The organism is Xanthomonas sp. CFBP 8152, from assembly GCF_014199025.1.
Lineage (GTDB): Bacteria > Pseudomonadota > Gammaproteobacteria > Xanthomonadales > Xanthomonadaceae > Xanthomonas > Xanthomonas arboricola_B.
Genome location: NZ_JACHNO010000001.1, coordinates 1 through 57671 on the forward strand (window position 1 = coordinate 1; position 57671 = coordinate 57671).

Genomic DNA, 57671 nt, shown 5'->3' on the forward strand with positions numbered 1-57671 from the left:
GCGTGGCCTGGCACCGCATCTGGTCGGCCAACGCATCCATGGCGTCATCCTGCGGCGTCCCGACCTGCGCTGGCCCATCCCAGAACAGATCGAGCGCTTGTTGCCCGGCGCGATCATTACCGAGATGACTTCCTGGTCATAGATCGGAACAGGGAGTGCCGTTGACCGGATAGTGCAATGGCGGATCGATCTTGGTTGCATTGCATTGCATTGCATTGCATTGCAACGCAGGCGCCAGGCCCTGCGAGTCATCACGAGCAGGTGACTTGGCAGACTAGCCTGTTCTTTGACGCAGAGACGTTCACAGATACCGGTTCGGCAAGCGTACGCCTGAGCAACTGGCCTATCGCTTTGGCAAGAGGCATGAGAAGACACAAGCCCAACAAAAAAACCCCGCTTGCGCGGGGTTTTTGTTTGTCCAATCGAATGCACTGTGCCGTTTATACCGTTTTGAGTATCAGTCGCCCAGCGTCAGGAGAGAAGCATTGCCGCCTGCGGCTGTTGTGTTGACGGTAACGACCTTCTCGGTAGCGAAGCGCAGCAGGTAATGCGGGCCGCCGGCTTTCGGGCCGGTGCCTGACAGGCCCTGGCCACCGAAAGGTTGTACGCCGACGACCGCACCGATCTGATTGCGGTTGACGTAGACGTTACCCACCGCAACGCGGGCGGTGATGCGATCGATGGTCTCGTCGATGCGCGAGTGCACGCCCAGGGTCAGTCCGTAACCGGTGGCGTTGATCTGATCGATGACGGCGTCGAGTTGGTCGGCTTTCCAGCGAATGACATGCAGGACGGGGCCGAAAATCTCACGCTGCAGCTGCGCGAGCGAGGCTAGCTCGTATGCACGTGGGGCGAAAAAGTTGCCGTTGGCAGTGGCTGGATCTGGGGTGGTGGTGCCGATCAGGCGCGCTTCGCGATCCATGCGCGTCGCATGATCGTCGAGGATCTTGAGCGCATCTGCATCGATCACGGGGCCAACGTCGGTGGACAATAGGGCAGGATCGCCGACCTTCAGCTCTCCCATGGCGCCGGCCAGCATGGTCATGACCTTGTCGGCGATATCGTCCTGCACGAACAGCACGCGGGCTGCCGAGCAGCGTTGGCCGGCAGACATGAAAGCGCTGGAGATCGCATCCTTGACGACAGCTTCCGGCAACGAGGACGAGTCGGCGATGAAGGCGTTCTGGCCACCGGTTTCGGCGATCAGCACGCCGATCGCGGCGTCGCGCGCGGCCAGGGTCCGGTTGATGACGCGTGCGGTCTCCGTGGAGCCGGTGAAGGCGACGCCCGCCACACGCGGGTCATTGGTCAGCGCAGCGCCGACGGTGGCGCCGTCGCCCGGCAGGAACTGCACGACCGCCTCGGGGATGCCCGCTTCGTGCAGTAGCTTCACTGCTGCGTAGCCAATCAGGTTGGTCTGCTCTGCAGGCTTGGCGATGACGCTGTTGCCGGCGGCCAATGCGGCGGCGACCTGGCCGAGGAAGATGGCGAGCGGGAAGTTCCAGGGGCTGATGCAGACGAATACGCCGCGGCCATGCAGCTGCAACTCGTTGGATTCGCCGGTTGGCCCTGGCAGACGCTCGGGCGCGCCGAACTGGGCGCGCGCCTGGCCGGCGTAGTAACGCAAGAAGTCGACCGCCTCGCGCACCTCGGCCACGGCGTCGGGCAGGGTCTTGCCGGCCTCCTTGACGCAGATCGCCATGAACTCGGGCATGCGTGTCTCGAGCAGGTCGGCGGCATGCTCCAGGATGGTGGCGCGGCTGGCGGCAGGCGTGCGGTTCCAGGCCGGCTGCGCGGCAGCAGCGGTGGCCAGAGACGTCTGCACGATGGCCGGACCGGCCGGCTGCCACTGCCCGACCGTTTCGCGTCGGTCCGCCGGATTGAGCACCGCCTCGCTGGGCGTGCTGATCACCGCGCCGGGCACCAGCGGGCCGGCCTTCCATGGCTTGATGGCGGCATTGAGTTGCTCGGCCAGCTGCCGCAGATCGTTGTCGTTGGCGAGATTGGCGCCCATGGAGTTTTTCCTGTGTTGGTTCTGGCTGCGCAACAGATCGGTCGGCAGCGGAATCTTGGGGTGCGGAATGGAGCCGAACGAGGACACCGCTTCGACCGGATCGCGGATCAGGTCTTCGATGGCGACGTCCTCGTCGGTGATGCGATTGACGAAGCTGGAGTTGGCGCCGTTCTCGAGCAGGCGACGCACCAGGTACGGCAGCAGATCTTCGTGTGAGCCGACCGGTGCGTACACGCGGCAGGGCAGTCCCAGGCGATCGGCCGGGATCACTTCGGCATACAGGTCATCGCCCATGCCGTGCAGCTTCTGGTGTTCGTAATGCTTGGTCGTCGCGATCGCGCTTACCGCCGCGATGGTCTGCGCGTTGTGCGTGGCGAACATTGGATACAGCGCATCGCTGTGCGCGAACATGCGACGCGCGCAAGCCAGATACGACACGTCGGTATTCTGCTTGCGGGTAAAGACCGGGTAGCCGGGGTGGCCTTCGATCTGTGCGCGCTTGATCTCCGCGTCCCAGTACGCGCCCTTGACCAGGCGCACCGGAATGCGACGACCGACGCGGCGTGCCAGATCGGCGAGAAAATCGATCGTGTACGGCGTGCGCTTCTGGTATGCCTGCACCGCCAAACCATAGCCTTCCCATCCATCCAGCGATGGGTCGGAGAACGTGGCCTCGATGATGTCCAGCGACAGTTCCAGACGGTCGGCTTCTTCGGCGTCGACGGTGTAGCCGATACCGTAGGACTTGGCCAGTTGCGCCAGCTCCAGTACACCCGGCACCAGCTCGGCCATCACGCGTGCGCGCTTGGCATGTTCGTAGCGCGGATACAGTGCGGACAATTTGATCGAGATGCTGGGCGCGGCAAATGCATCGGTGCCGACGAAACTGCCGCTGCGGCCGATCGCATGGATGGCATCGCGGTACGCCTGCAGATAGCGCTGCGCATCTTTCATGGTCAATGCGCCTTCGCCGAGCATGTCGAACGAATAGCGGTAATCGGCGTTGTCGCCCTTGCGCGAGCGCGACAGGGCTTCACCGATGGTACGGCCCATGACGAACTGGTGGCCCATGATCTTCATCGCCTGGCGCACGGCCAGACGAATCACCGGCTCGCCGACGCGGCCTATCAGGCGCTTGAACGCGCCCGGCACGTCGGCGCGGGTGAGGTCATTGAGTTGTACCAGCTTGCCGGTGAGCATCAGACCCCAGGTCGATGCGTTGACCAGCACCGAGTCGCTGCCGCCGACGTGTTTTTTCCAGTCCGCATCGCCGAGCTTGTCGCGGATCAGCTTGTCTGCGGTGTCCTGGTCGGGAATACGCAACAGCGCTTCGGCCACGCACATCAGCAGTACGCCTTCTTCGCTGCCCAGGTCGTACTGGCGCATGAAGGCCTCGATCGCGCCCTGGTCCTGCGCACGTGCGCGGACGCGGGTGACCAGATCGGCGGCCACCGCCTGCACCCTGGCCTGTTCGGCGGCGGGCAGACGCGCCTGGTCGAGCAATTCGCGGACGTGTTCGGTTTCGTCCTTGAGCCAGGCGGCAGTGATCGCCGCACGCAATGCGCCGGGTGCGGCAGGCAGCTCGGGCGCCAGCAGCGGGCGCGCAACTGAGGGAGAGGCAAGCGGGTCGAGCTGAGCGTTCATGCGAAGGGTGCCTGGGAATCCGTGCTCATTCTAGAGAGCCGCAGCCCCTGCGCACTTGTGTGGAAGCGGCAACTTTTCTGCCGTTTTGTGCACGTGGCCGGCGCAGCCCCGAACGGACCCGATCGTTGCCGGCCGCAGCCGCGGGTATCGGCACATGCATCGGGAAGTGGTTGATTTATGCGTGTTTTTAGCTGCACTGCAGCAATTGATCGATTGCCGGAAACGCTTGCCGCATGCGTTCGTGCGGGTCTACCATCGGGCCATTCCCGCAGTGCGCTGCGTGCTGCCAATGATCGAAGTTCTGCCGTTGATGTCCGAAGGGGTCGGGACGCAGTTGCAGTTGCGGCCTCCGCGGGCATTGTCGGCCAGGCAATTCGTGCAGCTGTTCGCAGTATTGGCCGGAACGATGTGGGTATGTGCGGGCCTGGGGTGGTGGACCGGCAATGCATTCGCGCCGGTGTTCGCCCTGTTGCACAGTGGTGTGGTGGCGCTGGCGCTACGGCAGTTGTGGCGAAGCGGCGAGCGCGAAGAAGCGATCCGGATAGGCGAGACCGTTGTCGAGGTGTTTCCGTCCGGACAGGCGCCACCAGCGTTTCAGGCACATCCGCATTGGGTGCGGTTATGCATGGAACGCGACGACAGGGTGGTGCTGGTCAGCAGCGGCAAGCAGATCGAGATCGGAAGTTTTCTCGGGCCGGCCGAACGTGTGGAACTGGCAACGACGTTGAAACGCTTGCTCGCGGCCGCCAATGGCCGTCACCGATGACGTAAGGGTCTAGGCAATGACGCAACGCAGCAGCTGGAAGGCGACGTATTCGAAGTTGGCTTTGGCAATTCTGGCGCTGCCCAGCGCTTCAGGTGCCTGGGCGCAATCGGCCGACCCAAAGGAATGGCAGCTCAACATGGGCCGCGGGGTCACCCAGACCGCGCGCATGGCCTACGAGGCGCACATGGTGGCGCTGTGGGTCTGCGTGGTGATCGGCGCGCTGGTGTTCGGTGCGATGGGCTATGCGATCTTCAAGTTCCGCAAGTCCAAGGGCGCGGTGGCCGCGCAATTCAGCCACAACACCACGGCCGAAGTGCTGTGGACGGTGATCCCGGTGCTGGTGCTGATCGCGATGGCCTGGCCGGCGACGGCCAAGCTGATTGCGATGTACGACACCCGCGAGTCGGAAATGACCGTCAAGGTCACCGGCTACCAGTGGATGTGGAAATACGAGTATCTGGGCCAGGGCGTGGAGTTCACCAGCCGGCTGGCGCGTGAATCGGACCGCATCCGCCAGAGTGGCGAGCGTCCGACCGCTGCATCGCAACCGCATTATCTGCTGGATGTGGACAACCGCCTGGTGCTGCCGGTCAACACCAAGATCCGTTTCGTGATCACCGCCGACGACGTGATTCATGCGTGGTGGGTGCCGGCCCTTGGCTGGAAGCAGGACGCGATCCCCGGCATCGTCAACGAGGCATGGACCAATATCGAGCAGCCGGGCGTGTATCGCGGGCAGTGTGCCGAGTTGTGCGGCAAGGATCATGGCTTCATGCCGATCGTGGTGGAAGCGCTGCCCAAGGCCGAATTCCAGCGCTGGCTGGCGGCCCGTCGCAGTGCCAGCGCAGCGCCTGCCGCACCGCCCGGCACCCCGGCGCCGGCGTCCACACCTGCAGCACCGCCTGCCGGCGAGGCCGCTCCAGCCGCAGCGCCTGCTCCGGCCGCCGCACCGACCGCCGCTCCTTAATCGCCCGCAACCGCACCGCTTCGTAGAGGTCGTTCCGTCATGGCGCATACCGCAGTCGATCACCACGGACACCACCAGCCCGGTTTCGTCGAGCGCTGGTTTTTCTCGACCAATCACAAGGACATCGGCACGCTGTACCTGCTGTTTTCCTTCGTGATGTTCATCATCGGCGCGGCGATGAGCGTGGTGATCCGCGCCGAACTGATGCAGCCCGGGCTGCAGTTCGTCAAACCCGAGTTCTTCAACCAGATGACCACCGTGCATGCCCTGGTGATGATCTTCGGCGGAGTGATGCCGGCCTTCGTCGGGCTGGCCAACTGGATGATTCCGCTGCAGATCGGCGCGCCGGACATGGCGTTGCCGCGTATGAACAACTGGTCGTTCTGGTTGCTGCCGGTGGCATTTACCTTGCTGCTGCTGACGCTGTTCCTGCCCGGCGGTGCGCCGGCCGGCGGCTGGACGCTGTATCCGCCGCTGTCGCTGCAGGGCGGCTACAACGTGGCCTTCAGCGTATTTGCGATCCATGTTGCCGGCGTCAGTTCGATCATGGGTGCGATCAACATCATCGCCACCGTGCTCAACATGCGTGCGCCGGGCATCGATTTGCTGAAGATGCCGATCTTCTGCTGGGCGTGGCTGATTACCGCGTTCCTGCTGATCGCGGTCATGCCGGTGCTGGCCGGCGCGGTGACCATGCTGTTGACCGACAAGTTCTTCGGCACCAGCTTTTTCAATGCGGCCGGCGGCGGCGATCCGGTGATGTACCAGCACATCTTCTGGTTCTTCGGGCATCCGGAGGTCTACATCATGATCCTGCCGGCGTTCGGCGTGGTCAGCGAGATCATCCCGACCTTCAGCCGCAAGCCGCTGTTCGGCTATCAGGCGATGGTCTATGCGATTGCGGCGATCGCGTTCCTGAGCTTCATCGTGTGGGCGCACCACATGTTCACCGTGGGCATGCCGCTCGGTGGCGAAATCTACTTCATGTTTGCCACGATGCTGATCTCCATCCCGACCGGGGTGAAGGTGTTCAACTGGGTCAGCACGATGTGGAAGGGCTCGCTGACGTTCGAGTCGCCGATGCTGTGGGCGGTGGCGTTCGTGATTCTCTTCAGCATCGGTGGATTTTCGGGCCTGATGCTGGCGATCGTGCCGGCGGATTTCCAGTATCACGACACCTATTTTGTGGTCGCGCATTTCCATTATGTGCTGGTCACCGGTGCGGTGTTCGCGCTGATTGCGGCGGTTTACTACTGGTGGCCGAAGTGGACCGGGCGGATGTACAACGAGACCTGGGCCAAGTTCCATTTCTGGTGGACGATGGTGTTCGTCAATCTGCTGTTCTTCCCGCAGCATTTCCTCGGCCTGGCCGGCATGCCGCGGCGGATTCCCGATTACAACGTGGTGTTTGCCGACTGGAACCTGATCAGCTCGATCGGCGCGTTCGGCATGTTCGCCACGCCGTTCCTGATGGCCGGCATCCTGTTCGCCTCGCTGCGCAGCGGGGCCAGGGCCGACGCACGTGCCTGGGAAGGCGCCAAGGGACTGGAGTGGACGGTGCCGTCGCCGGCGCCGGCGCATACCTTCACCGTGCCGCCGGTGATCAAGCCTGGAGATCTTGCGCATGAAGACATCGGTCACTGAGTCCGCGCCGCCGGCTGTGGCACGTCTGCTCTCCGCTGCCGAACGGCAGGCGCAACAGCGTCGCGCGGTGCGCCGCACGGCGATCACGGTCGGCATCATCGCGCTGCTGATCTATGCCGGTTTCATCGCGTCGGGAGTCATCGGGCGGTGAACGCGCGGGCGCCCGCACCTGCACCGACGGCCGGCTTGTTCAAGCTGCTGGGCGTGGTGTTGGGCGTGTTCGTGCTGACCTTTTCGCTGGTGCCGCTGTACCGCATCGCGTGCGAAAAAGTATTCGGCATCCGCATGGAGCGCGCACCGGGCAATACGCGTGGCAATGCCGCTGCGATTGCAGGGGCTGGCAAACGCACGGTGCGGGTGGAGTTCGATGCCGGGGTCAATTCCAAACTGCCGTGGACCTTCCATCCCGAGCAGATGACGATGGATGTGGTGCCGGGCGAACTCAACGAGGCGCTGTACTTCGCACGCAACGACAGCGCGCGGGCAGTGGTCGGCAGCGCGGTGCCTTCGGTGGCGCCAGCGCGGGCATCGGGGTATTTCAACAAGACCGAATGCTTCTGTTTTACCGCGCAGACCTTGCAGGCCGGCGAAATGCGCGACATGCCGCTGCGTTTCATCGTCGACCCTGCACTGCCGCCGGAAGTCACCACGATCACCCTGTCCTATACGTTCTATCGCAACGACACCCTGACCTCGGAGTTGCAGGGCGGTGGCGCATCCAGCGCGCCGCGCGCGGCGCCTTGATCCTTCATCCACACGCAGCACCGACACGGAAGCAACGCCATGGCCGACCATAGTCCCAACGCCGATGCGTATTTCGTCCCGAGCCAGAGCAAGTGGCCCTTCGTCGGGTCGATTGCGATGTTCGTGATGATGATCGGCGTGGCCAGCTGGCTCAACGATGCGGCATGGGGGCGCTGGACGTTCTTTGTCGGCATGGCGATGTTGCTGGCGACCTTGTTCATGTGGTTTGGCGATGTCATCCGCGAATCCAACGCCGGGCACTACAACCGCCAGGTGGACGGCTCCTTCCGCATGGGGATGGTGTGGTTCATCTTTTCCGAGGTGATGTTCTTCTGCGCCTTCTTCGGTGCGTTGTTCTACACGCGTGTGCTGACCCTTCCCTGGCTGGGCGGCGAAGGCGATGGCGTGATGACCAACGAGCTGCTGTGGAACGGCTATTCCGCTGCGTGGCCGACCAACGGTCCCGGCACGATCGGTGGGCAATTCCAGACCATCCCGGCCTGGGGCCTGCCGCTGATCAATACGCTGATCCTGCTCAGCTCCGGCGTCACCTTGACCATCGCGCATCACGCGCTCAAGGGCGGCCGTCGCGGCGCGCTATTGCTGTGGCTGGGCCTGACCGTGCTGCTGGGCTGCGTGTTCCTGTTCCTGCAGGCCGAGGAATACATCCACGCCTATACCGAGCTCAATCTGACGCTGGGATCGGGCATCTACGGCTCGACCTTCTTCATGCTCACCGGTTTCCACGGCATGCACGTGCTGCTGGGCACGATCATGCTGGCGGTGATGTGGCTGCGGGTGGCGCGCGGGCACTTCACCCGCGACAACCACTTCGCCTTCGAAGCGGCGGCCTGGTACTGGCACTTCGTCGACGTGGTGTGGCTGGCGTTGTTCCTGTTCGTGTATGTACTTTGAGGGCTGGGATTCGGGAATCGGGATTGGGGATTCGCTAGAGCGATCCGCGTTTGCTGTTACCAATCCCCAATGCCGACTCCCCAATCCCATCGGCCGCGTCAGCGGCCGAGCCCATGCGGCTTGATCCAGCCGGTGTAGATGCCGAGGATCACGACGGCGATCAGTGCGACCGATAGACCGATGCGCCAGGTCAGTGCGTTGACGGTGCGCTTGGTCTGGCCACGGTCGGTGAGCAGGTAGTAGAGGCCCGCGCCCAGGTTCCACAGGATCACGATCAGGAAGGCGACAATCAGCAACGTCTTGAGCGAATCGTTCACAACAGCCCCGGTGGTCGTCGGCGTGGTAGCGGCATTGCACGCCTTTTTGCGTCGCTTGTCATGATGCGCAAGCACACGGCGGTGTTGGGATGGTGTCTTGCCCTACTGGTCAGCGCAGGCTTTGCGGCGCTGGGGCAGTGGCAATTGCAGCGTATGCACGGCAAACAGGCGTTGCTGGAACGTGCGGCGCATGTGCGGCAGACGCCGTTGACCCTGGTGCAGGCCCTGGCCACGCCGCATGCGCTGGCCTGGGTGAGCGGAGAGGTGCGGTTTCTGCCGCAGCAGGTGCTGCTGGACAACCAGCTGCATGCCGGGCGCGCCGGCGTGCGGATCTATCAACTCGCCGCGCCGCAAGGCAGCCCGGCCACGCTGCTGGTCGATCTGGGCTGGCTGCCGTTGCCGGCCAATCGGCAGTTGCCGACGATTACGCCGCTGCAAGGCACCCGGACATTGCAGGGGGTGCTGACTGCGCCGCCCTCGGCCGGACTTGCGATGGGGCCGGCGTTGTCGGCCGCCAATGCGCCGCAGACCTGGCTGGCCACGCGTCTGGAGACCGCCGCCCTGCGCAGCGCGTTTGGCAGGCGCGACATTTCGTCGCAGGTCTTGCGCCTGGATCCGGCCCTGCCGGTCGGTTATGCACGCGACCTGGAGATGCTGCCGAACACGCTGCCACCCGCGCGGCACTTGGGTTATGCGGTGCAATGGTTCGGCCTGGCCGTGGCCGTGCTGGTCACCGCGACGCTGCTGAGCTGGCGTGCGCGTCGCCGCCAGCGACGCGGGCACTGACGCCTGCGGCATGAGAAAATCGACGGCATGACCCCCTCCACATCGGCCACGCCGCATTCGGTCAAACGCGGCCGCAGGATGCTGATTGCCCTGGCGGCGCTGTTCTTCGGCTCGATGTTGCTGGCCGGTGCGCTGCGCTTCTCCGGATGGCAGCCGGCATCGATGCGCAACCACGGCGAACTGCTCAAGCCGCCTGCCGACCTGCGCGGGTTGGTGCCGGTGCGCGCGGACGGGCAGCCGTATGCATGGACGCCTGCCGAACGTATGTGGCGGATTGCGCTCGCACCGCCTGCCAATTGCACGCAGCAGTGCGTGATGCTGGCGGCCGAACTGGACAAGGTGTGGCAGCTGCTCGGCCATCGCGCCGACAAGGTGGAGGTGTTGTGGATCGGCAGCCCGCCAGCCGGTCTGCCGCCGATGCCGGCCCTGCGTGTGCTGCGCGACGACGCGCGGTTCCGGCAGGGCCTGCCGCGTGCCAACGATGCCGCCGGTGTGCCGGTGTATGTAATCGACCCGAATGGCTTCGTGATCCTGCGGTATGCCCCGGGGTTCGACCCGGCCGGCCTGCGTGCCGATCTGGTCAAGCTGCTGAAACTGATGTGAGCCCGTTTTGATGAACCTGTTTGCGCCACCGGCATTGTTCCGCCACTTCCATCGCATGGCCTGGCTGGCTGCGTTGTTCACCGCGAGCACGATCCTGTTCGGGTCGTTCGTGCGCCTGTCCGATGCCGGCATGAGCTGCCCGGACTGGCCGACCTGCTACGGCCGCGTCACCTGGCCGCAGAGCAGCGACGAAGCCAATACGCATGTGGCCAGCAAGATCCGTCCGCTGGAATCGCACAAGGCCTGGCGCGAGCAGGTGCACCGCTTCCTGGCCGGCGCGCTCGGGGTGGAGGTGCTGGTGCTGTCGTTGCTGGCGGTGCGCCGCCGCCGCATGGGCATCGCCCAGTTGGTCTCTGCCGCGGTGCTGGTGGCCTTGTCGATTCCGCTGTACATGTCCGGCTGGCACGCACTGGCGTTCGGCGTGGCGATCGCGGGCGAGGCCATCCTGCTGCTGGCGGCGCTGCGCTGGAGCAATATCGACCTGGCGCGTGCGGCGGTGCTGACGCTGGCGGTGGTGATCTTCCAGGCGCTGCTGGGCATGTGGACGGTGACGCTATTGCTCAAACCCATCGTGGTGATGGGCCATCTGCTCGGCGGCATGCTGATGTTCTCGCTGCTGGTGTGGATGGCCTGGCGCGCGACGCACCTGCCGATCACGCTGGCCGATGCATCGCGGCTCAAGTGGCTGTTGCGCGCGGGCGTGGCGGTGGTGGGCCTGCAGATCGCCCTCGGCGGCTGGGTCAGTGCCAACTACGCGGCGCTGGCCTGTGGCGGTGGCAGTTGGTCGGCCGACAATTTCCCGCGCTGCGTCAGCCAGTGGTGGCCGCCGCATGACTTCCGCGAGGGCTTCACGCTCTGGCGCGGGATCGGGGTGGATTACGAAGGCGGTGTGCTCGATGGCGCAGCGCGCATCGCCATCCAGATGGCGCACCGGTTGTGGGCAATCGCGACGGCGCTGTATCTGTGGTGGCTGGCCTGGCGCCTGTCGCGTTCGCCGGGCATGCGCGTGTGGGCCGGTGCCTTGGCGGTGCTGGTAGCGGTGCAGGTGACGCTGGGCATGCTCAACGTCAAGTTGGCGTTGCCGCTGGAAGTGTCGGTGCTGCATAACGGGGGCGCGGTCGCACTGTTGTTCGTGCTGGTCTCGTTGCTGGCGCGGCTGCGCGCGCCGGAGTGAGCATGGCTGTCAGCGCACGCGATTACTGGGATCTGACCAAACCCAAGGTGGTGGCACTGATCGTGTTCACCGCCCTGGTGGGCATGTTCCTGGCCATCCCCGATATGCCGACCTGGGTGCAGGTGCGCACCGGTGCGTTGGGCTTTCTGGGCATCTGGCTGGCGGCGTCGGCGGCGGCAGCGATCAACCAATTGCTGGACGCCAAGATCGACGCGCAGATGGCGCGTACCTCATGGCGCCCGCTGGTGGTGGGCAAGGTGCGGCCGTGGCAGGTGCTGCTGTTTGCCAGCGTGCTGATCGTGATCTCCATGACCATCCTGGTGGTCTGGGTGAATTTGATCACGGCGGTGCTGACGTTTGCGTCGCTGATCGGTTACGCGGTGATCTACACCGTGTACCTGAAGCGTGCGACCTCGCAGAACATCGTGATCGGCGGTCTGGCCGGCGCTACGCCGCCGATGCTGGGCTGGGCCGCAGTGACCGGCTTGCCGACCAGCGCCGACTGGATCAATGCCTCGCTGCTGGTGTTGATCATCTTCATCTGGACGCCGCCGCATTTCTGGGCGCTGGCGATCTTCCGCCGTGCCGATTACGCCAAGGCGGCGATCCCGATGCTGCCGGTCACCCATGGCGTGCCGCATACGCGCAAGCAGATCCTGGTATACACGGTATTGCTGGCGATCGTGACCCTGCTGCCGGTGGCGGTGGGCATGAGCGGGCTGTTCTACCTGGGCGGCGCGGTGGTGCTCAACGTGGTGTTCCTCTGGTACGCCTGGCGCATGCTCGACCCGCCGGACGAGCTGTTCTCGATGAAGATGTTCGGTTACTCCATCGTCTATCTGATGGCGCTGTTCGCATTTTTGATGGTGGATCACCTGCTATTGCCGTGGGTGCGCTAGCGGCCAGCGAAGAAAAGCCCGCTGCTGCCCCCAAGGCGATCGACCCGCGACTGACGTAGCCGTCAGGCGGACGCCGCTGGCGCCGGGAACCGGCCCATTTCAGTCGGACACACCAGTTGCGCGCGCTGTCCGGCATCCGGCGGCCGATCGCCAGTGAGCGCATTCCCATTCGCTGCGTAGCTGGCTGTGCCCTCACGCCGGCTCAGCTCAACCAGCTGGCGCACTCGCTGGTGTTCTTGCTGCCGCAGCTGCTCTGCATCTTCTGCTGCAGTCGCGTCAGCACCGCATCGCCTTCCTGGCGATGCTGCCTGCTCCAGGTCTTCAACGTGGCGCCAAGCGTCGCGAAGCGCTGCCGGGTGCGTTGGCGGTAGCCATCGGGTTGCCCGGCCAGTTCGCCGATCACCTGCGTGGCAGCTGTCTCGATGCCGGCGGTGTCGTCCGGGCTGAGCCGGACCAGGCCATCCACGTACATCACGCCCCATTGCACGCGGGTGGCGGGTCCTTGCGCGCTGTCGTACGCCTTCTTGAGCCAGGACAGCGCGGTTTTCTTATCGCCGCGCTGTTCGGCCAGATCGGCCAGTTCGGGCATGTAGTAGTACGGCGTCTTGCTGCGCGTCAACTCGGCCAGCAGCAGCTGTTCGGCGCCGCTGCTGTCGCCCACCTCGCCGAGCAGTGCCGCGGCGGTGCTGATGGTGGATTGGCGCTCCTCGTCGGTCCTGGCGGTGGCGGTCGCCCATTGCACGCGTTGCTGCACGGTGTCGACCACGGTCTTGGGCAGCGGCGGTTGTGGGCCTTTGGCCTGGGTTTCGGTGGGCTGGCCTTGTGTCAGGCGTGCCAGCTGGATCCGTGCGTGCGCGGTGCCGAGCCGGTCGGCGATCGGCAGTGCGGTGTCGGCGTAGACCTTGTCCAATGCCAGATTCAGCGCGTTGGACAAGGCGGTGCGTTCGCCGGCATCGCTGCTGGCAGCGGCGACCAGCCGTGCGGGCATGTAGCTCAGCGTGCCGAGATTGGCGCGCACCTCTGCCGGATCGGCCAGCACCGCTTCCAGCAACGTGCGTGACGCCGCGCTGGCGGCAGGCGGTTCCTTGGCTGCGGTAATCGCCGCCAGGGCGAAGCGGCGTTGCAGGGCCGGCTGTGGCGCCGACTTGGATAGGCGCGTGAGCACATCGACGGCCTGCTCCGGCTTGACCAGCCGATCGTCGGTACCCCAGGCGTAGTTGCCGAGCACGGCCCAGTCGTCCGCGCTGAGCTGCTGTGGGGTCTGCAATGCGGTGTCGAGCAGTTGCCTGGCGGTACTGGTGCTTCTGGCGGCCACGCGCAGCACATCGGCCAGGCGTGCGTTGTCGGCATCGCCGGCCAGGCGGGTGATCTCGCTGCGATCCGGGCGCAGCACGATGATGGTCGGGTAGCCCTTGATGCCGAAGCGCTCGCCCCAGGCCTGCGCACCCTCCGAATCGCCATCCAGATGCACCGCCACGAATTGCTGGGTGCGGGCGATGAAGGTCGGGTCCTTGAACAAGGTGGCCTTCAGACGATTGCAGGGCGGGCACCAGGCCGCACCCCAGTACAGCAGGATCGGCTTGCCGCTTTCCCTGGCCTCGGCGAAGGCATCTTCGACATCGCCCTCGCGCCAGGCGATGCTGGACGCGGGTGCCGGTGTGGCGGCCGCCTTGGTCTGTGCCGGTGCTGGCGGCGTGGCGGGCTTGTTGCAGGCAGTGAGCGTGGCCAGCACCGCCAGCAGCGCGATCAGGGACGGGGCAGGGCGTCGGAACGACAGCGTCATGGCAATCACCGATGGGGCGGCAGCGAGGTGGATCGAACACTCTAGCGAGCGGCGCTGTGCCAGCGTCGGAGTGCGTCATGACCGTTGTCTATCTGCTTACAACCGGCACCGGCACGCAACCCGAACCAGTGGCGCGCCGGGCGTAGCGGCCTGGCGATGGCGACGCAGGCCACGCCGGCGGCAAGCAGGCTTTTGCAGGTCACGCAGCCGCGGGCTGTGCTGGGTGTCGTCGATCAGCCCACTGCCGTGCGATGGCCGTTACCTTCCATGATCACCGGCAGTGGCCTGCGGCTCCCCAGGTGCGGTGCGCGCGTAACGCGCGGCCACGAATGCGCAGACGATCAGCTGCAGCTGGTGATACAGCATGATCGGCAACACGATCGCGCCCAGGCCGCCGCCGGCAAACATCACCTTGGCCATCGGCACGCCGGTGGCCAGGCTCTTCTTGGAGCCGCAGAACACGATCGCGATTTCGTCGGCGCGGTTGAAACGCAGGCGCCGCGCGATGAAGGTGATCGAGAGCATCGCCACCGCCAGCAGCAGTGCGGCCGCACCGAGCACCGCAAGCAAGGCCGGCAACGGCGTCTTCTGCCACAGGCCTTCGTTCACCGATGCGCTGAAGGCGGTGTACACCACCAGCAGGATGGTGCCCTGGTCGGTGTAACGCAGTACGGCGCGATGCCGTTCGACCCAGCCGCCGATCCACGGGCGCATGAAATGGCCAGCCAGGAACGGCACCAGCAACTGCAGCAGGATCTTGCCGATCGCTTCGGCCGGGTGCGCCATCGCGCCCTGGCTGCCGACCAGGGCGCCCATCAGCAACGGCGTGAAAAACACCCCCAGCAGGCTGGAAAGCGAGGCGGCACACACGGCTGCCGGCACGTTGCCGCGCGCCATCGAGGTGAAGGCGATCGACGATTGCACCGTGGACGGCAGCGCGCACAGGAACAGCACGCCGACATACAGCTCCGGTGTCAGCGCAAGATGCGCGAGCGGTTTGAACAACAGCCCGAGCAGCGGGAACAGCACGAAGGTGCAGGCCAGGATCACCAGATGCAGGCGCCAATGCAGCGCGCCGGCCTTGACCGCCTCGCGCGACAGGCGCGCGCCGTGCAGGAAGAACAGCGCGGCGATCGCCACGTCGGTGACATCGTCCATGACCGCGGCGGCGGTGCCGGAGACCGGCAGGAACGAGGCGAGCGTGACCGTGCACAGCAGCGCGAGGGTGAACGGATCGATGCGCAACCGCGCCAGCCAGTGTTTGATCATCGTGCGTATTCAGGGGGAGGGCTGTCTGCAGAGTGCCATTGTAGAGGGCAGTGTGCACCGTGCGAGTCGGCCGCGCAGCGCAGGCCGGGGACGCGTGCGTGCTCGCACCGGCTTCGGCAGCAGCAGCGTGCGGTTGCGCCTGCCTGCAGCGATGCGGACAGCGCCACTCGGAGCGGTGATCGATTCGTGCGATACGTCGAAAATCCGCTGCGTGGGCGCTTCGGGCACGCACATCCTTTGTTAGATTCCGGTTGCACACGCCGCGCGCGCTCGTGTTCGATCGTGTTTCCACGCAAGGCTTAAGGAAAGGAGCCAGTCCATGCGCTACGACCAATATCAACAGACCTTCGCGCTTTCCGCCCTGGCCAACTGGGTGGGCGATCGCAGAGGCAGCCAGCCGGCGTTGCAGGCGGACTACCAGGCCACGTTGCTGCAGACGCTGGCGTCGGCCGACACCCAGGACAGGATCGGCGACTGGCAACTGGTGTGGGGGCCGCAGGTCTGGCAGGCGGCCGATTCGTCGCTGTCGGGCAATGCCATGTACGTGGCGCGTACCGACGCCATGCCGGGCATCGGCGAGGCGTATGTGGTCGCGCTGAGCGCCACCAACCCGGAGTCGCTCTACGACTGGTTCACCGAAGACTTCGATGTGTCCTCGGTGGTGGATTTTGCGACCTATACGCCGCTGCTCGGCACCGCGCCGGTTGTGGCGAAGAAACCCGTCAAGCCAGGTGCGGCGGTCATCTCGATGGGGGCCGCCACCGGTGTATGGCATCTGCTGAACATGGTCAGCCCCTCCACCGCAGTGGCGCCGAACACCACGTTGCTGGATTTCCTGCAAGCGCTGGATGGCAGCAAGGCGACAGTGATCTTTGCCGGGCACAGCCTGGGCGGTGCGCTGTCGCCGACCTTGGCGACCTGGTTGAAGACCAACGGCAAACTGGACAATTTCAGCGCCGTGCACTGCTATCCCACCGCCGGCGCCACGCCGGGCAACGGCGGGTTCGCCGCGCTGTATGCGCAGGCATTGCCCTCTCCAGCGCCGGGCGCGGCGCCGTACCAGATCTGGAATGCCGACTTGTGGAACACGCTCGATTGCGTGCCGCATGCCTGGACCGTGCCGATGCTCAGTCAGATCAAGACGCTGTACGGGAATGCGCCGATCAGGGAAATCGATGTGCTGGTCGATGTGGCCATCGCCAATGCAGTAGCGTCCACGGTGAACTACCGGCAGATCGGCAACCAGCCGCTGAGCGGTACGCTCACCGGCACCCCGACCACAATCGTGCAATTTCTCGAGCAGATGGCCTACCAGCACACCACCGCCTATCAGGCGCTGATTGCCGACTGGCTCATCCCCGTGTCTGGCACGCCGCAGACGCAAAGTGCCGATGGCGCGCCTGCGCGCGATGCCCTGATCGAGCGCCTGACTGCGCATGCCGGCCAGGCCGCACTGGCCGATGCCGAGAAGATCGAAGCGGTCAGCGCGGCGCTTGGCTCGATGGCCAAGACCTTGTTCAAGCAGCTATGAGCGCGCGCCGGCATGCAGCGGCCAGGGCTGGCCAAGTGCGTCGCAACAGATGGCCTGACAGCATGCGCTGGATGTTCGGCGCGCGCCCGGACGCAGGCGCCGCAGATCGCGCAGCCCGTCCTTGTCGGTCGCGCCGAGACATTGTGCGCGTTGCCTGATCTGTGCAGCTCTTCCAGGCGCCGCTGCAGCAGTTGCCGGTCCAGCTGGGCCATGGCGTCGTGCAGCGTGCGCTCCGGCACCGCACACGACAGCATGACCTGATCCCGTCGCGCCAACCCGCCTACAACGCGGCAAGCGCCTTGAACAGCTCGCGCAATTCGTACTTGTCGGTGTCGTCCAGGCCCTGCGCGCGCTGCTTGTCCTGCAGTTCGTCCAGGCGCTGACGCAGCAATTGCTTGTCCAGTTGCGCGACGACGTCATGCAGCTCCATCGCCCAGCTGTGTTCGTCGCCGGGCAATGCCTGCGCGGCCAGTTTCTGCAAAGCAGCCTGTTCGTCGCGCTCGGCGAAATGTTCCAGCAGTGCGCCGGTGCTGATTTCCGGGCGTTGCCGCACCAGTGCCAGCAGTTCCATCAACAGCTCGATGCCGGGCAGGCGCAGGCCGGAAAAATCGTGGTCGCCTTCCAGGCTCATCGCCAGCGATGGCTGTTGCAGCAAGATCGCAATCGACGCGCGCACCAGGCTGCGCTTTTGCGTGGGCGCGCCCATGCGTGCGGGTGGCCGTGCCTGCGATGCGGACGCCTGCGCCGCGTGACTGGCGCCCACGCCGGTCAGGCGCGACAGCTCCTGCTTCATCAGATCGCCGAACGCGCCTTCGGGGATCTGCGCCAGCATCGGCTTTGCGCGTTCGGCCAGCCGCGCCTTGCCATCGAGCGTGTGCAGATTGATCTGCCGCGACATCTCGTCGAAGAAGAACTGCGACAGCGGCGTGGCCTGTGCCAGACGTTGGTCGAAGGCCTGTGCGCCTTCCTTGCGCACGATGGTGTCCGGGTCCTCGCCGTCGGGCAGGAACAGGAAGAACGCCTGGCGGCCGTCCTTCATGCGCGGTAGCACCGATTCCAGCGCACGCCAGCCGGCCTTGCGGCCGGCGTTGTCGCCGTCGAAGCAGAAGTACACATCCGGTGCGTTGCGGAACAGCAGCTCGGCATGTTCGGGCGTGGTCGCCGTGCCCAGCGTGGCCACTGCCTGGGTAACGCCGAACTGGAACAGCGAGACCACGTCCATATAGCCTTCCACCACGATGAGCCGTTCGATCTTCTGATTGGCCTGGCGCACCTGCCACAGGCCGTACAACTCGCGACCCTTGTGGAACAGCGCGGTTTCCGGCGAGTTGAGGTACTTCGGCCCCGGATCGCGGCCATCGGCCGGCGCGCCCAGGATGCGTCCGCCGAAGGCGATCACGCGGCCGCGGCGGTCGAAGATCGGGAACATCACCCGGTCGCGGAACTTGTCGTAGACATGGCCGCGATCGTTCTTGGAAAACAGCCCGGCGCGTTCGAGCACGCTCATGCGGCGCGCATCGGTGCCCAGCGTGTCCTTCAGTGCGCTGTAGCCATCGGGTGCGTAGCCGATCTGAAAGCGCGCGCGGTTGTCGGCATCCACGCCGCGGCCGTCCAGATAATCGTGCGCCCGTTCGCTGCTATCGAGCTGACGCTGGAAGAACTTGGTCGCCGCCTCCAGTGCCGAATACAGCTCGCGGCTGTCATCCTGTTGCTGCGGGGTGCGTTGCTGGGTCTCGCGCGGGATTTCCATGCCGGCACGCTTGGCCAGCTCGTCGACCGCATCGAGAAATTCGAGGCGGTCGTAATTCATCAAGAAACTGATCGCGGTGCCGTGCGCGCCGCAGCCGAAGCAGTGGTAGAACTGCTTGGTTGGCGAGACCGTGAACGAAGCCGAGCGCTCGTCATGGAACGGGCAGCGCGCCGAGTATTCCTTGCCCTGACGCTTGAGCGGCACGCGACCGCCCACCACTTCGACGATGTCGGTGCGTGCAAGCAGTTCGTCGATGAATGCGTCGGGGATGCGGGCCATCCCGCTAGGATATCCCAGCCGCGGCGCTCGTCGATTTCAGCCAGCGATGGCCCTCAGCGAAGCGGTGGCTGCCACGCGGGCATGCGCGGCATCAGGCTCGGCATGCGCGATCAACTGCGCGTAGGCGCTTCCGGCGGCTGCAGCGTGGCGTCTGGTTCGGCGGCGGCCGGCGGCAGGTTGTCCGTGTCCACGCCGGCCTCGCGTAGCTTGCGATGCGAGCGCACACGCTCGTCGATCACCGCGGTCAGCAGGGCGCCGACGAAGAACACTACCGAGGCGTAGTACATCCATACCAGCAGGATGACCAACGTGCCCATCGAGCCGTATGCGCTGCCAGGCGCGGCCCTGGCGATGTACAGGCCGATGCCGTAGCGACCCAATGCGAACAACAGCGCGGTGATCACGCCGCCGACGAAGGCCTGCCGCCAGTTGACGGTGCGATCGGGCAGATACCGATACAGAAAAGCGAAGGCGAGCGAATACAGCGCCAGGGTGGTGATGTAGCCGATCGCCGGCAGCACCGATGGCAGCCGTGCGAACACCACCTGCAATGCGGTGGTGGCAATCATCGATACGATCAACAAAAAGCCCAGCGCCAGGATCACGCCGAACGAGAACACGCGCTTCTTCAGCCACGCCATCAGGCCTTCCAGGCGCTGCTTGTCGGTGCGGAAGATCAGGTTCAGGGCGTTCTGCAACTGCGCAAATACCGCTGTGGCGCCGATGAACAGCAGCAACGTGCTCCACAGTCCAGCCAACGAGCCCACGCCGGGTTGATCGGTGGCGTTGCGGATCACCGTGTCGGCCACTTCCGCCGCGCTACCGCCGGCCAGTTGCGCGATCTGCTGTACCAGCGCTTCCTGCGCAGGCGGATACAGCGATGCGGTGAGCCACAGCAGCAACACCAGCAGCGGTGCCAGCGACAGCAAGGCGTAGAACGACAGCGACGCGGCCTGCGTCATCACGTCGATCTCGAGAAAGCGATTGAGCAGTGCCATCGGCAGGCTGCGCTGCAGGCGGCTCAGATGCTTCTGCAGGTGTTCGGTTGAGAGCTTCGTCACCGGCGGGGAATCCTTGGGCATACCGTTGTGCGCGCAGGCGTCGTGAGGCGAAGCCGGCATGCGGAATGCTTCACCCGGACCTGTGCTGGCGAAGGTGTTCTAACAGGGCGTGTTCAAAGAGCGGGTGAAAGCGAGCGCTGGATGGCGCGCGCGTGCTGCTATTGAAACGGCGCTGCAGCCAGGTGCATGCAGGCGGCTCGCTGCAGTGCCCTGACCCTCGGGCACAGGGCACTGCACAGGCGAAGAACTCAGCCTGCCAGATGCTGCTTGACCAGCGTCGAGACCAGGCCCATGTCGGCCTGACCGGCCAGCCTGGGCTTGAGTGCGCCCATCAGCTTGCCGATGTCGGCCGGGCCGCTGGCACCGGTCTGCGCGATGGCTGCCTGGATGGCGGCGACCATCTCGGCTTCGCCCATCTTGGCCGGCAGGTAGCGCTCGATCACCACGATCTCCTCGCGCTCGATCTGTGCCAGGTCGTCGCGTGCGGCGGCGTCGAACTGGGTAACCGAGTCCTTGCGCTGCTTGACCATCTTGTCGAGCACGGCGATCACGGCGGCATCGTCCATCTCGACGCGTTCGTCCACTTCCTTCTGCTTGATCGCGGCATTGATCAGCCGGATCACGCCCAGGCTGTGCTTGTCGCCGGACTTCATGGCGGCCTTCATGTCATCGGTGAGCTGCTGCTTGAGGGGCATGGTGTAACTCCTGGGAGTGCGTGTTGCAGATGTGCCGATGCGCCATGACGGGCGCAGTGCATCGGCAGGAAGTCGGGCCGGACAGGCGCGGATGACGGCAGCGATGCCGGTCGCCCCGGCGGTTGCGCAGAGCGCAATGGTTGCCTGGCATCGGGCCAATACAAAAAGCCGGCAACGCTTGCGCGTGCCGGCTCCTGGGTTCCACTCCGATGGGCCGCGCCTTCAGCGCATACCCATCGGCGGAACCGCGTTCGATCAGTACAAGCGCTGGCGCTTGGTGACGTCGCGCGAGGAACGACGCAACTGACGCTTCACAGCAGCGGCAGCCTTGCGCTTGCGCTCCTGGGTCGGCTTTTCATAGAACTCGCGCTTGCGGGTTTCGGCCAGCACGCCGGCCTTTTCGCAGGTGCGCTTGAAACGGCGGAGCGCAAATTCGAAGGGCTCGTTCTCGCGGACTTTAACGCTGGGCATGGGTTCTCCAGATAATGGGATTTCCGTCCGGGAGCCCCGGGCGGGTGCGAGCGGACTCGCGTGACGGAATTTCCGGGTTGCCCCGGCGAGCCGCGCATTATAACGACTTGCCAACGACCTGCAAGCCCCCTGCAGCATCAGCGCGGGCGAGCCCGATAAAGCCTGCGGCTGCGGGTGACGCGGTGGCGGTCACACGGCGGTGCAGCAGATCGCCCCTTGCCGATCTGCGCAGGGCAAAAGCTGCGAAAATAGGCCGCATGTGCCCGCCTGCCGAGTTGCCGTGAAAGTTCTTGGGATCGAATCATCGTGCGATGAGACCGGCGTGGCGGTCTACGACACCGCACTGTCCGGCGTGACGGCGCTGCGTGCCCACGCGGTCTATAGCCAGATTGCGCTGCATGCCGAATACGGCGGCGTGGTGCCGGAGCTGGCCAGTCGCGACCATGTGCGCAAGCTGCTGCCGCTGATCCGCCAGACTTTGGACGAGGCCGGATTGCGTATCGACGAACTCGATGGGGTGGCCTATACCGCCGGCCCGGGCCTGGTTGGCGCACTCCTTGTCGGTGCCGGTGTGGCGCGGTCGCTGGCCTGGGCGCTGGACGTGCCGGCGATCGGCGTGCATCACATGGAAGGCCATCTGCTGGCGCCGCTGATGGAAGACGACCCGCCGCAGCCGCCGTTCGTGGCGCTGCTGGTCTCCGGCGGGCACACCCAGGTGGTGTCGGTGAAGGCCCTGGGCCAGTACGAGGTGCTTGGCGAGACGCTGGACGATGCGGCCGGCGAGGCCTTCGACAAGACCGCCAAGATGATGGGCCTGCCGTATCCGGGCGGCCCGCAACTGGCAGCGCTGGCCGAAACCGGCACCCCGGGGCGCTACAGGTTCGCGCGGCCGATGACCGACCGTCCCGGGCTGGATTTCAGTTTCAGCGGGCTCAAGACCCAGGTGCTGCTGGCCTGGCGCGGCAGCGACCAGTCCGACACCACGCGGGCGGATATCGCGCGCGGGTTCGAGGATGCGGTGGTGGAGACGCTGGCGATCAAATGCCTGCGCGCGCTGGATGCGGCCGATTGCAACACCCTGGTGGTGGCCGGCGGCGTGGGCGCCAACAAGCGCTTGCGCGCGCGCCTGCAGTACGCGGCGCAGCGGCGCGGCGGCCGGGTGTGCTTCCCGCGGCCGGCCTTGTGCACCGATAACGGCGCGATGATCGCCTTTGCCGGCGCGCTGCGGCTGGAAGCCGGCGAGCGCGCCGGTGCGGCAGTGCATGTGACGCCGCGCTGGGATATGGCTGCGCTGCCGCCGCTGGCGGCGGGGGAATCGGGAATCGGGAATCGGGAATGGTAAAAGCGCTACTTCGATTCCGTCCGCGCTGCCCTGTCGTTGCTTGTGCTTCCCACCATTCCCTAATCCCTAATCCCGACTCCCGATTCCCCACCTATGGACAAAGTGTTTATCGAAGGCCTGGAAATCGATGCGTTGATCGGCATCTACGACTGGGAGCGGCGCATCCGCCAGACGCTGCGGTTCGATCTGGAGATGGGCTTCGACAACCGCATCCCGGCCGCCAGCGACGACATTGCCGACACCCTGAACTACAAGGCGGTGAGCAAGCGGCTGATCGAATTCGTGCAGGGCTCGGACTTCGGGCTGGTGGAGACCCTGGCCGAGCGCTGCGCGGCGATCGTGCTGAACGAGTTCGGCGTGTACTGGCTGCGGTTGAAGCTGAGCAAGCCCGGTGCGGTGCGCGGCGCGCAGGCGGTGGGTGTGATCATCGAGCGTGAGCGAGCCCGCTGACCGCCGCCGGCACCAGTGGGCGCGTTCCTATCCACAGTCGAACCCCGGAAGATCCAGGCGGCGCCGGACCAGCGATCCACGACCACGCGACCGATCCCAGCCCAAAGCGCGGTTCAACCGGACCCGACAAATCCCCAATCCCCAATTCCAAATCCCGACACTTGCACCCTCGCGGTCGCGTCAGGCTAGAATTGACGGCCATGTAAACGTTTTCTCAAGGATCTCATGGCTGCTGATCGTATCGAAACCCTGATTGCCCAGATGACCGTCGAAGAGAAGGTCGGACAGTTGGGTGTGTTCGCCGACATGGTGCGGCCGTTCGCGCCGGACGTGAATCCCGAAGCCAATGTGCTCAACGCCGACGAGGTGCTGCAGCAGGTGCGCGCGGGCCGGGTCGGCTCGCTGTTCAATGGCGTCGGCGCCGCGCTGGGCGTGCAGATCCAGAAGGTGGCGGTGGAAGAAAGCCGCCTGGGCATCCCGGTGATCCTGGCGGCGGATGTGATCCACGGCATGCGCACGGTGTTCCCGATTCCGCTGGGCGAAGCGGCCAGCTTCGAGCCGGAGCTGGCCGAGCGCACCGCGCGCGCCACCGCGATCGAGGCGACCGCCGCCGGCCTGCACTGGACCTACGCACCGGCCGTGGACATTGCGCGTGACCAGCGCTGGGGCCGTGGCGCGGAAGGCGCCGGCGAAGACGTGGTGCTGGGCGCAGCGTTTGCCGCCGCCCGCGTGCGCGGCTTCCAGGGCAGCGATCTGAAGGCCGACGATTGCCTGCTGGCCACCCCCAAGCACTTCGCCGCCTACGGCGCCGTGGCTGCGGGCATGGAATACAACACCGTGGACATCGCGCCGCAGACACTGCGCGATGTGCATCTGCCGCCGTTCAAGGCCGCCTTCGATGCCGGCGCACTGACCGTGATGTCCTCGTTCAACGACATCAACGGCGTGCCGGCCAGTGCCAACCACGAGTTGCTGACCGAGATCCTGCGCGGGCAATGGCAGTTCCCCGGCGTGGTGATTTCCGACTACACCGCCGACATGGAATTGATTGCGCACGGCTATGCGGCCGATGAGCGCGATGCGACCAAGAAAGCGTTCCTGGCGGGCCTGGATCTGAGCATGCAGAGCGGCTTTTACGCGGCGCATCTGCCGTCGCTGGTGGAAAGCGGCGAGGTGCCGATGGCCACGCTGGATGCCAGTGTGCGCCGCATGCTGCAGTTGAAGGAAGCGATCGGGTTGTTCGACAACCCGTACCGTTCGCTGGATCCGGCACGCGAAGCCGACACCGCGCACCTGCCCGCGCACGATGCGTTGTCGCGCGATGTGGCGCGGCGTTCGATCGTGTTGCTGAAGAACCAGGGCGAGGTGTTGCCGCTGAAGAAAAGCGGGCAGCACATCGCGTTGATCGGGCCGTTCGTGCAGGACCGCGAGAACATCGAGGGGTGCTGGACGCTGTTCGGCGACAAGCAGCGCTACGTGACCCTGGAGCAGGGCGTGCGTGCGGTGGTCGATGGCGAGCATCTGACGGTGGTGCCGGGCTGCGGCCTGGAAGAGGCGCTGCCCGGCGGCATTTCCGCCGCCATCGATGCGGCGCAGGCCGCCGATGTGGTGGTGCTGGCGCTGGGCGAGCCGCAGCGCTTCAGTGGCGAGGCGCAGTCACGCACCGAGATCGTGTTGCCGCCGGCGCAGCAGGCGCTGGCCGAAGCCATCGCCGCCACCGGCACGCCGATGGTGGTGTTGCTGCGCAATGGCCGCGCGCTGGCCCTGAGCGGTGCGGTGCGCGATGCCGATGCGATTGCAGTCACCTGGTACCTGGGCACGCAGACCGGTACCGGCGTGGCCGATGTGTTGTTCGGCGACTACAACCCCTCCGCGCGTCTGCCGATCAGCTTTCCGCAGGTGACCGGGCAACAGCCGTATTTCTACAGCCATCTGCGCACCGGCCGACCGGAACTGCCGACGCTGTCCGAGTACAAGGCACGCTGGCGCGAGATGCCCAACGAGCCGTTGTATCCGTTCGGTCATGGCTTGAGTTACACCACCTTTGCGTATGCGCAGCCGCAGCTGAGCAGTGCGCAGCTCGGCTGGGACCAGACGCTGACCATCACCACGCGCGTTACCAACACCGGCCGAGTGGCCGGCGAAGAGGTGGTGCAGCTGTATGTGCACGATCGCGTGGCCAGCCGGGTACGCCCGGTGCGCGAACTCAAGGGTTTTCGCAAGGTGCTGTTGCAGCCTGGCGAAAGCGCGGACGTGGCGTTCACCCTGACGCGCGACGCGCTGGCCTTTACCAACCACAGGAACGTGTTTGGTGCCGAGCCGGGCGTGTTCTATGTCTGGGTGTGCGCGTCGGCCAAGAGCGGCGAGGCGGTGACGTTTGAGTTGCTTGACGCCTGAATATGCACGGGCGTCGCGCAATAGGCGGCGCAGTGCGACGACTAGCACGGGGTGTGACCATGACGGACGTGGCCCAGGGGCTCGCCGTCATCGGGTCGGAGGTGATGTAGCTAAGTGCCTGATCGATGTGAACCACGGGTTTGCGGACATCTCCATATGTCGCGACAGGCACCGCGGCGGATCGAACGCGGCTTCGCCGCGAAAATCGTGGCCACCGCCAGCACGCGGTTGATGCGTGGCGATGGCACGATTCCCCTGGGCGCGATCTTGCGGAGTTATGCCTCGTTCTCGACTGCTGCCTTGCTCTTGGGCGTCAGCTTGAGCAGGCGCCCGGTGCTGCCGCTGGCTTCGTCTTCCAGCAACCACAGCGCGCCGTCCGGACCCTGTTCCACTTCGCGAATGCGCGCGCCCATGTCGTAGCGGGCCACCTCGCGCGGCTGATCGCCGAGCGAGACCTGCACCAGCGACATCGACGACAAGCCGCCGATAAAGCCGTTGCCGCGCCATGCCGGGAACTGCTTGCCGCTGTAGATCACAAAGCCGGCTGGGGAGATCACCGGTGTCCAGCTGATCTTGGGCGCGGCAAATTCCGGGCGGGTGTTGTGATCGGGAATCGGGGTGCCGTCGTAGTTGTCGCCGTTGGAGACGATCGGGTAACCGTAATTGGCGCCGCGCTGGATCAGATTCAACTCATCGCCGCCGAGCGGGCCCATCTCGTGTTCCCACAGGCGTCCCTTGCCATCGAAGGCCAGGCCGAGAATATTGCGGTGACCCAGCGACCACACCTGCGCGGCAACGCCGCCCTGCGCAGCGAACGGGTTGTCGGCCGGCACGCTGCCGTCATCGTTCAAACGGATCAGCTTGCCCAGATTGGCTTGCATGTCCTGGGCAGGAGTGAACTTCTGGCGTTCGCTGGAACTGATCCACAGCTTGCCGTCCGGGCCGAAGGCGAGCCGGTGCCCGAAGTGGCCGTTGCCGGTAACCTTGGGATCCTGCCGCCAGATGACCTTCAAGTCCGATAGGGTGCCGCCGCCGGTGGCGTCCAGCGTGAGCCTGGCGCGCGCCACTGCCGCGCCGCGGGTATCGCCCTGTCCGGGTTCGGCGTAGCTGACATAGACCAGGCCATTCTTGGCAAAGCGCGGATGCGCCAGTACATCGCCGAAGCCGCCCTGACCGCCGTAGGCCACTGCCGGAATGCCGGTGATGGCGCTCTTGCGCTTGGTCTTGAGATCCAGCCGCATCAATGCGCCGCGTTTTTCGCTGACCAGCAGGCTGCCGTCGGGCAGAAAAGTCATTGCCCAGGGTTCGTCGAAATCGGCGACGGTGGTGGCCTGGAACGGCCACTGTGCCTTGGGAATGGCGGCAGCCGGCGCGACGGCAGGCGCAGCGCATGCGGCTGCGGTGGTGAACAAGCTGGCCGAACAGGCCAGAGCAAGCAGACGTCGGATAGACATGAGGTCCTCCAGGGGGATGGGCGCAGCGACGTTGCAGCCCTCCCGCAACATGGCCTGCGTTGGGTTTTCAAACACCTTACACGACGCCGTCGAGGCCGCCCTTGTCGTAGATCACTCTCTGCAGAGCACGCTTGTCCCGAATCGTCGTTTCATCATGAAAAGGCGGCTCCATGGCACATCGCGAGAACCTCGGTCGCATTGCTACATGCCGCACCGAAGTCGCTGGCCCTCGAATCGGTCGATGCAAGCCTGTTGCGGAGCGGAAAATTCTTATCCAATGCCAGGTGCAGTGAACATAGTCGGTACGGTCGCATGCAGCAGAACACGGCTGACGCGACGAGTGTCGACAGCGCAGCGCGCACCAGTGCCGCCAGCATCTGAAAGACATGACTCAACCGATACAACAACGCCACCTCGACGGTGGCGTTGTGGTCTTCAGGGCTTGGACTTGCTGTCGCCGGTGACGAGGTCAGTGGCATTTTCCCAGGCGCGCTTGACTGCGTGACGGGCCTTGCTCCAACTCAGGCCATCGGTGCCGCGGTTGGCTTCCCAGTCGCGGTGCAATTCTGCTTCCACCTGGTCGTAGGCGCGTGCATTTTCGCGGATGCGCGCCTCGTGTCCTGCGAGATAGGCGCCCTCGTAATCTTCGTAGCGGTCACCTTCGGTGTAATACGATTCTTCGGTGAAGCGCTCGCGCCAATAATTGGACACGTTCTGGCTGCGGTCTTCGTCCGGCGCGCGGCCTGGAATCTGATACGGCACGTTCATGCTCGACTCCGTGGTGAATGTGCGACCTAACCTAGGCGGGCAGGCGTTAAATCCGTTGCCAGGGCAGGTGAGGAGGGGATCAAGACATGCAGTGCCCGGCAGCGCTTGCAGGCGCGCCGCGATGCCAGTGCCGTGCCTCGTACGCTCGGCACTGGCAGCTCACGCTTGTATCACGTCGCTGCCGATGCAGCTTATACGGCAGCGGCGTGGCGCCGGCGGCACGCAGGCTGGCTTCGGCATGCTGCAGCGATGGCTCGTCGGCATCGATGATGACCAGGACGCGCCCTGCCTGGATTTCGTCCTCGAATTGGCGGCGCACCGGATCGGGCACGGTGGCTCCGATCAGTGCAGATGACCAGGTGCCGACCAGAGCGCCCGCCAGTGCCATCACACCGGCGCCGGCGATGGTGAGGCCGATCGGCGGCACGGCGATGGCAACCAGCCCGGCGACCAGGCCTGCAGCGCCACCGGTGGCGGCGCCGCGCGCTGCAGCGGGGAGAAAATCCGTCTTGGCGTCCTTGCGCTCATCGGGAACGCCTTCCAGTTCGATATCCGAGCGGGCAATCAACGACAGCGCATCGTTGTCGATGCCGGCGCTGCGTGCAGCCTGCATGACGCGTTGCGCACTCTCGATATCGGGCGTGCTGTAGACACGACGCAGTTTCATCGCAGGCTCCCATACAGGTGAGAACTGCAGCCTTGGGCGCGCATGGTTAGTCGTGCGTGATCGCCGCGCGAGCGTCCTGCGAAAACCGCTACGCAGGCTTGCGCGGAAGCAGGTAGATCACCCAGCCCACCAGCAGCGCCACACCGGCGGCGGCCAGGTTCTGCCAGCTGGCGCTGGCGAGCAGGCCTAGCGACAGCAGCAGCGCTGCGATGGGAATGGTGGGCCCGCCAGGCAGGCGCAAGGTGTCGGTGCGTTGCCGGTAGCGACGCGCCAGCACGATCACTGCCGCAGCGGTACCGATATAGGCAAACAGCCGGGTGACCATCGACAGCAATGCCAGCTGCGTAAACGAGCCCGACAACGCCAGTGCCAGCGACAGCACGCCCTGGGTCAGCACTGCCGCAGCCGGGGTGTGGAAGCGCGGATGCACACGTGCCAGGAATGCGGGGCCGTAGCCATCTTGTGCCAGCGCGAACAGAAAGCGCGGCCCGAGCATGACCGTATTGCTGGTGGTGCCGAGGATGGAAATGGTGGCACCCACGGTGAGGATCAGCGCCAGCGCCTCACCGCCGAAGCGGCTTGCGGCATCGGCCAAGGGAGTGGGCGATGCCGCAAGATTTGGCAGCGTGCCCTGTGCGACGACCTGGACCGCCGCATAGATCAGGGTGACGGTGACGATCATGGTGATCAGCGCAAACGGCACGTCGCGGCGTGGATTGCGGTATTCGCCAGCGGCCGCTGGAATGTTTTCGAAGCCTGCATAGGCAAACAGCAGCAGCAAGGCCGCTTCGCCGAGATTGCCAAGATCGCGCAGATCCGGCGTCGTGCCGGCAAAGGCCCACGACCAATCCACGTAGAACAGGCCGATTGCCACGAACAGCAGCAACGGCACCAGCTTGCCGATCACCAGCGCGATGCCGGTACGCGCCGCCGATTTCACGCCGATCACGTTGATGGCGGTGAGCAGACCCAAGGAGCCGACGACCACCAGCAAGCGCGCCCAGTGATCGGTCGCCACGGTCGGCCAGAACCGCGCGACCGCATCGGCCAGGCCGTTGCTCAATGCCGCTGCCGAACTGATGCGCGTGAGCCAGATCATCCAGCCGATCTGAAAGCCGACAAACGGGCCGAAGGCCTCACGCGTGTACAGATAACTGCCACCCGGCGTGTCGAAATAGCTCGCCGCCTGTGCGTAGCACAACACCAGCAACGCCACCGCCAGACCGGCCAGCATCACTGCCCACAGGCTCATCGGCCCCAGCAGGGCAGCGGTGGCCGCCGGAAGCAGGTAGATGCCGCTGCCGATGACATCGTTGATCGACAGGCCGACGATCTGCCAGCGGCTGACCACGCGAACCAGGCCAGTGGAATCGGGTGCAGGGGCCGGGGTGCTCATTGTGCCGGCTCCTTCAACTCGGGCAACTGCCACCGGGCTTGCAGGCGTGCGTATTCGGCACGCGGCAACAGCACGAACAGCGGTTTGTCGTCCGGCGTCAACCAGGCCAGCAGGCGTTGCATATCGGCCGGCGCCATCGCGGTGCAGCCGGCGGTGAACTGGCCCGGCGTGCGCCACAGATGCGCGAAGATGCAACTGCCGCGCCCGGGAACCGCATCGGGATTGTGGGCAATCACAAAGCCTTCGCTGTAACGTGCATCGCCGGGATGTTGCAGGTCCAGGCGCATCGGTTCGGTCGACCCGGCCACTGCGGCCTGACCGACCTGCGCGGCGTCGACGATGCGGTTGTACAGCGGCGAACTCGGCACATCCATGCAGTAGTGGGTGGCGCTCATCGCCTGGTATGGCATGGCACTGTCGATCTGTTGGGCGTACCCGAAGGCCGGGCCGATCGCGAATACGCCGGCCGGGCTGCGGCCGTCGCCCTCGCGCTTCTGCGGGCCTTGCGTCTGCGCTGGATGCAGACCGTCGCCCCAGGCGCTGCCATGCCGCCCGAGCGCGACTGCAAAGCCCGCTGCGGCTGGTTGCCAGTGGCCGTCCACACGGGTGAACGTCTCCAAGCGCGCCTGGGTGCTGTCCCAATCCGGCGTGGTCACCACGATCAATGCGCGCGCTTGATTCAAGGCCGCGATCGGCCCGGCAGCGACGGCAACGCTGCTGCAGCTTGCCAGCGCCAACAGCACGACGGATCGAAACAAGGTGGCAAGGCGCATGCAGGCTCCGGGAGAATGGGTCGAGCGGGGACGGGTCTTGGATCGATACACGGTTGACGGAGGCAGTGCGCTGCTCTGGTACCGTTGGGGGCACACCATCATGTCGCTACTGTACTCAGCAATGCGGCCGTGTGCCGCATGCGCGCGCCTGGTCCGGCGCTTTCTTGGCGGGGCTTATAACGGTTAGCGAGTGTGCTTTGTTTTTCTGGGAGGCGTGGCCGCTGTGGCTGAGCCGGTTGCAACGCGGCTGATTTTGGGCCTGGCTGCAGGGCCCTTGCCCGCCCACCATCGCAGGACACGCCGCAAGTACGTCCTTGTAGGCTCTTATGCGGCATCCATGCCGCATAAGGTCCCGCGACGGTGAGCGGGCAAGGACCCGTCAGGATGGTCGGTGTGCATGGTCGCAAGCAGAGCATAGAAGCGCACTGGCCGGATCACTTGTGCGTTCGACTAGCGCCTCACCAGCTTCCCATCGCAAGCCGAGCAGCAGACAGGCTTCAACACGCAACTTAAAACGTCTCAGCTATTACCGCTAGCCGAGCAACAAGCTTTCAAAAGCAGCCGACCAACTCTCTGGTGCGGTGTCCTTGCCGGTTGCGGGACCGTGTGGCGGCATGGATGCCGCCACCGAGCCCCCAGGGATGGGTTCACGGCGTGTCCCGCAAGCGGTGAGGGCGCCGCGCACTCGACTCAGCGGGCTTTTGATTTAAGCATCGGACTGCACCTAAACGCCACCATCGCAGGACACGCCGCAGGTACCTTCCCTGTAGGCTCTTATGCGGCATCCATGCCGCATAAGGTCCCGCGACGGTGGGCGGACAAGCACCTGTCGGGATGGTCGGTGGGCATGGTGCAGGCAACGCACAACATTCGCTGTCCGGGTGACTGCGTGTGCAAAGAAGCGCTGAGGGCGCTATACGGGACCAACGCGGCCTGGAGATCCAACTGGCGTTTTCGCCGGCAAGTTAAGCCGGCAAAAGCTCCAGTCCGCGGATGCGACGGATGCCCAGGCCCGGCGAGTCGTCGATATGGATCTGGGCATCGTCGAAGTGCACGCCGCCCGCGGTGGGATCGAACTGCCCGAGCGCGGGCGCATCTAGATCCGCCAGGGTGATGCTGTCGGCCTTGGCTACCGCCAGATGCACTGCCGCAGCCACGCTGATGCTGGATTCGATCATGCAGCCGATCATGCACGGCACGCCGTACAGGGCAGCGATATCGGCAATGCGGATTGCGTTGGATAACCCGCCGGTCTTCATCAGTTTGATATTGACGATATCGGCGGCGCGGCGCTGGATGAGGTCGATCACCTGGCAAGGCGAGAACACGCTTTCGTCGGCCATCACCGGTGTGTCGATCCGTGCAGTGACGAACGCCAGTCCGTCGATGTCCGCGGCCTTGACCGGCTGCTCCACCAGTTCCATCACGATACCGGCGTGTTCCAGCGTACGCATGGTGCGCACTGCCTGTTTGGGCGTCCAGCCCTGGTTGGCATCCAGGCGCAGCGATGCGCGACCAGCGACAGCGGCATGCATCGCCGTGATCCGCTCGAGGTCCGAGCCGCTGTCCTTGCCGACCTTGATCTTCAGCGACCGATAGCCGCGCGCCAGCGCGGACTGTGCCGCTGCCACCATCACATCGATGCTATCGGCGCTGATGGTGATGTCGGTGGTGATGCGCGGCGCGCCACCGCCGAGCGCCCGGTAGAGCGGGGTGCCCAGGGCCTGCGCCCACAGATCGTAAAGCGCGATCTCCACTGCCGCCTTGGCACTGGTGTTGCGCTCCAGCGCGTGTTGTACCAGCGCGCACAGCCGGTTGAGATCGGCCACGTCCTGGCCGATCAACGCGGGGCCGATGCAATGATCGATGGCGGCGATGATGGAGCCATGCGTATCGCCGGTGATCGGGGCGGTGGCCGGTGCAGCGCCGTAGCCGATGTGGCCGCTATCGGTCTGCAGCAGCACCACCACGTCCTCGATTGCCTGCACGGTACGTACCGCTGTCTTGAACGGGGTTTTCAATGGCACGCGCAGCATGCCTAGGCGGAAGCCGGTGATCTTCATGGGGAGCCAATCGGTGCGATGCGTTGGATGCGGGTGATGTGATCGACAAACGGTGTGCCGTCGCTGGCGAGCAAGGGCAGCAGCGGCGTCACCGACACACCATTCAAGCGCGCACGCTGCACGTTGCCGGCTGCGTCGCGGTAACTGGCGCCGGCTACATCATGGATCACCCATGGCGCACCGTGCTCATGTCCGATCACCAGCATCACATGTCCGGGGATGTAGATCAGATCGCCGACCTGTAGCCGCGCAAGTTGCTGCAGGTGCTGCGGCAGTGTTGCCTGCGTCTGGAACGGAACGCCGAGCAGCGCCGGACTGCGTGCCTGATCTCCGGTATTGCGCGGCAATGCAATGCCCAGGCTGCGATACACGTCCAGCACGAAACCACTGCAGTCGCGCGCATCGTAATCGTTGCCCCAGCCATAGCGTTCGCCGAGAAATTTGAACGCCTGCCGCAGCAGCGCTGCATGGGTGGCCGGCAGCGGGCCAATGCGCACGTCGGCGCCGCGCGGGATCAGTGCCGGCACCAGCTGCAAGCGACCATCGCGGTTGCGCAGCGGCAACTTCCCCACGTAGCCAGCCTGCGGCAACTGTCCGTTGACCGGCTGTTGCGGCGGCCAGTCGCCAAGCAGCGGCACGCTGGTGCCCATATCCAGCGTCAGTGCGGAGATGGCTGGTGCTTCCGGGGTGTAGACGCTCTGCACGTGGGCGCCGATGACCACCAGCCGTGGGCTGCGTTGTGCGTAGTCCAGCACCTCGTCACGCGTGCCCAGGGCAATCCGGTCGGCGGCGATCCAGGCCGCATAGTTGGCCGCCAGCACAAAGTGCCATGCACCATCGGCGCTGGTGTGCAGCACCGCCACCGGTGTGCCGGGGTAGAGCGCCGATTCCTGGAAGCGGTCGATATCGTGGTCGTCGGTAGTGCTGAACACGCGTTGCGCGGTGGGGAAGGTGCGCAATGCCGCGCGCTGCACCACCAGTGCGAACCGTGGCGTGACCTGCGCAGGCAGCGCATCCAGTGCCAGGGCGTGGCGCAGCGTCGCAAGGCGAGAGGCATCGATGCTGCGAGCTTCGCTGTCGTACAGCGCACGCGTCGGTATGGCCGACAGTGTTTCGATACGCGCGCGCACCTCGGCCGCCGGCAGCACCTGGGCCAGTTGCGACAGGTCGTGCATGGCGCCGTCGTCACGCAGCAAGCGCGCATTGAAGCCGGCGATCTGTGCGGCAGTCATGCGCAGCGTCTGCGCGTTGCCGCTGCGCTGGATCCAGTAGTCGGCGGTCAGCTGCGCATCGCTGACCGCAAACGGTGCCGTTTGCGGTATCGGGGTGGCAGGAGTTGCCGCAGCAGCATCCCAAGACAGTCCGATGACCAGCAGCAACAACGTCAGCAAGCGGCGCGACAGTGGCATGAAGAGGGCTCTTGATGGATGCAGCGACTGGCGAGGCCTTTTACAGGGGACCACGACCGCACGCACGCGGGCCTGCGCCGACCGCGCCGGCTTGTAGTGTACGCATGCGCAAGTATCCCCTGGTGCGTGTCGCATGGCGCAGTGGCGCTGTAGGCCCGTCAGTATCTGCGCATGTGCAGTCTGCCTGCCACCGGCTGCGGCCGCGTGATGCACGCCATCGCCCGCACGGCAGATAATGGGCGCATCGCCTGCGCGGCTCATCAGGGTGCTGGCGCAGCGCAGGCCCTTGCCGTTTCGCCAGGAGAATCCGATGTCATCTGCTCCAACGCTGTCACCATCGTCCTGGCTACGTGCCGCGCTATGTCTGGTGGTGCTGTCACTGGGGGCGTGTGCGCATGCGCCGCAGCGCAACCCGCTGGCCCGGTGGGTGCCCTCGCCCAATTACGACACGCGGCGGCCGGTCCTGATCGTGCTGCACTTCACCGACCAGCAGTCGGTGCGGCAGAGCCTGGGCACGCTGCGCGGGCGCAATAGTGGCGGCCGGGTCAGTGCGCACTATCTGATTGGCGAGGATGGCACGCGCTATCAACTGGTCAGCGACGACCAGCGCGCCTGGCATGGCGGCGCCGGGCGCTGGGGCACCATCACCGACATCAACTCCGCGTCGATCGGCATCGAACTGGACAACGACGGCAGCGAGCCATTCGCGCCTGCCCAGATCGACAGCCTGCTGGTGTTGCTGGACGACCTGTGCACCCGCCTGCGCATTCCGCGCACGCAGATCGTCGGCCATGAAGACGTGGCCCCGGCCCGCAAGAACGATCCCGGCCCGTTGTTTCCTTGGAAGCGGCTGGCCGATGCCGGCTTCGGCCGCTGGCCTGCCGCCGATGCCCCCGCCGCGCCGGCAGGCGTCGATCCCTGGCAGGCGCTCGCCTTGCTCGGCTACAGCCTCGACGATCCCGCCGCCACGCTGCAGGCGTTTCATCATCACTACCGCGGCAGCGATGCCCGCACGCTGGATGCCGAGGATTTGCGCATTCTGCATGCGTTGACCCGACCAGCGCTGCGGCAATTGCAGCTTCCGCCGGCGCCCATCGAACCGGATGCGCCGTAGCAATCCAGCATGACCGCTTCGCGTCACCCTTACCAACGCGGCGTGTACTGGATACCGACCGCATTCTTGGTAGCATCCGCTCGCCCAAACTCTTGAAGGACCTTGTGTGATGAGGCTAGGAAAGACCGCCCTATGGGCCGCCACGATCCTGCTGATCGGCGGTTGCACCAGGACACCCGGCGCAGCGCCCGGAGACGTGCAGGCATCGCCCTCGCAGAGCGCTCCTGCTGCTGCGCCAGCGGCGGCGGCGAGTCCTGCCACGGCCGACGCCGAGGTGCCGGCACCCGGGCATGTGCTCGCCGACATCTATGGAATCAAGGGCGACGGATCGGAGTCCTACACCATCGACAATGGCGCCTTGGCCAGCTTTTGGTACGGCTACCGCTTCGACCTTGGCGGCAAGCATTACTACACCGGCTTCGCCAACGCGGGCCCCGGCAAGTACGGCAAATCCGAGGAAGAGAACTATCCGGACCCTGCCGTCGGCGTCAGCATCAGCCAGGCGACCTATGTGCTGGACGACGCGGGTGGCAAACCGGCATGGGGGCTGTTCCATGCGCAGCAATGGGCTGGCGATTTCGGCGGCAACGAGAAGGCCGACACGCTGGACCCGAAGCGCAAGCCGCAGCGCACCGAGACCAAGGATGGCCACCTGCTGCTCGCGCTGCCGACCACGCGCTTCGCCGACGGCATCAGCAGCGCGGGTTTCGCCGTGTTTTCCTTCGATCCGAACAAGAACGACATGGGCGACTACAAGGGCTGGGTCTACCTGGGCACTGTTGCCACCGGCGAAGACAACAGCGCGGCCTGCGACGATGAGGGCAACATGAAGTGCGCGTCGAGCACCGGCACGCTGAGCTTCGAACCCGGCAGTGGATCGATGCCGAGCCTGCGTGTGGCCATGCGTGGTACCGCCATTGTCGGCCCCGGCAAGGTCCGCAGCCTCGGCCCGGCCGACGGGGTCACCTATACCTACGACGCAGCCAAACACCAGTACACACCGCCGCTGGATCGCTGAGCCTTTCCGTGTGCCGGTCCGTTGCGGGGCGGCACGGGGCGCGGACCGGTCGGCAGAGCCGGCTGGTTTCGGGCGCGGGAACTGGATAAGATTCGCCCACGGGGCCTGATGATCAGGCGAGTCATTCGCGAGCGGCAATGGATGCTGCACTCGCCCGAAATGCCGGAGTGGATCGCCGGCTTGCGGTTTGCCATGCGCGAATCGCCATCACCGCCCCTGTCTTGGGGCCGGATCGCAATCCACCGTTTTCTGTCCGAAGCCGCGCCTGCGACAGCTGCGTCTGTGCGGGTCGGGCGATGTCCGCGATGCGCAAGATGACGGCCTTTCCGGACACGGGGCATGACATGTCGGGATTTGCGGTTGTAGTTCCGGCTTCTTCAACACATACAGGATGTTCTGCACATGTCCAACGACACTCAAGTAGCCGTCACGACCGTGGCACCGCCCTACCCGGGAAGCGTGCTGTATCTGATTTACGGCATGGATGGGGACGGCGCGCTCTCGTACCAGATCGATAACGGTGCTGTTGCCAGTTTCTGGCACGGCCAGCATTTCGATCTGGGCGGCAAGCAGTACTACACCGGTTTCGCCTACGCCACGCCCAACAAGTACGGCAATGACGAAGCCGAGACCTTCCCGGATCCGGGCGAAGGCGTGTCGATCAGCCAGGCCACGTTTCTGCTGACCGCGCCGGACAGCGAGCGGCCGTGGATGCTGTTCCATGCGCAACAGTACGTGGGCCGTTTCGGTGGTTACGAGCGCGCCGACGCCGTCGACGAGGCGCGCAAGCCGCAGCGGCACATCCTGGACAACGGCCACCTACTGTTGGCGGTGCCGACCTCCAGTGTCGACAATGGCGTCACCAGCTTCGGTTTTGCGCTATTTACCTTCGATCCGGACAAGAACGACCTGGGCGACTACCAGGGCTGGGTCTACCGTGGAACGCTTGCAGCCGGCGAAGAGAACGAGCTCAGCAGCGACGAACAGGGCAGCGTTCCGCACGTCTCCAGCACCGGCACGCTGAGCTTCCAGCCGGTGCCCGGCGAGCGGATGCCGGCCATGCAGGTGGCGTTGCAGGGCACGGTTGTTTCCGGTCCCGGCCGGGTGCGCATGCTCGATGCATCCGATGCGGTGGTCTATGTGTATGACCAAGCGAGCGGCCAGTACCTGCCGAAAGACCTCTAGTGAATCGGTCGGTGCGCCGCTCCACGGAGCGATGCAGCGGCAGCAGCAAGAAATTGCGACTTGCAACACCGAACAGTCTTGTTGACCGCACACCAATTAGCTCATGGACGAGCTCGGTTGACCTTGTCGGCGCCCAGCGCCGTATATCAACCTCAAGGAGTAACACGAGATGGCACGCGATTACACGAAGGCCGAGAACCTCGACATCATCGAGCGTGAAGCCAGGGAACGCCGCATTCCGGTCGACGATTTCATGCGTTTTGCCTATATCGAAACCGGCGGCAGGTTCGACGAGCAGGCCAGCCGTGGCCCCAACAGCGCCAAGGGCTTGTTCCAGTTCACTCCGGGTACCGCCGCGGCCTATGGCATCAGCGGCCGTGAATTGGATGCTGTGGCCAATACCGACGCCGCGGCGCGTTTGTATCAGGACAATGCGAGGTCGCTGACCCGCCAGCACGATAAAGACAATCGTCCTTACCTGTCTGGCAAGCCGCAGCCCGACGGGCTGGATATGTACATGGCGCACCAGCAGGGCGCTGCCGGCTATCGGTCGGTCCAGGCGGCGGTTGCCGGCGGCAGTTTCGCGCGTGCAGATACGCGCGCGAACATCATCAACAACGTGCCGCGCGAAAAGGATGCGGCCGGTGCCAAACAGTTCGAGGCTTACACCGGCAGCTCGCTGGCCGAGTTCAAGAAGATGTCCGATCAGGACATGGCCAAGACCTTTCTGAAATACTGGGACACCAAGTTCGACCATATCGCCATCCCGGAAAAGGGCATCAAGCCGGTTGCCGAGGGCCAGTCGCAGCAGCCGGCTGCGCCGGCCCGCGTGCAGTCGCATCCGGCTGCTGCGGCCGGGCAGGCCAGTCAAGACGCAATCAAGCTCACCGCCGCGTATGAGATGGGCGTCAAGTACGACGATGTGAAGTACGCGATCAATATCAAAGGCCACCGGCTCTTCCATCCGGGCGTGGACGGCAAGCACCTGGAGCAGGGCTACATCGACTGCTCCGGCTGGGTGTCCGAGCTGCAGAACGCCACGATGCGGGAGATCAATCAGAAGGCCGGCCGCGACGTCTTCGGCCGCCAGGACATGCTGGCGCAAGGAATGAATGGCTCCGGCGGCATTGTCAAGAAAGCGTTTGACGATTCCGGCGTGCTGCTACAGGGCCAGGACCTGTTCAAGCCCGGTGCGTTGAAGGAAGGCATGGTCATCGGCGTGGATGCCAGCCGGAATTCGGGGCATGACCATTGGAAGGGCATCGATCACATCCTGATGGTGGTGCGCGACCCGAAGAGCGGCGAACTGCAGGTCAGCCAGTCCAGCGGCACAAAGGGCGTCAACACCATGCCCTTGGACACGTATCTGGCCAACAACCAGAACGCCAGGTTGTTTGCGTCCGATCCGTTCGCCAAGGCGCGCGACCTGCTGCAGGACAGGCAGCAGACGCAGTCGCAGAATCAGGACCATCCGACACGCACATCGTTGCGGCCGGGCGAGCAAGGTGCGGATATAAAGGCAATGCAGCAGGCCCTGATCGAACTCGGGATGAAGGACAACAGCGGCAAGTTGCTGTCCGGTACCGGCTATTACGGCGACAGGACCAAGGAAGTGGTAGCAAACCTGCAGCGCGAGAAGGGCATGGAGCCGACGGGGATCGCCGATAAGGCCACGCTCGAAGCGCTCGGCAAGCAACAGGGCCAGGCTAAGAACGCTGGCGAGGCCAAGCTCTCCGCGTCTGTCGCTGGGGAAACGCAACGTCCAGTCGATCCTTTGGTCAAGCAGGCAATGGACCATCTTCAGAAGCATGGGCCGAACGGCGGCTTCAATAGTCGCGACGAAATGCAGCGTGCCGCTGGCCAAATCGCGTTCGAAGCCAAGGTCAGTGGGATGTCGCGTATCGACGAGTTGCTGCCGAGCACCAATGGCAAGGGGTTGATTGCAGTGGAGCGCAATCCCAACAACCCGCTCGATGTGAATCGTGCCTATGTGGACAAGCAGCAGGCCGCATCGGTGCCGCTGGAGCAGAGTCAGCAACAGCTCACAGCGGAAACGCAGCGGCAGAACCAGGAGGATCAGCAGCGCACGCAGACCGCGCAGACGCAATCGGGTCCTGCGCGCTAGGCACCTCTCATCAGGTTGCGAATCTGTGCGACAGCAATCGCCAGTCCGGCATTCGACCGGACTGGCGATTGCGCAGGAGCGGGGATAGTGCGTCGATGTGTGGGTGGCGAGCGCAGCGATCCGGTCTGTCCGTCCCGAGCCGTTGTTCGTCAAGCGAGCCACGTGCTTTGCCTGTTCGAGCGCTCCTGTGCAGGCAGCTTGCTTGTGGTGGCTTATGCTTGGCGCATGACGCAAGCACGATCCCCGGTAAATCGCGTATCGCACCACATCGCACGCACCCTGCAGCGCATCGGGTGGCAGGTGTCTGCGCTGGTTCTTCTGTGCGCAGGCCTCAACGTGCAAGCGGCTCCCATCCTCTCGCCGGCAACGACCGCCGCACAGGCCGGTCTGGTCGATGTGCGGGGCCTTGCGCCGGAGATCGCGGTGGACATGCGTTATGCGGGCAGCAACAACTTCACCGGGCGCGTGGTGCCGGGGTATGAGGCGCCCACATGCTATTTGCTGCGTCCGGCGGCGCAGGCCCTGGCGCGGGTGGCGCGGTCGCTCAAGGCTCAGGGATATCGACTGCAGGTGTTCGACTGCTACCGGCCGGTGCGGGCGGTGCAGGCGTTCGTGGCCTGGGCCGCGGATCTGCAGGACCAGTCGACCAAGGCGCAGTACTACCCGCGCGTGGACAAGCGTGCGCTACTGGGCGACTACATCGCCGAGACTTCCGGGCATAGCCGTGGCGCAACGCTGGATCTGGGCTTGCTCGATTGCCGGCAGGGCCCGTGCCAGCCGGTGGCGATGGGCACCGACTTCGATTTCTTCGATGCGCGTGCGCACACCGATGCGCGCGACATCAGTCCTGCCCAGCGTGCCCATCGCCAGCAGCTGTTGGGTGCGATGGCGGCGGAGGGATTTGCCAACTATCCGATGGAGTGGTGGCATTTCACCTTCCGTCCCGAGCCGATGCCGGATACCGCGTTCGATGTGCCGGTCAACTGAGCAACCGCGCCGCAGGCGGTGACCCGGCCACCGGACTGTCCATGTTGTGCATCACCCCCACGCCGCTGCAAGGAATTGCCATGTCCGACCCGGAACGCTTCATCGATATCGCCTGCCCGTATTGCGGGGAGTGGATCACCCTGACGCTGGATCTGACCGGCGGCGACCAGCATTACATCGAGGATTGTCAGGTGTGCTGCAAGCCGATCTCGGTCAGCGTGCGATGGGACGAAGAAGGCGAGGCGCAGGTGAGTGCGCGGGGGCAGGACGATGCGTGAGCGCGGCATGTCGCAGCAGCGGGCAATCGGAGCGCTTGGTCGATCCGCACGCGCCTGACCGCCTGCGCTTGCGGCTCCGGCGCGGATCCATCGCCCGCAACCGCTAGACTGATGCGCCTGCCACCTGGATCCCGACGATGAATCTGCCCCTGCACTTCGGTCTGCTCGGCTCGCTGGAGGCCGGCCTGATCGCGTTGGTGCTGGGCGTGCTGGTCTTCGCTGCGGTGGAGCACATCGGCCGGCGTCTGCACTTCACCCACGGGCATACGCTGGGCATCGCCTGTCTGCTCGCGGTCGCCATCGGCGGCGGTTACGACATCTGGAATCTCGTCTACACCAGCATCGTGCGGCTGGAGTCGCCGCTCTATGCGCGTCTGGCGCTGGCCAAGATCCACGATCCCAACGAACTGGGGTCGCGCGTGGTGCTGGAAGTGGCCGGGGCGATCGCCGGTGTGGTGACGGGTTGGAAACTGTTCAGTTCCGGAAGCTGGGATGACGAGACGCCCAATGCGTGAGTCCACACGCTAAAACGCGGCGTGGTTCGCATATTCCGGTGCATTGAATGAGGTGCTTCTGTTTGGCTCACCGATGGCTAACAGATGGCTAGGCGCAAACATCCGGCCGGTGGTTAAGAGGATGTTTTGCGCGAAATTGCGGCGGGTTTTACGTTCATTCGGGCTGGGTAAGGTGGGGCCATGTGCGGCGACACCGCGCATTCCCAAGCCAAGGAGACCCCCCAAATGAAGAATCGCAACCGCACCTCGTTGCTCGCCGCCACCGCCGCCCTTGCCGCCGCTCTGGCGCTGCCGGCCATGGCACAGAGCGCGCCACAGGATGCCGCCGCGACGTCGGCCCAGTCGGGCAGTGCTGCCACCACGGCGGCACAGCCTGCGCAATCCGGCGGCGGCCAGACCTGGGCGAGTGTCGACACCGATAGCGACGGTGCCATCAGCACACAGGAAGCCCAGGTCAACGCCGGGCTTGCGCAGATCTTCAATGACGCCGATTCCGACAAGAACGGGAAGCTGACCCCGGACGAATACAAGGCGTTTGTCGCCAAGCAGCAGGGCGGCGCAGCGGGAAGTGGATCGCAGGGCAATTGAGGTAGGTCGCAAGGTAGTGAGTTGGTTTACTGACGTATTTTTCGACATCAGGAGGCAGCTTCCGCAACAGCAGCCGTTTGAGTAGGCGTTGTCGTCTGACCGGTGGCATCCCTGCGGATGTCCAACATCGGTAAGCAAACGCATCACCACGCAACAGGATGGACATGCGGGAGCGATCTGCCAGGGTCGCTCCCGTTTTTTTTACGTGCGCCGCGCTAAAGTCACGAGTCCATCGTTTCGGCACGCCGTCATGTTGTTGCGTATCGCCGTGCTGATCGGCCTGTCGAGTCCACTGTGGGCGTTTGCGGCGCCACCGGAGTTGCCGCCAGCCAACCCACCGCGTGGGACCTCCACCGCAGGGCCGGCAGCACCGGCAATGGCGCCGTTGCCGATCGACCCGCCACCGCCTGCCACCACACCCTTGCTGCCGGCCGATGCTGCAGCGCCATCGGCTGCTAAAGGCGGTGCGGAGGCGGCGCTGGCGCCGCAGGCCGGCACGTTGGCGCCTCGTACATTCCGTAGCCTGGACAGCGACGCCGACGGCTCATTGACCGTGGCAGAAGCCGGCGCCGACCCTGTCCTGCGCGAGAATTTTGCCGGCTTCGACAGCAATGGCGATGGGCGCCTGTCGCGCGACGAATTCGCCAGCTACCAGCCCGGTCCGGGCGATGCTGCAGGGGATTGATCGCAGCAGCGCTCCAGTGCGCTGCTAAACTGGCGCGATGACCTCTTCTGCACAGCGCGACGGCCAGGCGATCCAACTGGTCGGCTTCGACGGCGACGATACCCTCTGGAAAAGCGAGGACTATTACCGCAGTGCCGAAGCGGATTTCGAAGCGATCCTGGCCGGTTACCTGGATCTGGCCGATAGCCGCATGCAGCAGCACCTGCTGGCGGTGGAGCGGCGCAATCTCAAGGTGTTCGGTTACGGCGCCAAGGGCATGACGCTGTCGATGATCGAGACGGCGATCGAACTGACGCAGGCGCGCATTGCCGCACGCGACATCCAGCGCATCGTCGAGATCGGCCGCGCCACGCTGCAGCATCCGGTGGAAGTGATTGCCGGGGTGCGCGAGGCGGTCGGCGCGATTGCTGCCGATTATGCGGTGGTGCTGATCACCAAGGGCGACCTGTTCCATCAGGAGCAGAAGATCGAGCAATCCGGTCTGGCCGATCTGTTTCCGCGCGTGGAGGTGGTGTCCGAAAAGGATCCCCAGACCTATGCGCGCGTGCTGGGCGAATTCGACCTGCCGGCGCAGCGCTTTGTGATGATCGGCAATTCGTTGCGCTCGGACGTGGAGCCGGTGCTGGCCATCGGCGGTTGGGGGATCTACACCCCGTACGCGGTGACCTGGGCGCACGAGCAGGAGCACGGCGTGGCCGCCGACGAGCCGCGCATGCGCGAAGTGCCCGATGCCGCCGGCTGGCCGGCGGCGGTGCATGCGCTGGATGCATTGGCCCGGCGGCACGCGCCAAGCTGACCTCCGTCGCGGCCAGCGCCGCGGCCTGGATCTGCAGATGCAGTTGGCCGGCACGCTGCGGTCGGCCTGACACCGACGCGGGCATGCGGCATCATCGGCGCATGCCTTCGCTGCTTACTTCGCTGTTGCGATCCCTGCTGCTGACCGCGCTGCTGCTGCCGATGCTGGCAATTGCGCAGACGCCGCCCGCACCCGGGTCCGCGCCCGCCGCTGCTGCGCCCGTGGTGACGCCGGGCACCGGCGATGCCTGGGTGGACCAGCATCTGGCCGACATGGGCAGCTACGCGCAGCGTTACCCGGACAGTTTCATCGGCGAAGTTGCGCGTTACACCGGCACCCCGCGCGGCTATGTGCAGGCGCTGCTGCAGGTGCATGGCTGGCACGCCGGCGACATCTATTTCGCCTGTTTCTGGGCGCAGACGCTGCAGTTGTCCTGCCGCGACACCGTGCGTGCCTACAGCCGCGACCATCATGACGGCTGGGAGGGCGTGATCACGCGGCTGTCGGTCACGCCGGAGACCGTGCATCTGCGCGCGCTGCGGCACGCCATCGTCGCCAGTTACGACCGCTGGGAACGTCCGATCACCCTGGACGCACTCCTGCGCCGCCAGCTCGGCGATCACGCGCAACGGCTGGAAGCCGCGCGCCAGGCCAGCGAGGCGGCCGAGGCGGCGGCGCAGGCCGGACTTTAGAGCGGCTGGCAAGCCGACTGCGTAGCCGCCAGGCGGGTGCGGCGATGGGAACCGGCGTGACCACTCGTACGCTGCGTTTCCTGCGCGCCGTCCACGCACATCCGGCGGCTGCCGGCTCAAGGTGGTGTCGGCTACCGGTGCGGCAGCGTGCTATTCGGCTTCAACTCGCTGCAGGTCGTGGCACCGGAGCTGTGCCAGCCGTTCGATGCGCTGAGCCTGGGCGAGGCTGGCGGCTTCTCTCGCTTGTAGCCATCCTCGGAGGACCCACAAGATGACTGCGCTCCCGGCCACATGGGTGCAGCCGGCGTTAGGACCGGCATGGACCACGCCGTGCGCTGGGATTCCGAGCTTGCCCGCCAGCCGCATCCAGCCGACGACTGCTCGCCGCGGCTTGCCCGCCGCCACTGCGTGCGGTTTATGCCTGGTGGGAACCTGCGCAGTGGCAAGACGTGAGGTGACCAACAGGCTGCGCGCCTGTCTGCGCGGCAACACAGGCGCCGGCATGCTGCCGTGCAGCTGGTCGCCGCAGGGCGCGGTCGGCGAGAATGCCGCAACGCCGGCGTTGGCCGGCACTGCCAAGACCAGCCCATGCGCGATACCGTGTTTGTCTCCCCCGATCACATCCGCAGCCTGTTCGCGCAGGCGATGTCGGACATGTATCGCGCCGAGGTGCCGTTGTACGGCGACCTGATGACGCTGGTGGCGCAGGTCAATGCCGACACCCTGAGCGCCGATCCCGCCCTGGCCGCACGCCTGCAGCGCAACGACGAGCGCGCGCGGCTGGACCTGGAACGGCATGGCGCGATCCGGGTCGGCACGGCGCAGGAACTGGCCACGCTGCGGCGGCTGTTTGCGGTGATGGGCATGCATCCTGTGGGGTATTACGATTTATCGGTGGCCGGTGTGCCGGTGCATTCCACCGCGTTCCGCCCGATCGACGAGGCGGCGCTGTCGGCCAATCCGTTCCGCGTGTTCACCTCGTTGCTGCGGCTAGAATTGATCGAAGACGCCACGCTGCGCGCGCAGGCGGCGCAGATCCTGGAGCAGCGGCAGATCTTCACCGCCGCCGCGTTGGACCTGATCGAGCAGCACGAGCGTCACGGCGGGCTGGAGGCGGCGCAGGCGCAGCAGTTCGTGGCCGAGGCGCTGGAAACCTTCCGCTGGCACGGCGATGCCACGGTGTCGCTGCCGACCTACCGCGCGCTGAGCGAGGCGCACAAGTTGATTGCCGACGTTGTGAGCTTCCACGGCCCGCATATCAATCACCTGACGCCACGCACGCTGGATATCGACGCGGCGCAGGCGCAGATGCAGCGCGCCGGTATCGATGCCAAGGCGGTGATCGAAGGGCCGCCGCGTCGACGTGTGCCGATCCTATTGCGCCAGACCAGCTTCAAGGCTCTGGAGGAGCCGGTGCGTTTTGTCGGCGACAGCGGGCAGGCCGAGCACGGTACGCATACCGCGCGCTTCGGCGAGATCGAACAACGCGGGCTCGCGCTGACCCCCAAGGGCCGCGCGCTGTACGACGCGCTACTGGCGCAGGCGCGCGACAGCGATGGCGCGGGCAGCACCGGTACCGATTACGCGACGCGGCTGCAGACCGCGTTCGTGGCGTTTCCCGACGACGAAGCCGTGCTGCGTCAGGAAGGCCTGGGCTATTTCCGCTACGCGCTGACCGAGGCTGGACGTGCCGACCCTGCGCAGGTGGCGGCAATGCCGGCAGAAACCGCCATTGCGCTCGGTCTGCTCAGTGCCGATCCGATCATCTATGAAGATTTCTTGCCGGTGAGTGCGGCCGGCATCTTCCAGTCCAATCTCGGTGGCGCCGAACAACGCGCCTACGCCGCCCATTCGAGCAAGCGCAGCTTCGAACAGGCGCTGGGTGCGCAGGTGCACGATGAGTGCGCGTTGTATGCGCAGCTGGAGCGGGCGTCGCTGCAGGCGTTGCTGGTGTAGCGGTCACGGCGCGGCGCGTGCATTTGCACGCCTGCGATCTGCCGGCCCTGTCGCGCATGGCGTGTCGTGATCGCGCGGTGCACATTGCACGAATGTGCGCCGCTGCTGATCCGGATGGCGCGTACTCCGGACAGCAGGACAAAGACAGCAACCGAGATCTTTGCTCGTCTCGGCGTCTGGACGCGGTCAAGCGCCTGGGCTCAGCTCAAAAGCCCAGTGAGTCGAGTGCGCGGTGCCCTCACCGCTTGCGGGACATGCCGTGAATCCGTCCGTGGAGGCTCCTTGGCGGCATCCATGCCGCCAAGGGTCCCGCAACCGGCGAGGACACCGCACCCGAGAGTCGGTCGGTGGTTGGGTGAAAAGCCGCTTGTCGAACATGTATGGGCGTCGAGCCGGCGCATCAGTATCGAACAACGCACATCACGCACTGCTCTTGCTGCTCTTAACTGTGCATACCGATGATCTCGACGGGTCATTGCCCGCCCACCGTCGCGGGACCTTGAGCGGCATGGATGCCGCGCCAGAGCCTACAAGGACGTACTTGCGGCGTGTCCTGCGATGGTGGGCGGGCAAGGGCCCTGCAACCAAGCCGCAGATCATCCGCTCTGCAACTGATCGATCCGCGCTGACCAGGCTTTCGGAGCACGATCGCCAAAGCAATCGGGATTTGCAACAGTGGCTGCGTTTAGGCGCGATCCGATGCTTAAGTCAAAAGCTTGGTAAGTCGAGTGCGCGGTGCCCTCATCGCTTGCGGGACACGCCGTGAATCCGTCCGTGGAGGCTCGGTGGCGACATCCATGCCGCCAAGGGTCCCGCAACCGGCGAGGACACCGCACCAGAGAGTCGGTCGGTGGTGCTCTTGCTGTTCTTAACTGTGCACACCGATGATCTCGACTGGTCCTTGCCCGCTCACCGTCGCGGGACCTTGAGCGGCATGGATGCCGCGCCAGAGCCGCTGACCAGCCGGCACGCGCCGGCCCATGCAGACCGGCGCATGTGCCGCTTCGCCTCAGTGCGCCGACGCAGCCGGGCGCCGTGCCGCCGCGCGCTCTGCCCGGCGTGCACGCGCACGTGCGCGACGCGCCTTCCAGCGTTCGCTCAGGCAAGAGAAGATCACGTAGAGCGCCGGGGTACTGAGCAGGGTCAGGCTCTGCGAGAAGATCAGCCCGCCGATCATCGCGATGCCCAACGGGCGGCGCAGTTCGGAGCCTTCGCCCAGGCCGACCGCCAGCGGGACTGCGGCCAGGATCGCCACCATTGTGGTCATCATGATCGGGCGGAAGCGCACGATCGAGGCCTCGCGTGCGGCCGCGCGCGCATCCATGCCGTGCACGCGCTGCGCCACTAGCGCGAAATCGATCATCATGATCGCGTTCTTCTTGACGATGCCGATCAGCAGCACCAGCGCGATCATCGAGATCACCGACAATTCGGTGTTGGTGAGGAACAACGCCAGCAGCGCGCCGACGCCGGCGGCCGGCAACGTGGACAGGATGGTGACCGGATGGATCAGGCTCTCGTAGAGCATGCCCAGCACGATGTAGACGGTGAGCACCGCGGCCAGCAGCAACACACCCATCGAGTTGGGGCTGAGTTGCACGTTGAAGCTGTCGTCGCCACTGAGACGGATGCCGTCGGGCATGCGCAAGCCTTCCACGGTGGACTTGATGATCAGATCCGCCTCGCCGGTGCTGACGCCCGGTGCGAGGTTGTAGCTCAAATCCATCGTGGTGTACTGGTTTTCGTGGACGATCTGCGGCGGCGCCAGCCCCGGCACCTGGATCGCGACGGCAGTGATCGGCACCATCAGGCCGGCGCGGTTGGGTACGAAAATCTGATCCAGCGCCTTGGGCGTTGCTGTCTGCGAGGGCAGCGCATTGACCACCACGCTGTACTGGTTGAGATCCGAATAGATGGTGGAGATGGAGCGCTGGCCAAACGCGCCATACAGCGCGCCATCGATGGCACCGACCGAAATCCCCAGGCGCGCGGCCTTGGCGCGGTCGATCACGATGTTCTGGCGCAAGCCCGATGTGTCCACGTCGGTGCCGACATCGCGCAGGCGCGGATTCTTCTTCAACGCGGCCTGCAGTTTGGGCAGCCATTCCTGCAGCTGTGCCAGGTCGTTGCCCTGCAGCGAGACGCGGTACTGCGCGCCCTGGCTGGTGCCGCCACCGCCGTCACTGGGCAGGTCCTGGATCGCGCGCAGGCGTAGATCCAGATCCGGGTAGCGGTCGGCCTTGGCGCTCAGCCGTGCGACCACCTGCGCGGTGGTATCGCGGCGGCCTTCGTCACGCTTCTTCAACTCGATGTTGAACGAGGCGCTGGAGCCCTGCCGGCCGGAGCCCAGTCGCGCGCCGACGGTCTTCACCGCCGGGTCGGCCATCAGCATGTCGGTGATGCGGCGCTGGCGGCTGACCATGTCGGCAAACGACACCGTCGCGCTGGAATTGGCGCGGCCCCAGATCAGGCCGGTGTCCTGCGCAGGGAACGAGCCCTTCTTGACCGCGCCGCCGAGAAAGACGGTGGCGGCGATCAGCAGCAGCGGCGTCAGCGACAGCAGCAAGGCGTGCCGCAGCGAGAAATCCAGCGCCACCGTGTACACCGCGAGCATGCGCTCGTGCATGCGGTCCAACCAGGCGCCGAAGCGGCCGGGTTTTTCCGGCTCGGTATGCGCCGACAGAAAGCGGCTGCACAGCGCCGGCGTCAAGGTCAGCGATACCAGCATCGACACCACGATCGCCGCCACCAGGGTCACGGTGAACTCGCGGAAGAACGCGCCGATCATGCCGCTGGCAAACAGCATCGGAATGAACACCGCCACCAGCGAGGCGGTGATCGACACGATGGTGAAGCCGATCTCGCGCGCACCCGCCAGTGCGGCATCCAGACGCGGCATGCCTTCGTCCAGATGACGCATGATGTTTTCGATCACCACGATCGCATCGTCGACCACAAAGCCAATGGCGATCACCAGCGCCAGCAGGCTGAGGTTGTTCAAGGTGAAGCCCAGCATGTACATCACCAGCGCCGAGCCGGCCAGCGACAGCGGCACGGTGACCGCCGCGATCAGCGTGGGTGCCAGGCGGCGCAGGAACAGCGCCATGGTCAGGATCACCATTGCCAGGCTGATCATCAGCGTGGCCTGCACTTCGTGCAGCGAGGCGCGGATGGTCGGGGTGCGGTCGAAGTAGGGCGTCAATGTGGTGCCGGGCTGCAGATAGGCGCGCAACTCGGGAATCTGGGCCTTTACCTGGTCCACGGTTTCGACGATGTTGGCGCCGGCGCGGGTGAATGCGTACATCACCACCGCCGGTTTGCCATCGAACCAGGCCGCTTGATAGGCATCCTGCTGGCCGTCGTAGACAGTGGCCACATCGCCCAGCCGCACGATGCGTCCGTTGGACTGGGTGGAGATCGCCAGCTGGGCGAAATCGGCAGCCTTGGCCACCGAATCGTTGGCCACGATGGCCATGGTGGTGTTGCCGTCGGACAGGAACCCGGTCGGCGAGGTGACGTTGGCCGCGCGCACGGCGTTGCGCAGATCGTCCGGGGTCAGGCCCAGCGCGTTGAGCGCGCGCAGGTCCACGTCCACGCGTACCGCCGGCGTGGAGGCGCCGGCGATATCGACCGAACTGATGCCGGTGATCTGACGCAGCCGTTGCGCCAGCAGCGAGTCGGCAACGTTGTAGAGCTCATCGGCCGATTGCGTGTCCGAGGTCAGCGCAATGGCGATGACCGGGTCGTCGTTCGGATTGGCCTTCTGGTACATCGGAGTGCCCAGGCCGGAGGGCAGGTCCGATTGCGACGCGTTGATGGCGGTCTGCACGTCCTGCGCGGCCGAATCGATGTCGCGATTGCTCTGAAATACCATGAACACCATGCTGCTGCTCTCCGAACTGGAGGAGCGCATGCGGTCGATGCCGGGCAGCTGGCCCAGGTGGCGTTCCAGCGGTGCGGTGACGGTGGAGGCCATGGTGCCGGCATCGGCGCCGGATTGCGTGGCATGCACGAAGATCACCGGAATCTGGATGTTCGGCAATGCCGCCACACCCAGCCGCAGGTAGCACATCAATCCGATCACGAACAAGCCGATCGCCAGTAGCGCGGTGCCGATCGGGCGCTTGATGAAGGGCGCGGAGATGTTCATGGGGTGACTGCCGGGAATCGGGAAAGGCAACAGCCAGCGCAGTTGCCATACGCGCGTGCGGGAAGGCGGTGCCGTGGGCCGGCAGACCGATCAGCGATGACGCCATCGGTCATCATGCCGGGCGCTCCGAGCTGGAGGCCGGGGGCACGCCGTCATGGCGGGCGGCACGCCGCGCGCGCCAATCGCGCAGGCGCTCGCCGGCACGCTCCATGTACAGGTAGATCACCGGGGTGGTGTACAGCGTCACCAGCTGCGACAGCAGCAGGCCGCCGACGATGGCGATGCCGAGCGGGCGCCGCAGTTCCGAGCCGATGCCGGTGCCCAGGGCCAGCGGCAGCGCGCCCAGCATCGCGGCGGCGGTGGTCATCATGATCGGGCGGAAGCGCAGCAGGCAGGCGCGCCGGATCGCTTCGTGCGCGTTGGCGCCTTCGCGGCGGGCATCGATGGCGAAGTCGATCATCATGATCGCGTTCTTCTTGACGATGCCGATCAGCAGCACGATGCCGACGATGCCGTCCACCGACAGGCTCAGCCCGCACATCATCAGCGCCAGCAGCGCACCGACGCCGGCCGGCGGCAGCGTGGAGATGATCGTCAGCGGATGGATGTAGCTCTCGTAGAGCACCCCCAGCACGATGTAGATCACCACGATCGAGGCCAGCAGCAGCCACACGATATCGGTCTGGCTGCCGGTGAATTCGGCCGCCTTGCCGACGAACGCCGCATGCACCTGGGTCGGGATCTTCAGATCCTGGCGCACCTGCTCGATCGCCTCCACCGCCTGCGACAGCGAATGGCCCGGCGCCAGATTGAACGAGATCGTGACCGCCGGCAGCTGTTGCTGGTGGCTGACCACCAGCGGCGTGTTGATGACCTTGGCCTCGGCCAGTGCGGCCAGCGGAATGATGCTGCCGGCGCCGACCACGATGCCGGTGTTCTGCGCGCCCACGCCGGTGGCGGTGGAGGAGTTGGACGAGGTCAGCTGGCCGAAGCTGGTGGCATTGGTGCCGGTCAGCGCGCCGCTGCCGTTGCTGGCCACCGCCAGCTGGTTCATCAATGCGGTGCTGCTGCGGAACTCCGGCGCCACTTCCAGCACCACCCGGTACTGATTGAGCTCGGTGAAGATCGTGGAGATCTGGCGTTGGCCGAAGGCGTCGTACAGCGTGTCGTCGATGGTCTGCATCGGCACGCCGAGCATGCTGGCCTTGTCGCGATCGATGCTCAGTTCCAGCGCACGGCCCTGGTTGGCCAGGTTGTTGTCCACATCGGCCAGCTCGGGCAGCTTGCGCATCGCCTCGGTCATGCGCCCGGCCCAGGTGGCCAGCTCGCTGCTGTCCACATCCGACAGCGAATACTGGTATTCGGTGGCGGCCACGCGGGTGTCCAGGGTGACGTCCTGGACCGGCTTGAGGAACAGCGCCACGCCGGGAATGCCGGCCACCGCCTTTTGCAGGCGCGGCAGCACCTCGTCCAGGCCCTCGCGGTCGCCGCGCGTCTTCAGCACGATCGACAGCTGGCCCTGGTTGATGGTCGGGTTCATGGTGCCGGCGCCGATGAAGGCGGCCACGCCGGTCACGGCCGGGTCTTTCTGCAGCGCCGCAGCGACCGCCTGGGTGCGCTGCTCCATCTGCGGGAATGCCACGTTCTGGTCGGCCTGCACCACGCCGGTGATCAGGCCGGTGTCCTGCTCGGGCAGCAAGCCCTTGGGGATCGCCACATACAGCACCACGGTCAGCGCCACCGCGCCGATCGCCACCGCCAAGGTCAGCGGCTGGTGCGCCAGCACCCAGTCCAGGCTGCGCTCGTAGGCGCCCACGGTGCGCGTCCACAGGTTGGTCTTGCCGGCGGCGGCGGCGCGCTCGTGCGCGTCCTCGCCTTCGGGCAGGGCGTCGGGCTTGAGCAGGTAGGCACACATCATCGGCGTCAGCGTCAGCGACACCAGCATCGAGATCACCACTGCAATCGACAGCACCCACGCAAACTCATGGAACAGGCGCCCGGTCACGCCCGGCATCAGCAGCAGCGGCAGGAACACTGCCACCAGCGACACGGTCAGCGACAACACGGTGAAGCCGATCTGCTTGGCGCCGATTTCGGCCGCTTCCTGCCCGCTCTTGCCCTGTTCGATGTAGCGCACGATGTTTTCGATCATCACGATCGCATCGTCGACCACGAACCCGGTCGCCACCACCAGCGCCATCAGCGACAGGTTGTCCAGCGACATGCCGGCAAACGCCATCACCCCGAAGGTACCGGCCAGCGACAGCGGCACCGCCACCGAGGGAATGATGGTGGCCCACAACCGGCGAAGGAAGACAAAGATCACTGCCACCACCAGCGCGATGGTCAGCACCAGGGTGAACTTCACCTCATGCACCGAGGCGCGGATGGTTTCGGTACGGTCGGAGAACACCTCCAGATGCACATCGGCCGGCAGCACCGACTGCAGCTGCGGCAGGATGTTGCGGATCTGTTCCACCGTCTGCACGATGTTGGCGCCGGGCTGGCGACGGATTTCCAGCAGCACCGCCGGCTTGTTGTCTGCCCAGGCGGCGAGCTGGTCGTTCTCCACGCCGTCGACCACGTTGGCCACATCGGCCAGCCGCACCGGGCGGCCGTTGCTGTAGCTGATGATGGTTTCGCGGTACTGCGCCGCGTCGGTGAGCTGGTCGTTGGTGCCGATGCTGTAGGACTGGGTCTTGCCGTTGAGCGAGCCCTTGGGCGCGCTGACATTGGTCTGGGTCAGCGCGCTGCGCAGCGACTCCATGGTCAGGCCCATGTTCGACAGCTGTGCCGGGTTGACCTGGATGCGCACGGCAGGCCGCACGTTGCCGGCGATCGACACCAGCCCCACGCCCGGTACCTGCGACAGGCGCTGGGCCAGGATCGCATCGGCATAGCGGTTGACCTCGCGCAGCGGCAGCGAGTCGGAGGTGAGCTTGAGGGTCAGGATCGCCGCGTCGGCCGGATTGACGCGGTTGTACACCGGTTGGTACGGCAGCGACGAGGGCAGGGTGGCCTGACGGATCGCCGCCTGCACATCCTGCGCGGCGATGTCGATGTCGCGGTCCATCGAGAACTGCAGGATGATCGTGGACAGGCCTGCCGACGAATCGGAGGTCATCATCTGCAGCCCGGAGATCTGCCCGAACTGGCGCTCCAGCGGCGTGGTCACCAGCGAGGCCATGGTGGTCGCGTTGGCGCCGGGATACTGGGTGGTGACGACCAGACTGGGCGCGTCGATTTCCGGCAGCGCCGAGACCGGCAATTGCCGGTAGCCCAGGATGCCCAGCAGCAGGATGCCCGCCATCAACAACGAGGTGGCGATGGGACGGCGGATGAAGATGGTCGAAAAGCCCACGGGGGGTGTCCTTGCTGAAGACGTCAATCGATGCCGGCGCGCGCAGCGCCGAGGCACACCGGCGACGGAAGTCCCGTCGCCGGTGCTCGCGAGTTAGCGCGGACCGCCGCCGCCGCGTCGGCCGCCGGCACCGTCACGGCTCTTGTCCTGCGCGGCCTTGAGTTCGGCCTCGGTCGGCTCCGGCGGGGTTTCGCCCGGCTTGAGCGCGCTGACCTTGCTGCCCGGCTTGAGCCGGAACTGGCCTTCGGTCACCACGCGTTCGCCCGGCTTGAGTCCCTTGGTGACCTGGACATGGCTGTCGTCCACTTCCACGCCCTGCACCACGGTGCGCATCTGCGCGGTGTTGTCGCTGCCGACCACGTAGACGTAATCGCCGTCCGGGCCGCGCTGCACGGCCTGGGTCGGCACCACGGTGCCGCCGGAGATGGTGCGCAGCTGCAGGCGCACGTTGACGAACTGGCCCGGCCACAGCGCATTGTCGGTATTGGCGAAGATCGCACGCGCACCGAAGGTGCCGCTGTCGGCGGCGATGCGGTTGTCGATCACCTCCAGCTTGCCGTCGCCGCTGATCACGTGCGCGTCGCCGCGATCCAGCGCCGCCACGTCCAGCGGGGCGGCCGCCTGGCCGCTGCGCACCGCCTGCAACTCGCGCTCGGGCAGGTTGAAGGACACGTAGATCGGGCGGATCTGGGTCAGGGTGACGATGGTGGAGCTGGCGCTGACGATATTGCCCACGTCCACGCCGCGGATACCGGCGATGCCGTCGATCGGTGCGGTCACGCGGGTGAATTGCAGTTGCACCTGCGCCGAGCGCATCTGCGCATCGTTGGCCGACACCGCCGCCTCGTACTGCGACACCTGGTTACGCTGGGTATCCAGGTCTGTGCGCGAGACGTACTGCTTGTAGGCCGGGTCGTTGGAGCGCTGGTAGTTCACCCGCGAGGTCGCCAGCAGCGCCTGGTTCTGGCGCTTGGCCGCCAGCGCCTGGTCATAGCTGGCCTGCAGCGTGCGTGGGTCGATCTGCGCCAGCAGCTCGCCCTTCTTCACCTCCTGGCCTTCCTTGAAATTCAGGCTCATTAGCTGGCCGCCGACCTGCGGGCTGACCGTGACGGTATTGAGCGCGGTCACCGTGCCCAGCGCGCTGGCGTAGACCGGCACATCCTGGGTGGTGGCGGCCACGACCGTGACCGGTACCGGGCCGCTGTTCTCGGTGCCATCGCCGTCCGGCGCGTCCGCCCGCTTGCCGTGATTGCCCCCACCGAACATCCGCATTGCGACGAACACCAAGACGAGCACCGCTACGACCAGCAGTGTGATCTTCCAAAAACGCGACATGCGAAACTCCTGAGGGCGGGCCGGGCGCTGGTGCGACCGTGGGGCGGCTGTGCGAAGCATATCGTTGCGATCAGGCAATTGAGCGTTACTGAAGTAACGGCCCGCCGGACCAGACGACCGCAGCGTTCACAGATGCAGTTCAGCGGCAACGCGCCAGGGCCGATGCGGTTGACCGCTGGCCTGAATCGAGCCCCACCGCAGCCCACCGAGCGCGCACCTGCACTACATTAGGCAACCGTCTTTAGAGGATCGCCGATGCGCCACTCCCGTCTGCTGACCAGCGCGTTGCTGCTCGCCCTGCCCACCCTCGCCGCCGCCCAGGCTGCGCCCCGGCCCGAAGTCCAGGCCGCTGCCGCGCCGTTGCAGAGCAAGCTGGTGCAATGGCGCCGCGACTTCCATCAGCACCCGGAACTGTCCAACCGCGAGGAGCGCACCGCCGCCACCGTGGCCGCGCAGCTGCGCAAGCTCGGCCTCAAGTCGCGCATCGGCATTGCCCATCACGGCGTGGTCGCCATCATCAAGGGCGGCAAGCCGGGTCCGAAGATCGCCTTGCGCGCCGACATGGACGCACTGCCGGTCAAGGAGCAGACCGGCCTGCCGTTCGCTTCCAAGGTCACCGCCGAGTACCGCGGCGAGCAGGTCGGGGTGATGCATGCCTGCGGCCACGACGCCCACACCGCGATCCTGCTCGGGGTGGCCGAAGCGCTGGTCGGCATGCGCGAGCAGCTGCCTGGCGAAGTGATGCTGATTTTCCAGCCCTCCGAAGAAGGCGCGCCGGGCAATGAAGAGGGCGGCGCGTCGCTGATGCTCAAGGAAGGCCTGTTCGCCGACTTCACCCCGCAGGCGGTGTTCGGCCTGCATGTGTTCTCCAGCGTGCAGGCCGGCAAGATCGCGGTGCGCAGCGGCCCGCTGATGGCGGCCTCGGACCGGTTCGCGATCAAGATGATCGGCCGCCAGACGCATGGCTCGGCGCCGTGGAACGGCATCGACCCGATCGTGGCCAGCGCCGACATGATCGGCGCCGCGCAGACCGTGATCAGCCGCCGCGCCAACCTGTCCAAACAACCGGCGGTGTTGAGCTTCGGCGCGATCAAGGGCGGCATCCGCTACAACATCATCCCTGACGACGTGGAAATGGTCGGCACCATCCGCACTTTCGACGAAGCCATGCGCCAGCAGATCTTCGCCGACCTCAAGATGGTGGCCGAGCACACCGCAGCCGCCCACGGGGCCAAGGTGCAGGCGCAGGTGCCGGACCAGCCCGGCAACCCGGCCACGATCAACGACCCGGCGCTGACCGCCAGGATGCTGCCCAGCCTGCAGGCCGTGGTCGGCGCCGACAATGTCTATGAGCCGCCGTTGCAGATGGGCGCGGAAGACTTCTCGTTCTACGCCCAGCAGGTGCCGTCGATGTTCTTCTTCGTCGGCTCCACCGCCAAGGGCATCGACCCGGCGACCGCGCCCAGCAACCATTCGCCGCAGTTCCTGCTCGACGAATCGTCGCTGGACGTGGGCTTGCGCGCGCTGTTGCAGGTCTCGCTGGATTACCTGCATCAGGGTGAGGCTGGCTGAATCGGGAATCGGGAATCGTGTGCAGTTGCGCTGTTTCCGCTGAGCGTTGGTGATCGTGCGGCGGCGGCGGGCCGTTTGAAGGCCCGCTGCTCTGCTGCCAGCTGGGTACTCCAGCGTCCGCCATATATCTCACGGCCAGCCCGCTCGGCCTAAAATGGCGCGATGAACACCCCAGAAGATTCCGCCCTCGGTCGTGAGGTCGCCTATCCCAGCGGCTACGATCCGTCGCTGTTGTTCCCCATTCCACGCGCGGCCGGGCGCGAGGCGATCGGCCTGACCGCGGTCCTGCCCTTTATCGGTCGCGATCGCTGGCATGCCTACGAACTCAGCTGGCTCGATGCACAGGGCAAGCCGTGCGTGGCCACGGCGACCCTGCATGTGCCCAGCGATTCGCCGTCGCTGATCGAATCCAAGTCGCTCAAGCTGTATCTCAACTCGCTCAATGCCACCCGCTTCAATAGCGCCGAAGCGGTGCGCACGCGCATCGTCTCGGACCTGTCCACGCGCGCCGGCGCCGATGTGGCGATGGAATTCGGTCTGCCGCCGATCGATGCGGTGGGCGAGGGCGAATCGATCGACGCGCTGGATGTCAGCATCGACGACTACGGCCCGCCCAATGCGGCGTATCTGTCGGCGCACGCACAACCGATCGTGGAAGAAGTGCTGACCTCGGCCCTGCTCAAATCCAATTGTCCGGTCACCGGTCAACCGGATTGGGCCAGCGTCACGCTGCGCTACCGCGGCGCACCGATCGATCGCGAAGGCCTGCTGCGCTATCTGGTGAGTTTCCGTGACCACGCCGGGTTTCACGAGCAATGCGTGGAGCGTATTTTCAATGACGTGCTGCTCCGTTGCGCACCCGAATGGTTGGTGGTGGAAGCGCGGTATACCCGCCGTGGCGGGCTGGACATCAACCCGTTGCGTAGTTCGCCCAACGTGCCGACACCGTTGTCGATCTTCCGCGACCTGCGCCAGTGATCGCGCCCAACCAAGGATCGCGCCAGCTTCACGGTGGCGCGATCCACGCTTAACAGCGCACCGCGCACTCTGCAGTCATCGTGATGCACAGGGATTGCGGCAATGAATGTCGACAAGAAAGCAGATTTTTCCAACGTGACGTCTTCGGTGGATAGCACCGCAGAGGTTGCGCCGACGGCGGACTTTTCCAACGTTCGCACCAGCGTGCAGAGCACTGCGCAACTGGTTGGCGAATCGGTCACCGTGCAGGCGGGCGATAGCCTTTCCAGCATCGCCAAGCGCCATTACGGCGACGGCAACCTGTG

46 protein-coding genes and 3 pseudogenes (1 of these 49 running past the window's edge) are annotated in these 57671 nt (G+C 65.5%); 31 read left to right on the forward strand and 18 right to left on the reverse strand.

Translation table 11 applies throughout. The features are described from left to right. Positions 1-109: pseudogene (locus FHT09_RS00005) on the forward strand (DNA-formamidopyrimidine glycosylase); the annotation flags it as partial. A gap of 348 nt (positions 110-457) precedes the next feature. On the opposite strand, the gene putA reads toward FHT09_RS00005, so the two are convergent. Next, entirely contained in the window at positions 458-3658 is a 3201-nt protein-coding gene (gene putA, locus FHT09_RS00010) for a bifunctional proline dehydrogenase/L-glutamate gamma-semialdehyde dehydrogenase PutA (protein WP_104607137.1), read from the reverse strand. Positions 3659-3947: 289 nt separating this feature from the next. Here putA and FHT09_RS00015 point away from each other — a divergent pair, with 289 nt between their 5' ends. Genes FHT09_RS00015 through FHT09_RS00040 form a run of 6 tightly spaced genes read left to right on the forward strand, consistent with a single transcriptional unit; the run spans position 3948 to position 8694 of the window. Further along, on the forward strand, positions 3948-4424 hold the full coding sequence (locus FHT09_RS00015) for a DUF2244 domain-containing protein (RefSeq protein ID WP_104536530.1): 477 nt from the start codon (positions 3948-3950) through the stop codon (positions 4422-4424). A 16-nt stretch (positions 4425-4440) separates the two neighbouring features. After that, a complete protein-coding gene (gene coxB, locus FHT09_RS00020) occupies positions 4441-5391 on the forward strand; it encodes a cytochrome c oxidase subunit II (RefSeq protein WP_104536529.1) in 951 nt (316 codons plus the stop codon). 39 nt (positions 5392-5430) lie between these two features. Then, positions 5431-7035: a cytochrome c oxidase subunit I gene (gene ctaD / locus FHT09_RS00025; RefSeq protein ID WP_104536528.1), complete on the forward strand. Its 1605-nt coding sequence runs from the start codon at positions 5431-5433 to the stop codon at positions 7033-7035. After that, entirely contained in the window at positions 7016-7186 is a 171-nt protein-coding gene (locus FHT09_RS00030; RefSeq protein ID WP_024938846.1) for a hypothetical protein, read from the forward strand. Before ctaD ends, FHT09_RS00030 begins: the two co-directional genes overlap by 20 nt. Next, positions 7183-7779 carry a cytochrome c oxidase assembly protein gene (locus FHT09_RS00035; protein ID WP_104607138.1) on the forward strand — a complete coding sequence of 199 codons (597 nt, stop codon included), beginning with the start codon at positions 7183-7185 and terminating at the stop codon, positions 7777-7779. The genes FHT09_RS00030 and FHT09_RS00035 overlap by 4 nt, the downstream gene beginning before the upstream one ends. Positions 7780-7818: 39 nt before the next feature. Further along, positions 7819-8694 (forward strand): cytochrome c oxidase subunit 3, encoded by an 876-nt coding sequence (locus tag FHT09_RS00040; RefSeq protein WP_016902806.1) that lies wholly within the window; start codon positions 7819-7821, stop codon positions 8692-8694. 98 nt (positions 8695-8792) lie between these two features. On the opposite strand, the gene FHT09_RS00045 is transcribed toward FHT09_RS00040, so the two are convergent. Continuing rightward, positions 8793-9011: a twin transmembrane helix small protein gene (locus FHT09_RS00045; RefSeq protein ID WP_104536525.1), complete on the reverse strand. Its 219-nt coding sequence runs from the start codon at positions 9009-9011 to the stop codon at positions 8793-8795. Positions 9012-9071: 60 nt separating this feature from the next. On the opposite strand from FHT09_RS00045, the gene FHT09_RS00050 reads away from it, so the two are divergent. From FHT09_RS00050 to cyoE, 4 genes are read left to right on the forward strand one after another with little or no spacing between them, the layout of a single operon-like run. Next, the gene (locus FHT09_RS00050; RefSeq protein WP_104536524.1) at positions 9072-9797 is read left to right on the forward strand and encodes an SURF1 family protein; all 726 of its coding nucleotides are present in this window, start codon (positions 9072-9074) and stop codon (positions 9795-9797) included. A gap of 27 nt (positions 9798-9824) precedes the next feature. Further along, entirely contained in the window at positions 9825-10400 is a 576-nt protein-coding gene (locus tag FHT09_RS00055; protein ID WP_104536523.1) for a hypothetical protein, read from the forward strand. Between the two features lie 10 nt (positions 10401-10410). Then, entirely contained in the window at positions 10411-11574 is a 1164-nt protein-coding gene (locus FHT09_RS00060) for a COX15/CtaA family protein (protein ID WP_104607139.1), read from the forward strand. 2 nt (positions 11575-11576) lie between these two features. Then, complete coding sequence (gene cyoE, locus FHT09_RS00065) at positions 11577-12473, forward strand: heme o synthase (RefSeq protein ID WP_104607140.1); 897 nt, start codon at positions 11577-11579, stop codon at positions 12471-12473. 202 nt (positions 12474-12675) lie between these two features. On the opposite strand, the gene FHT09_RS00070 is transcribed toward cyoE, so the two are convergent. Both FHT09_RS00070 and FHT09_RS00075 read right to left on the reverse strand, forming a co-directional pair. Continuing rightward, positions 12676-14256 carry a thioredoxin family protein gene (locus tag FHT09_RS00070; RefSeq protein WP_104607141.1) on the reverse strand — a complete coding sequence of 527 codons (1581 nt, stop codon included), beginning with the start codon at positions 14254-14256 and terminating at the stop codon, positions 12676-12678. A gap of 258 nt (positions 14257-14514) precedes the next feature. Beyond that, complete coding sequence (locus FHT09_RS00075) at positions 14515-15525, reverse strand: bile acid:sodium symporter family protein (protein WP_104607142.1); 1011 nt, start codon at positions 15523-15525, stop codon at positions 14515-14517. Between the two features lie 319 nt (positions 15526-15844). Here FHT09_RS00075 and FHT09_RS00080 point away from each other — a divergent pair, with 319 nt between their 5' ends. Continuing rightward, positions 15845-17056, forward strand: coding sequence for a hypothetical protein (locus FHT09_RS00080; RefSeq protein WP_104607143.1), 1212 nt, complete (start codon positions 15845-15847; stop codon positions 17054-17056). A gap of 280 nt (positions 17057-17336) precedes the next feature. On the opposite strand, the gene dnaG is transcribed toward FHT09_RS00080, so the two are convergent. From dnaG to rpsU, 4 genes are all read right to left on the reverse strand, one after another. Further along, the gene (dnaG, locus tag FHT09_RS00085) at positions 17337-19085 is read right to left on the reverse strand and encodes a DNA primase (RefSeq protein ID WP_104607144.1); all 1749 of its coding nucleotides are present in this window, start codon (positions 19083-19085) and stop codon (positions 17337-17339) included. Between the two features lie 110 nt (positions 19086-19195). Continuing rightward, positions 19196-20146, reverse strand: a complete 951-nt coding sequence (locus FHT09_RS00090) for a YihY/virulence factor BrkB family protein (protein WP_104607158.1) — start codon at positions 20144-20146, stop codon at positions 19196-19198. Positions 20147-20394: 248 nt separating this feature from the next. Then, positions 20395-20841, reverse strand: a complete 447-nt coding sequence (locus FHT09_RS00095) for a GatB/YqeY domain-containing protein (protein WP_104607145.1) — start codon at positions 20839-20841, stop codon at positions 20395-20397. 255 nt (positions 20842-21096) lie between these two features. After that, a complete protein-coding gene (rpsU, locus tag FHT09_RS00100) occupies positions 21097-21312 on the reverse strand; it encodes a 30S ribosomal protein S21 (RefSeq protein ID WP_002808376.1) in 216 nt (71 codons plus the stop codon). 280 nt (positions 21313-21592) lie between these two features. On the opposite strand from rpsU, the gene tsaD reads away from it, so the two are divergent. The 3 genes from tsaD (at position 21593) to FHT09_RS00115 (ending at position 25501) form a co-directional block, all read left to right on the forward strand. Next, the gene (gene tsaD / locus FHT09_RS00105) at positions 21593-22654 is read left to right on the forward strand and encodes a tRNA (adenosine(37)-N6)-threonylcarbamoyltransferase complex transferase subunit TsaD (protein ID WP_104607146.1); all 1062 of its coding nucleotides are present in this window, start codon (positions 21593-21595) and stop codon (positions 22652-22654) included. 93 nt (positions 22655-22747) lie between these two features. After that, complete coding sequence (folB, locus tag FHT09_RS00110) at positions 22748-23104, forward strand: dihydroneopterin aldolase (protein ID WP_104607147.1); 357 nt, start codon at positions 22748-22750, stop codon at positions 23102-23104. A gap of 225 nt (positions 23105-23329) precedes the next feature. After that, on the forward strand, positions 23330-25501 hold the full coding sequence (locus tag FHT09_RS00115; RefSeq protein WP_104607148.1) for a glycoside hydrolase family 3 N-terminal domain-containing protein: 2172 nt from the start codon (positions 23330-23332) through the stop codon (positions 25499-25501). A gap of 275 nt (positions 25502-25776) precedes the next feature. Here FHT09_RS00115 and FHT09_RS00120 read toward each other — a convergent pair whose 3' ends face one another. The 7 genes and pseudogenes from FHT09_RS00120 to FHT09_RS00150 all read right to left on the reverse strand — a co-directional run bounded on the left by FHT09_RS00120 (position 25777) and on the right by FHT09_RS00150 (position 34031). Continuing rightward, positions 25777-26955 (reverse strand): PQQ-dependent sugar dehydrogenase, encoded by a 1179-nt coding sequence (locus tag FHT09_RS00120; protein WP_104607149.1) that lies wholly within the window; start codon positions 26953-26955, stop codon positions 25777-25779. Between the two features lie 435 nt (positions 26956-27390). Continuing rightward, positions 27391-27723 (reverse strand): hypothetical protein, encoded by a 333-nt coding sequence (locus tag FHT09_RS00125; protein WP_104536510.1) that lies wholly within the window; start codon positions 27721-27723, stop codon positions 27391-27393. A gap of 190 nt (positions 27724-27913) precedes the next feature. Then, positions 27914-28390 (reverse strand): annotated as a pseudogene (locus tag FHT09_RS00130) (hypothetical protein); the annotation flags it as partial. A gap of 88 nt (positions 28391-28478) precedes the next feature. Further along, a complete protein-coding gene (locus FHT09_RS00135) occupies positions 28479-29786 on the reverse strand; it encodes an APC family permease (RefSeq protein ID WP_104607150.1) in 1308 nt (435 codons plus the stop codon). Next, positions 29783-30559, reverse strand: a complete 777-nt coding sequence (locus FHT09_RS00140; RefSeq protein WP_104536507.1) for a L,D-transpeptidase family protein — start codon at positions 30557-30559, stop codon at positions 29783-29785. Before FHT09_RS00140 ends, FHT09_RS00135 begins: the two co-directional genes overlap by 4 nt. A gap of 965 nt (positions 30560-31524) precedes the next feature. Then, positions 31525-32622: a dipeptide epimerase gene (locus FHT09_RS00145; protein WP_104536506.1), complete on the reverse strand. Its 1098-nt coding sequence runs from the start codon at positions 32620-32622 to the stop codon at positions 31525-31527. Continuing rightward, the gene (locus tag FHT09_RS00150; protein ID WP_104607151.1) at positions 32619-34031 is read right to left on the reverse strand and encodes an SH3 domain-containing protein; all 1413 of its coding nucleotides are present in this window, start codon (positions 34029-34031) and stop codon (positions 32619-32621) included. Before FHT09_RS00150 ends, FHT09_RS00145 begins: the two co-directional genes overlap by 4 nt. Before the next feature lie 310 nt (positions 34032-34341). On the opposite strand from FHT09_RS00150, the gene FHT09_RS00155 reads away from it, so the two are divergent. From FHT09_RS00155 to FHT09_RS00215, 13 genes and pseudogenes are all read left to right on the forward strand, one after another. Then, positions 34342-35145 carry an N-acetylmuramoyl-L-alanine amidase gene (locus FHT09_RS00155; RefSeq protein ID WP_104536761.1) on the forward strand — a complete coding sequence of 268 codons (804 nt, stop codon included), beginning with the start codon at positions 34342-34344 and terminating at the stop codon, positions 35143-35145. Between the two features lie 109 nt (positions 35146-35254). Further along, positions 35255-36163 (forward strand): hypothetical protein, encoded by a 909-nt coding sequence (locus tag FHT09_RS00160; RefSeq protein ID WP_104607152.1) that lies wholly within the window; start codon positions 35255-35257, stop codon positions 36161-36163. Positions 36164-36565: 402 nt separating this feature from the next. Beyond that, the gene (locus tag FHT09_RS00165) at positions 36566-37348 is read left to right on the forward strand and encodes a hypothetical protein (RefSeq protein WP_104536503.1); all 783 of its coding nucleotides are present in this window, start codon (positions 36566-36568) and stop codon (positions 37346-37348) included. 169 nt (positions 37349-37517) lie between these two features. After that, positions 37518-39473, forward strand: coding sequence for a peptidoglycan-binding protein (locus FHT09_RS00170; RefSeq protein WP_104607153.1), 1956 nt, complete (start codon positions 37518-37520; stop codon positions 39471-39473). 225 nt (positions 39474-39698) lie between these two features. After that, positions 39699-40460, forward strand: coding sequence for a M15 family metallopeptidase (locus FHT09_RS00175; RefSeq protein ID WP_104607154.1), 762 nt, complete (start codon positions 39699-39701; stop codon positions 40458-40460). Positions 40461-40540: 80 nt separating this feature from the next. Continuing rightward, complete coding sequence (locus FHT09_RS00180) at positions 40541-40738, forward strand: CPXCG motif-containing cysteine-rich protein (RefSeq protein ID WP_104536500.1); 198 nt, start codon at positions 40541-40543, stop codon at positions 40736-40738. Positions 40739-40875: 137 nt separating this feature from the next. After that, complete coding sequence (locus FHT09_RS00185; RefSeq protein WP_104536499.1) at positions 40876-41253, forward strand: hypothetical protein; 378 nt, start codon at positions 40876-40878, stop codon at positions 41251-41253. Positions 41254-41478: 225 nt separating this feature from the next. Next, entirely contained in the window at positions 41479-41841 is a 363-nt protein-coding gene (locus tag FHT09_RS00190; protein ID WP_104536498.1) for an EF-hand domain-containing protein, read from the forward strand. 280 nt (positions 41842-42121) lie between these two features. Further along, positions 42122-42526: an EF-hand domain-containing protein gene (locus tag FHT09_RS00195; protein WP_181141433.1), complete on the forward strand. Its 405-nt coding sequence runs from the start codon at positions 42122-42124 to the stop codon at positions 42524-42526. 37 nt (positions 42527-42563) lie between these two features. Next, positions 42564-43322 carry an HAD family hydrolase gene (locus tag FHT09_RS00200; protein ID WP_104536496.1) on the forward strand — a complete coding sequence of 253 codons (759 nt, stop codon included), beginning with the start codon at positions 42564-42566 and terminating at the stop codon, positions 43320-43322. An 83-nt stretch (positions 43323-43405) separates the two neighbouring features. Further along, the gene (locus FHT09_RS00205) at positions 43406-44014 is read left to right on the forward strand and encodes a hypothetical protein (RefSeq protein ID WP_104607156.1); all 609 of its coding nucleotides are present in this window, start codon (positions 43406-43408) and stop codon (positions 44012-44014) included. A 120-nt stretch (positions 44015-44134) separates the two neighbouring features. Then, positions 44135-44260 (forward strand): annotated as a pseudogene (locus FHT09_RS00210) (beta-ketoacyl-[acyl-carrier-protein] synthase II); the annotation flags it as partial. A gap of 342 nt (positions 44261-44602) precedes the next feature. Next, positions 44603-45970, forward strand: a complete 1368-nt coding sequence (locus FHT09_RS00215) for a VOC family protein (RefSeq protein ID WP_104607157.1) — start codon at positions 44603-44605, stop codon at positions 45968-45970. 1009 nt (positions 45971-46979) lie between these two features. Here the strand turns inward: FHT09_RS00215 and FHT09_RS00220 are convergent. The 3 genes from FHT09_RS00220 to FHT09_RS00230 form a co-directional block, all read right to left on the reverse strand. After that, positions 46980-50120, reverse strand: a complete 3141-nt coding sequence (locus tag FHT09_RS00220; RefSeq protein ID WP_104536492.1) for an efflux RND transporter permease subunit — start codon at positions 50118-50120, stop codon at positions 46980-46982. A gap of 112 nt (positions 50121-50232) precedes the next feature. After that, the gene (locus tag FHT09_RS00225) at positions 50233-53481 is read right to left on the reverse strand and encodes an efflux RND transporter permease subunit (protein WP_184416794.1); all 3249 of its coding nucleotides are present in this window, start codon (positions 53479-53481) and stop codon (positions 50233-50235) included. 93 nt (positions 53482-53574) lie between these two features. Then, entirely contained in the window at positions 53575-54816 is a 1242-nt protein-coding gene (locus FHT09_RS00230) for an efflux RND transporter periplasmic adaptor subunit (protein WP_104536490.1), read from the reverse strand. A gap of 255 nt (positions 54817-55071) precedes the next feature. On the opposite strand from FHT09_RS00230, the gene FHT09_RS00235 reads away from it, so the two are divergent. The 3 genes from FHT09_RS00235 to FHT09_RS00245 all read left to right on the forward strand — a co-directional run. Further along, a complete protein-coding gene (locus FHT09_RS00235; protein WP_104607256.1) occupies positions 55072-56388 on the forward strand; it encodes a M20 family metallopeptidase in 1317 nt (438 codons plus the stop codon). A 162-nt stretch (positions 56389-56550) separates the two neighbouring features. Next, complete coding sequence (queF, locus tag FHT09_RS00240) at positions 56551-57366, forward strand: NADPH-dependent 7-cyano-7-deazaguanine reductase QueF (protein ID WP_104607255.1); 816 nt, start codon at positions 56551-56553, stop codon at positions 57364-57366. 102 nt (positions 57367-57468) lie between these two features. Next, positions 57469-57671: the 5' portion of a LysM peptidoglycan-binding domain-containing protein gene (locus tag FHT09_RS00245; RefSeq protein ID WP_104536487.1), read on the forward strand. It continues 91 nt past the right edge of the window; only the first 203 of its 294 coding nucleotides appear in the window; the start codon lies at positions 57469-57471; its stop codon lies beyond the right edge, outside the window.

What these genes read in the sequence shown, in the direction of transcription:
- putA (WP_104607137.1), bottom strand. Translation starts at nt 3,658, where the DNA reads ATGAACGCTCAGCTCGACCCGCTTGCCTCTCCCTCAGTTGCGCGCCCG.
- FHT09_RS00015 (WP_104536530.1), top strand. Translation starts at nt 3,948, where the DNA reads ATGATCGAAGTTCTGCCGTTGATGTCCGAAGGGGTCGGGACGCAGTTG.
- coxB (WP_104536529.1), top strand. Translation starts at nt 4,441, where the DNA reads ATGACGCAACGCAGCAGCTGGAAGGCGACGTATTCGAAGTTGGCTTTG.
- ctaD (WP_104536528.1), top strand. Translation starts at nt 5,431, where the DNA reads ATGGCGCATACCGCAGTCGATCACCACGGACACCACCAGCCCGGTTTC.
- FHT09_RS00030 (WP_024938846.1), top strand. Translation starts at nt 7,016, where the DNA reads ATGAAGACATCGGTCACTGAGTCCGCGCCGCCGGCTGTGGCACGTCTG.
- FHT09_RS00040 (WP_016902806.1), top strand. Translation starts at nt 7,819, where the DNA reads ATGGCCGACCATAGTCCCAACGCCGATGCGTATTTCGTCCCGAGCCAG.
- FHT09_RS00050 (WP_104536524.1), top strand. Translation starts at nt 9,072, where the DNA reads ATGATGCGCAAGCACACGGCGGTGTTGGGATGGTGTCTTGCCCTACTG.
- FHT09_RS00055 (WP_104536523.1), top strand. Translation starts at nt 9,825, where the DNA reads ATGACCCCCTCCACATCGGCCACGCCGCATTCGGTCAAACGCGGCCGC.
- FHT09_RS00060 (WP_104607139.1), top strand. Translation starts at nt 10,411, where the DNA reads ATGAACCTGTTTGCGCCACCGGCATTGTTCCGCCACTTCCATCGCATG.
- cyoE (WP_104607140.1), top strand. Translation starts at nt 11,577, where the DNA reads ATGGCTGTCAGCGCACGCGATTACTGGGATCTGACCAAACCCAAGGTG.
- FHT09_RS00070 (WP_104607141.1), bottom strand. Translation starts at nt 14,256, where the DNA reads ATGACGCTGTCGTTCCGACGCCCTGCCCCGTCCCTGATCGCGCTGCTG.
- FHT09_RS00075 (WP_104607142.1), bottom strand. Translation starts at nt 15,525, where the DNA reads ATGATCAAACACTGGCTGGCGCGGTTGCGCATCGATCCGTTCACCCTC.
- FHT09_RS00080 (WP_104607143.1), top strand. Translation starts at nt 15,845, where the DNA reads ATGCGCTACGACCAATATCAACAGACCTTCGCGCTTTCCGCCCTGGCC.
- dnaG (WP_104607144.1), bottom strand. Translation starts at nt 19,085, where the DNA reads ATGGCCCGCATCCCCGACGCATTCATCGACGAACTGCTTGCACGCACC.
- FHT09_RS00095 (WP_104607145.1), bottom strand. Translation starts at nt 20,841, where the DNA reads ATGCCCCTCAAGCAGCAGCTCACCGATGACATGAAGGCCGCCATGAAG.
- rpsU (WP_002808376.1), bottom strand. Translation starts at nt 21,312, where the DNA reads ATGCCCAGCGTTAAAGTCCGCGAGAACGAGCCCTTCGAATTTGCGCTC.
- folB (WP_104607147.1), top strand. Translation starts at nt 22,748, where the DNA reads ATGGACAAAGTGTTTATCGAAGGCCTGGAAATCGATGCGTTGATCGGC.
- FHT09_RS00115 (WP_104607148.1), top strand. Translation starts at nt 23,330, where the DNA reads ATGGCTGCTGATCGTATCGAAACCCTGATTGCCCAGATGACCGTCGAA.
- FHT09_RS00120 (WP_104607149.1), bottom strand. Translation starts at nt 26,955, where the DNA reads ATGTCTATCCGACGTCTGCTTGCTCTGGCCTGTTCGGCCAGCTTGTTC.
- FHT09_RS00125 (WP_104536510.1), bottom strand. Translation starts at nt 27,723, where the DNA reads ATGAACGTGCCGTATCAGATTCCAGGCCGCGCGCCGGACGAAGACCGC.
- FHT09_RS00135 (WP_104607150.1), bottom strand. Translation starts at nt 29,786, where the DNA reads ATGAGCACCCCGGCCCCTGCACCCGATTCCACTGGCCTGGTTCGCGTG.
- FHT09_RS00140 (WP_104536507.1), bottom strand. Translation starts at nt 30,559, where the DNA reads ATGCGCCTTGCCACCTTGTTTCGATCCGTCGTGCTGTTGGCGCTGGCA.
- FHT09_RS00145 (WP_104536506.1), bottom strand. Translation starts at nt 32,622, where the DNA reads ATGAAGATCACCGGCTTCCGCCTAGGCATGCTGCGCGTGCCATTGAAA.
- FHT09_RS00150 (WP_104607151.1), bottom strand. Translation starts at nt 34,031, where the DNA reads ATGCCACTGTCGCGCCGCTTGCTGACGTTGTTGCTGCTGGTCATCGGA.
- FHT09_RS00155 (WP_104536761.1), top strand. Translation starts at nt 34,342, where the DNA reads ATGTCATCTGCTCCAACGCTGTCACCATCGTCCTGGCTACGTGCCGCG.
- FHT09_RS00160 (WP_104607152.1), top strand. Translation starts at nt 35,255, where the DNA reads ATGAGGCTAGGAAAGACCGCCCTATGGGCCGCCACGATCCTGCTGATC.
- FHT09_RS00165 (WP_104536503.1), top strand. Translation starts at nt 36,566, where the DNA reads ATGTCCAACGACACTCAAGTAGCCGTCACGACCGTGGCACCGCCCTAC.
- FHT09_RS00170 (WP_104607153.1), top strand. Translation starts at nt 37,518, where the DNA reads ATGGCACGCGATTACACGAAGGCCGAGAACCTCGACATCATCGAGCGT.
- FHT09_RS00175 (WP_104607154.1), top strand. Translation starts at nt 39,699, where the DNA reads ATGACGCAAGCACGATCCCCGGTAAATCGCGTATCGCACCACATCGCA.
- FHT09_RS00180 (WP_104536500.1), top strand. Translation starts at nt 40,541, where the DNA reads ATGTCCGACCCGGAACGCTTCATCGATATCGCCTGCCCGTATTGCGGG.
- FHT09_RS00185 (WP_104536499.1), top strand. Translation starts at nt 40,876, where the DNA reads ATGAATCTGCCCCTGCACTTCGGTCTGCTCGGCTCGCTGGAGGCCGGC.
- FHT09_RS00190 (WP_104536498.1), top strand. Translation starts at nt 41,479, where the DNA reads ATGAAGAATCGCAACCGCACCTCGTTGCTCGCCGCCACCGCCGCCCTT.
- FHT09_RS00200 (WP_104536496.1), top strand. Translation starts at nt 42,564, where the DNA reads ATGACCTCTTCTGCACAGCGCGACGGCCAGGCGATCCAACTGGTCGGC.
- FHT09_RS00205 (WP_104607156.1), top strand. Translation starts at nt 43,406, where the DNA reads ATGCGGCATCATCGGCGCATGCCTTCGCTGCTTACTTCGCTGTTGCGA.
- FHT09_RS00215 (WP_104607157.1), top strand. Translation starts at nt 44,603, where the DNA reads ATGCGCGATACCGTGTTTGTCTCCCCCGATCACATCCGCAGCCTGTTC.
- FHT09_RS00220 (WP_104536492.1), bottom strand. Translation starts at nt 50,120, where the DNA reads ATGAACATCTCCGCGCCCTTCATCAAGCGCCCGATCGGCACCGCGCTA.
- FHT09_RS00230 (WP_104536490.1), bottom strand. Translation starts at nt 54,816, where the DNA reads ATGTCGCGTTTTTGGAAGATCACACTGCTGGTCGTAGCGGTGCTCGTC.
- FHT09_RS00235 (WP_104607256.1), top strand. Translation starts at nt 55,072, where the DNA reads ATGCGCCACTCCCGTCTGCTGACCAGCGCGTTGCTGCTCGCCCTGCCC.
- queF (WP_104607255.1), top strand. Translation starts at nt 56,551, where the DNA reads ATGAACACCCCAGAAGATTCCGCCCTCGGTCGTGAGGTCGCCTATCCC.